Consider the following 56,504-nt stretch of genomic DNA (forward strand, 5'->3'; position numbering starts at 1 on the left):
TCGGCGCTTGTACGTGCTTTCACTCCCACCGGCCCCGGGGGGGGCGGGTTTTGTTTTGGGGGCGGCGCCCCGGGGGGGGGGGGGGGCGCCGACCATGCGGGTCGCGGGGGCACCGACCGTACGGAACGCGAGGGCTCAGAGCGCCGCGGCGAGCTCGGTGCCCTGCTTGATGGCGCGCTTGGCGTCCAGTTCGGCGGCCACGTCGGCGCCGCCGATCAGGTGCACCGGCAGGCCGCGCTCGCGCAGCGCCTCGTACAGGTCGCGGCGCGGCTCCTGGCCGGTGCAGAGCACGACGGTGTCCACGAGCAGCAGTTGGCGCTCGCCGTCCACCGTGATGTGCAGACCGGCGTCGTCGATCAGGTCGTAGGTGACGCCGGGGACCATCACCACGCCGCGGTGCTTGAGCTCGGTGCGGTGGATCCAGCCGGTGGTCTTGCCGAGGCCGGCGCCGACCTTGCTGGTCCTGCGCTGGAGCAGGTGGACGCTGCGCGGGGGCTTCGGCCGCTCCGGGGCGCGCAGGCCGCCGCGCTCGCGGTACTCCGGGTCGATGCCCCACTTCGCCTGGAACACCGGCGGGTTGAGGCTCGCCGCGTCGCCCGGGTCGGTGAGGAACTCGGCCACGTCGAAGCCGATGCCGCCGGCGCCGAGGATGGCGACCCGCTCGCCGACCGGCGCGCCGTCGCGCAGCACGTCGAGGTAGCCGAGCACGCTGGGGTGGTCGATTCCCGGGATGTCGGGGGGAGTTCGCGGGGTGACGCCGGTGGCGAGGACGAGCTCGTCGTGGCCCTGCCCGGCCAGCTGCTCGGCGGTGACGGTCGCGCCGAGCCGCAGCGTGACGCCCAACTCGGCCAGCCGGGTGCGGAAGTAGCGCAGCGTCTCGTCGAACTCCTCCTTGCCGGGGATCCGCCGGGCGATGTTCAGCTGCCCGCCGATCGCCTCGGCGGCGTCGTACAGGGTGACGTCGTGGCCGCGCTCGGCGGCGGAGACGGCGAAGGCGAGGCCGGCCGGGCCTGCCCCGACGACGCCGATCCGCTTGCGCAACTGGGTGGGCCCGAGGACGAGTTCGGTCTCGTGGCAGGCGCGCGGGTTGACCAGGCAGGAGGTGATCTGGAGGTTGAAGGTGTGGTCGAGGCAGGCCTGGTTGCAGCCGATGCAGGTGTTGATGGCCTCGGCGCGGTCGTCCCGGGCCTTGGCGACGAAGTCGGCATCGGCGAGCAGCGGGCGGGCCATCGAGACCAGGTCCGCGCTGCCCTCGGCGAGCAACTGCTCGGCGATCTCGGGGGTGTTGATGCGGTTGGTGGTGACCAGCGGGATGCCGACCTTGCCCATCACCTTCTTCGTCACCCAGCCGAAGGCGCCGCGCGGCACGGAGGTGGCGATGGTGGGGATGCGGGCCTCGTGCCAGCCGATGCCGGTGTTGATGATGGTCGCCCCGGCGGCCTCGACGGCCTGGGCGAGCCGCACGACCTCGTCGAGGGTGGAGCCGCCGGGCACCAGGTCGAGCATGGAGAGGCGGTAGACGATGATGAAGTCCTCGCCGACCCGCTCGCGGACCCGGCGGACGATCTCCACCGGGAAGCGCATCCGCCGCTCGTACGTGCCGCCCCACTCGTCCTCGCGGTGATTGGTCGCGGCGACGATGAACTCGTTGACCAGGTAGCCCTCGGAGCCCATGATCTCGACGCCGTCGTACCCGGCGCGACGGGCGAGTTCGGCGCAGCGGGCGAAGTCCTCGATGGTCTGCTCGACCTGCTCGGCGGTGAGCGCGTTGGGCGTGAAGGGGCTGATCGGGGCCTGGATCGCGCTGGGGGCGACCAGGTCGCGGTGGTAGGCGTAGCGGCCGAAGTGCAGGATCTGGAGGGCGATCCTGCCGCCGGCGGCGTGCACCGCGTCGGTGACCACGCGGTGCTTGTCGGCCTCTTCCTCGGTGGTCAGCATCGCGCCGCCCTCCCAGGGGCGCCCGGCCTCGTTGGGGGCGATGCCGCCGGTGACGATCAGGCCGACGCCGCCGCGGGCCCGCTCGGCGTAGAAGGCGGCCATCCGCTCGTAGCCGCCGGGGGCCTCCTCCAGGCCGACGTGCATCGAGCCCATGATCACGCGGTTGGGCAGGGTGGTGAAGCCGAGGTCGAGCGGGCTGAGCAGGTGCGGGTAGCGGTTGCTGCCGGGGTGGGCGCTCATCGACGTCTCCTGGGGCGCGGGCGGGGAGTGGACCGAGAAGTGGACCGGGGCGTTGTGGACCGGGGGCGTTGTTACCGCAGGGTAGGGGACGGGCGGCGGGGTATGCAACTAGTTGCATAAGGCTCTCCCGGGTCGCCGGGAGGGCCCTCCGGATGGCTCGAACACGGCGCCGGGGACCGACCGGACGCGTATCGTCGTGTCCCGGACATCGCGGGGGCGTCGCGGGGGGACATCGCAGCGCGGGGACGCCGCGGACTCGAAGCTCGGGACTCAGGAGAGGAGCGACCGTGCGCGGTGGCTCGGTGGCCGTGGTCGGGGGCAGCATCGCCGGGAGCGCCTTCGCCGGCGCGGCCGCCCGGCTCGGCGCGGAACGGGTGGTGGTGCTGGAACGCAGCCCCGGGCACCTGGAGGACCGCGGCGTGGGCCTGTGCACCCACAACGACCGCTTCGACGAACTGGTCCGGGCCGGACACCTCGACGCGGACACCCGCCGCCACCGCCTCACCGTCCGCCGCTGGGTCGCCCGGGGCGCGGCCGGCGAGGGCGACGGGCCGGACGGCTGCGGGCGACTGCTCTGGGCCCAGCCCTTCCCGTTCCACTCGCACCACTGGGGCGTGCTCTGGCAGGCCCTGCGTGAACGGATGCCCGAGCAGGTCGAGTTCCGGCTGGGTGCCACCGTGACGGCCGTCGGCAACGAGCCGGGCGGGGACGAACCGGACGGCGGCGGGTCGGAGGGCCCCCAGGCTGAGCCGGACGGCGCCCGGGCCGAGGCCGACGGCGCCTGGGTCGAGACGGACGGCGGCCGCGAGACGTACGACCTGGTGATCGGCGCCGACGGCTACCGCTCGGTGGTCCGCGAGGCCGTCTGCCCGCAGGCCGAGCCCGAGTACGCCGGGTACGTGTGCTGGCGCGGCAGCTACGACGCCGCCCTGCTGGCCGAGCTGCCCGGCGGCGCGGCGCCGTGGCCGGAGGAGCAGTGCATCACCGCCTGCTACCCCGGCGGCCAGGTGGTGATCTACCGCATCCCCGGGGTCGCGCCCGGCCGCACCCAGGTGAACTGGGTCTTCTACGCCCCCACCCCCGCCTGGCTGCGCCTGGACGGCCCGACCAGCATCCCGGCGGGCAGCCTCACCGACCCGCAGGTGGACGAGCTGCGCCGGCTCGCCGAGCGGCACCTGCCGCCGTACTGGGCCGGCCTGGTCACCCTGACTCCGCGCGAACGGACCTTCCTCCAGCCGGTCTACGACCTGGCGGCCCCGGCCCGGACGGCCGGACGGCTGCTGATCGGCGGGGACGCGGCCACCGTGGTGCGCCCGCACAACACCAGCGGCGCGGTGAAGGCGATCCAGGACGCCCACGCCTTCGAGCTCGCGGGACGGGAGGCCGGCTCCTGGGCAGCTCTGCTGGCCGCTTACGACCGCGAACGGACGGCGGCCGGGCGCGAGTTGGTGGAACTGGGCCGCACCCTGGGCCGGGCCCAGGTCACCGCGGCGCCGGACTGGTCGGGGATGGACGAACCGGCCATGACCGCCTGGTGGCACCACCAGTTCACCGGCGGCGGGGGTTTCGGCGGCCACGCGCTCGGCCGTACCGACTGAGCGCGTGGCCGTGACTGCCGAACCCCGGTCGACCCGCTTCGGGCGAACGGGCGTCGACCGCTACCGACTGGCGACGGTCAGACGTTGACGCCGTAGTCGGTCGCGATGCCGCGCAGGCCGGAGGCGTAGCCCTGGCCGATGGCGCGGAACTTCCACTCGTTGCCGTTGCGGTACAGCTCGCCGAAGACCATCGCGGTCTCGGTCGAGGCGTCCTCGGTCAGGTCGTAGCGCGCGATCTCCAGGCCGTTGGCCTGGTTGACGATCCGGATGAACGCGTTGCGCACCTGGCCGAAGTTCTGCAGCCGGGCGTCGGCGTCGTAGATCGACACCGGGAAGACCACCTTGGCCACGTCGGCCGGGACGCGGTCCAGGTCGACCTTGATCTGCTCGTCGTCCCCGTCTCCGCCGCCGGTCAGGTTGTCGCCGCTGTGCTCGACCGAACCCTCGGGGCTGCGGAGGTTGTTGAAGAAGACGAAGTGCTGGTCCGAGACCACCTTGCCCAGCGCGTTGCACAGCAGCGCACTGGCGTCCAGGTCGTAGTCGGCCCCGGTGGTGGTGCGCACGTCCCAGCCGAGACCGACGATCACGGCGCTCAGACCGGGCGCCTCCTTGCTCAGCGAGACGTTGCCGCCCTTGGCCAGCGAAACTCCCACAATGCCCTCCTCTGATCTCTCCCTGTGGACGAATCTACAACACTGTAGAGATCACGAGAATCCGTCTGCAGGCGGGCCCACCCCGGGAATTTCTCCGGGTCGCACACGGGAACCCTGCGGGGGAACAGCCGCCGGCCCGGCCAGGACGTCACCGCACGGCGTCGATCTCGATCCGCAGCGCACCGTTCTCGGCCGTCGCCCTGCGGCCCCAGCCCAGCAGCAGGCCGAGCACCTCGCGCTCGGCGGCCGGGAGCCGGGCCAGGTCCACCTGCTCGATCTCCCGGACCAGCGCGGCCATCGACGGCTGCCGGATCCGGCTGCTGAAGTCGAGGTCCGGCTCGTGGCGGGCGAGGGTGGGCAGGGTCCGCGCACCCAGACGGCGCAGGACGGCCCGCAGGGCGCCGCCGTCGACCCAGGCCTCCAGCAGCCCGGGCTGCGGCGCCGGGCCGGCCCCGCGCCCCGTCCTCGCCTTGACCGGCACCCGGTACAGGCCGAGGACGTACTCGTCCTCGGCCACCTCCTCGTCCGGCCCGTACGGCCGCAGGCCGCCCGCTGTGCTCCGCATGCCGAGCACCCTAGCGACCTCCCGCCCTAGACTGGCAGTGGATTTCCCCTCGTCCGCTCTTCCCCCGTTCCCCCTCGTCGGCTCGCCGCCGTCTCCCCTCGTCGCAGGCCCGGTCGCCGGAGGTCCCGATGCGCCAGCGGTACAGCTTCCACCTCGACCAGGGCGGGCACTCGGTGACCGTCAACGTCCGGTCCGGCTGGATCACCGAGACCGAGCTGCTGGTCGACGGCAAGGAGTGCGACTTCCACCGCGTCCACGGGCACGGCGACTATCCGCTGACCCTCACCGCCCAGGTCGCCGAGGAGCCGCCGACGCCGCCGAAGCCGCTCGCGGTGCGGCTGGACCGCACCGGCCGGGCCGAGCACCCGCTCTCCTGCGTCCTGGAGCTGTCCGGCGCCCAGCACCCGATGCCCGAGCGCACGGCGCGCTGATTCCGCTTCCTCCCCCTCCGCGAATTCCGCCTCCTCCGCACGCCCGCGCTCGCCCGCGGCTACCTTGCTAGCAAGCTATGGTGCTAGCATCGTGGATGTGGGAGACGAGGATGTGAAGCAGTTCAACGTGTACCTGCCGATCGGGCTGATCAAGCAGGTCAAGTTCCGCGCCGTCGAGCAGGAGCTGTCGCTGTCGGCACTGGTCGCCGAGGCGCTGCGCGCCTACCTCGACGACGCCCCCGCCGCCCAGCACGAGCACCCGTCCGAGAAATCCGTCAAGGAGGACTGAGATGACCACCGAGGGCATCGAAGCCGTGTTCATGGAGACCCACAACTGGGGCAAGGCCGCGAAGTTCTTCCAGGGCCTCGGCTACGAGCTAGAGTTCGCCACCGACCACAACTCCGGTCAGCTGCGCAACGGCGACAGCCCCACCCTGTTCATCGCCGAGATCCCGGCGCACCGGCAGCCGCAGGTGCGGCTGGTGCTGAAGGTGGCGGACGCCGACGCCTTCCGGGCCGACGAGGGCGTAGCACTGGAGACCCCGTTCGAGGACACCCACTTCGGCACCCGGATGGCGACCGTCCGCGACCCCGACGGGCGGCTCTGGAGCCTCCAGGGACCGGCCAAGTCCGAGTCGTAGCAACAGTTGTAGAAACGAGCGCAGACGGGCCGGTACGGCGATCAGCCGTACCGGCCCCACGCGCTCACCGCGCTACGCCTCCTCGACGATCTCCTCGACCGCCTTCCTTGCGCGCTCGGCGTCCTCCGTGACCAGCCCGATCCTGGTGCGGCGGTCGAGTACGTCGGCCGCGTCCAGCGCGCCCTCGTGGCTGACGGCGTAGGCGATCTCGGCGCGGGTCACGTCCAGGCCCTCGGCGATCGACGTCAACTCTCCGGCCGCCAGCACCTCGTGGGCCGCGCCGCCGTGGCGGGCGAGCAGTGAGGCGGGCAGCCGCCCGGCGGTTCCGCCCTCCGGGACCCCGGCGGGCAGCGGGCGGCTGTCCCCGTGGCCGGGGGCGCCGACCAGCGGCAGCCGGGCCGTCCAGCAGGCGCGGGCGGGCAGGCCGCGCAGCCGGACGGCGGTGTCCACCGCGTCCTCGGCCATCCGGCGGTAGGTGGTGAGCTTGCCGCCGACCACGGTGATCACCCCGGACGGGCTCTCCAGCACCGCGTGCTCGCGGGAGATGTCGGCGGTGCTGCCGTCCCCGGTGTCGATCAGCGGGCGCAGCCCGGCGTAGGCGCCGATCACGTCCGCCCCGGTCAGGGCGGTGGCGAGGGCGGCGTTGACGGTGTCGAGGAGGAAGGAGCGCTCGGCCTCGGTGGGCTGCGGCTCGTCCGGGATCGGGCCCGGGGCGTCCTCGTCGGTCAGGCCGATCGCGACCCGGCCGAGCTGCTGCGGGAGGGCGAAGACGAAGCGGCTGGTGGAGCCGGGCACCGGCACGGTGAGGGCGGCGGCCGGGTTGCCGAGGGCCTTCGCGTCCACCAGCAGGTGGGTGCCCCGGCTGGGCCGGAGCCGGATCGAGGTGTCCAACTCGCCCGCCCAGACGCCGGTGGCGTTGACCACCGCGCCGGCCCGGACGGTGAGTTCCCGCCCGGTCAGGGTGTCGACCAGCCGGGCCGAGGTGCCGGTGACCTGCTCGGCGCGCACCCTGGTCAGCACGCTGGCACCGTACTGCGCGGCGGTCCGGGCCAGCGCGACCACCAGCCGGGCGTCGTCCACGAGTTGGCCGTCGTGGGCGACCAGCGCGCCGCGCAGCCCGTCCGTCCGCACGCCCGGCACCAGCCGGCGGGTCCGGTCGGCGTCGATCCGGCGCACCCGGGGCAGCAGCGCGCCCGGGGTGCCGGCCGTCAGGCGCAGCGCGTCCCCGGCGTGGAAGCCGGTACGGATCAGCGCGGCCTGGCCGGGGCGCAGCAGGTCCGGGAGCAGCGGCACCAGTTGGGGCAGTGCGCGGATCAGGTGCGGGGCGGTGCGGGTCATCAGCACGCCGCGCTCCACCGCGCTCTCCCGGGCCACCTTGATCCGCCCGGAGGCGAGGTAGCGCAGGCCGCCGTGCACCAGCTTGGAACTCCAGCGGCTCGTCCCGAAGGCGAGGTCCCGGGCCTCGACCAGCACCGTGCGCAGGCCGCGCGAGGCCGCGTCCAGGGCCACTCCGGCGCCGGTGACGCCGCCGCCGATGACCAGGAGGTCGATCCGGGCGTCGTCGCCGAGCACCTCCAGCTCCGCCGCCCTTCGGACGGCGTTGAGCCGGGAGGTCCCGGCGTACGGACCGGTGTACGGGCCCGCGTGCGAACCGGAGGACGGACCGGCGTGCGCGCTGGAGTGCGGACCGGTGTGCGGGCCTGCGGTGGGGGTCATGGCGCGAGGTATCCGTTCAGTGCTCTGGCCAGTTCGCGCCGCCAGGCCGCCTCGGGCAGCAGGGAGGCGACCATGCGGTGCGACTGGACGGTGGACTGGGCTGTCAGCAGGACCATGGCGGCCAGTTCGAGCGGCTCGCCCTCCCGGATCGAGCCGTGCGCCTGGCCCTGCTCGATGCCGGTGCGCAGTGCCTCCAGCAGGCCGCGCTGGCTGGCGCCGAGCCGCTCGACGACGTACTCGAGCAGCAGGTCGGAGTCGTCGGAGCGCAGCAGCGCGCCGATCACCGGGTGGTCGCGCAGCCGGACGGCGATCTCCACGGTCCGTTCGACGAAGGCCTCCCGGTCCCGGCCGGTCGGCACGGCGGCCTCCAGGGTGGCCAGGATCTCCCGGGTGAGCAGCGCGCCGATCACCGCCCGGACGTCCGGCCAGCGGCGGTAGACGGTAGGCCGGCTGACCCCGGCACGGCGGGCGATCTCGGCGAGCTGGGTGCGGCGCACGCCGAGATGGACCATCAGGTCGGCGGCGGCGTCCAGGATCGCGTCGTCGGTGCTGCGGGCCCCCGGGACCTGGCCGGTGCCCCCGTGGGTCTGGCCCGGCGTCTCGGGCTCGTCGTTACTACTTGACATGATGTGTGAAACTGTAACGCATGGCACCTGAGACGCAAGCGGGACCGGCCGGCGCCGCACTTCCGCTCCCCCCGATGAAGTGGGACGCCTGGGGCGACCCGGCCCTGGCCAAGGAGCTGTCCGCCGACATCAAGGGACTGCTCGCCGCCGCCCTCGGCGTCACCGGCGACGCCGCCCCCGGGCCGAGCGCCGACGAGGTCGTCCTGCACCCGTCCCGGCTCTCCGCCGAGGACCTCGACGCGCTGGCCGGCGCGGTCGGCAAGGAGCACGTCAGCGCCGCCGACGCCGACCGGCTGCCGCGCGCCGGCGGCAAGTCCACCCCGGACCTGCTGCGCCGCCGCAGCCGCGAGGCCCAGGACGCCCCCGACGCCGTCGTGCTGCCCGGCAGCGAGCAGGAGGTCGCCGCCGTCCTCGCGGTGTGCGCCGAACGCCGCATCGCCGTCGTCCCGTTCGGCGGCGGCACCAGCGTGGTCGGCGGCCTCGACCCCGAGCGCGGCGGCCTCGCCGCCGTCGTCTCCCTCGACCTGCGCCGCTTCGACCGGCTGCTCGACCTGGACGAGACCTCCGGCGAGGCCGTCCTCGGCGCCGGCCTCACCGGCCCGGCCGCGGAGGAGCTGCTCGCCGAGCGCGGCTGGGAGCTCGGCCACTACCCGCAGAGCTTCCGCTACGCCACCATCGGCGGCTTCGCGGCCACCCGCTCCTCCGGCCAGGACTCCGCCGGGTACGGGCGCTTCGACGAGATGGTGCGCGGGCTGCGCGTCGTCACCCCGGCCGGGGTGCTCGACCTCGGCCGCGCCCCCGCCTCCGCCGCCGGCCCCGACCTGCGCCAGCTCTTCCTCGGCTCCGAGGGCACCCTCGGCGTGATCACCGCCGTCCGGCTGCGCGTCCACCCGCTGCCCGCCGTCAAGGCGTACGAGGCGTGGAGCTTCCCCGATTTCGCCACCGGCACGGCCGCGCTGCGCGCCGTCGAGCAGCAGGGCACCGGCCCGACCGTGATCCGGCTCTCCGACGAGGCCGAGACCATGATCAACCTGGCCATGACCGAGCAGATCGGCGGCGCCCCGGCGGTCAGCGGCTGCCTGGCCGTCACCGTCTTCGAGGGCGGCGCCGCCCAGGTCGCCGCCCGGCAGCAGCTCACCCGCGACGCCCTGCTCGCCGCCGGCGGCACCTCGCTCGGCGAGGGCCCCGCCCGGGCCTGGGAGCACGGCCGGTTCAGCGCCCCCTACCTGCGCGACTCGCTGCTCGCCGCGGGCGCGCTGTGCGAGACCCTGGAGACCGCGGCCTCCTGGAGCCGGCTGCCGGCCCTGCGGGCCGCCGTCACCGAGGCGCTCACCGGCGCCCTGCCCGGCTCCCTGGTGCTCTGCCACGTCTCGCACGTCTACCCGACCGGCGCCTCGCTCTACTTCACCGTCGTCGCCGCCCTCGGCGAGGACCCGCTCACCCGCTGGGGCGCCGCCAAGCGCGCCGCCGGGGACGCCATCCTCCGCGCCGGCGGCACCATCAGCCACCACCACGCCGTCGGCGCCGACCACCGGCCCTGGATGACCGAGGAGATCGGCGACCTCGGCGTGCGCATCCTGCGCGCCGTCAAGGCCGAACTCGACCCGGCGGGCATCCTCAACCCGGGCAAGCTGATCCCGTGAACGACGTGAGAACCGTCCGCAGGGTCGCCGTTCTCACCAACCCGGCGGCGGGCATCGGCCACGCCGAGCCCGCCGCCCACCGGGCCACCGCCCGGCTGCGGGCCCTCGGCGTCGACGTCGAACCGCGGGCCGGGCGCTCCCCCGAGGACGCCGTCCGGCTCGCCCGCGAGGCGGCGGCCGACGGCGTGGACGCGGTGGCCGTGGTCGGCGGCGACGGCATGATCAACCTCGCCCTCCAGGCCCTGGCCGGCACGCCCGTCCCGCTCGGCGTGATACCGGCCGGCACCGGCAACGACCACGCCCGCGAGTACGGCCTGCCGCTCGGCGCCCCCGAGGCCGCCGCCGACGTCATCGCCGCCGGGCGCACCCGCGGCGTCGACCTCGGCCGGATCACCGGCCCGGACGGGGCGGTGCGCTGGTACGGCTCCGTCCTCGCCACCGGCTTCGACTCCCTGGTCAGCGACCGCGCCAACCGGCTGCGCTGGCCGCGCGGCCGGATGCGCTACAACCTCGCCATCGCCGCCGAGTTCGCCAACCTCCGCCCGCTGCCGTTCCACATCACCCTCGCCGACGGCACCGTCATCGAACGCGACCTCACCCTGGCCGCCGTCGGCAACACCCGCAGCTACGGCGGCGGCATGCTGATGTGCCCCGCCGCCCTGCCCGACGACGGACTGCTCGACCTCACCCTCGTCGACGCCATGCCCCGGCTGCGCATCGCCCGCTTCTTCCCCACGATCTTCAAGGGCACCCACATCACCTACCCGGAGGTCACCACGCTGCGCACCGAAGCCCTGCGGATCGAGTCCCCCGGCATCACCGCCTACGCCGACGGCGAGTTCATCGCCGCGCTCCCGGTGGACGTCGCGGTGGTACCGGACGCCCTACGGGTGCTGGTGCCGTGAGGGGCTGACGCCGCCGTCCGGCCGTCGGGGTGCCGCCGGACCGCGGTGCCGGTCTCACCCCGCCAGGCGGCGGCGCCACAGCAGCGGGCGTATCTCGACGGCCTGGGACGGGTCGCCGTTCCAGACCGTCGGCAGACCGGCCTCCGCCAGGGCGGCGACCACCTCCTTCCCGACCGCGGCGGTGGCCGCCGGGGAGCCGTCGAAGCCGCCGTACAGCAGGGACAGTCCGTGGCCGAGGGCGGCGGATTCGGTGCCCTGGGCGTGGAAGTAGACGAAGCCGCGGGCGTCGGCCTCGCCGGCCTCGGCGATCTCGGCGTCGCCGCAGGAGCGGCAGCAGCCGAAGTCCTCCCGGGCCGTGATGCCGCCCGCCTCCAGGGCGGCGAAGGCCCGGGCCAGGCGCTCCGGATCCGTCTCGCCGATCCAGCCGGTCTGCTCGCCGACCCGCTCCAGCCAGAGCCGGTCGGCGAGTTGCTCGGCCTGGGGGCGCGAGAGCGGGCGGCGGTCGCCCGCGACCAGGTGTTCCTCGGCCTGCTCGGCGAGCCGGGCGCGGTCGGTGTAGCCGCAGGCCAGCGTCAGCCGCAGCCGGTCCTCCAACTCCCGCCGCTCGCCCGCCTCCAGGTCGATCGGCGGCACCGGCGCCGGCGCCGGGCCCAGGTCGAGCGGCTGCCAGTCCAGGCCCTCGTCCCAGCCCGCCGCGCCGCGCGCCCAGCCCGTCATCGCCGCGACCACCGGCTCGGGCCCGGCCAGCCGCACCTCGAAGTGCCGCTCGGCGGAGCCGTCCCGGTGCTCCAGCGTGTACTCCTCGCCGTCGGCGTGCCACACCTGCACGTACACGTCCGGCAGGTCCGGTATCCGCTCCACGACGAGGAAGCGGTCGTCCGGCGCGCCGATGCGCCGGACCATCCCCGCGAGGTCGTCCGCGGACACCCTCAGGTGCCGCGTCTCGTTCGTCTGCACCGTGATCGCCAGCATGACGTCACCGTTGCACACGGCACTGACAATCCCCGTGGCCGATCCCCGGCGGCCGATCCCCGCAACAGATCCGGCGGTTCAGGCCCGCCACGCCCGTACCCGGCCGGCCGGCAGCGCCACGGCCGCCGGCGAACGTCCCGTCAGGCCCCCTGGACGAGGGACTTCAGCTCGCCGACGCTCTCGGTGAGGGTCGGTTCGCCGGAGCCCGGGTCGACGGTGAAGACGCGGTAGCCGGCGTCGGTGGTGACCCTGACCTGGCCGGACCCGGCCCACTCCGCCGCGACGAACTCCCCCTGGCCCCGGAAGCCGCCCGTATGGAGGGCGAGGACGTCCCAGCGGCGGGTCGCCAGGCCGGTGCCGGTCTCCAGCCGGACGAAGTAGCGCCCGTTGTAGCCCTCCGGATCGTCGTGGTGGGCCACCGTCAGGACGTGGTCCGCCCGCTCCGGGGAGGCGGTGCGGCTCACCCCCTGGACCTTCGGGCCGAACATCTGCAGGACGTGGCCGCCACCCGACAGCAGCAGCCCGAACACCGCGAACGCCGACGCCAGCCCGCCGACGACGTCCCACCGGCCGCGGACCACGACCGCGGCCAGCAGCAGGACGGCGGCCAGGCCGAGCATCGCCCACGGCCGGTTCAGGACGTCGGCCGCCACCGCCCGCCCGCCGTTGCCGGACTCCATCCGCCCCACCGCCCACAGCGCCGGCGGCAGCAGCAGCGCGGTGACGGCCACGATGCCGCCGGCTCTCCCACGGTTCGCCATCGAACCCCCTCCTCGGTTTCCGGGCATCCTAGGGCGCTGCCCGCCCCCGGCCCGACCGAGAGGTTCTCCGGTGCCCCGGTACCGCCGGTCTGCTAGCCTCCTGGAGGCCGTGCGAGAGAACGAGGAGGTGGTACCCGTGAACGTTTCGACATGGGTGCTCTCCTCCGGGGTCACGGTCGGGCGATAGGTCGTCGTCCGGGAGCGCCGTTCCAGTGCACTCCCGAAAGGCACGACCATGCGTTTCACTTCCGAACAGCACCTCGACGGCGGCGTCCTCGAGCGTGGGTTCACCCTCGGCGAGATCCCCGGCATCCTGTGGACGCCCGCATCCGCCTCCCCGTCCGAGCCGGTCCCGCTGGTCCTGCTCGGCCACCCCCCGCTCGGACTGCGCAGGATGCACCCCCGGCTGGTCGCCCGGGCCCGACGCTGCGCGGCGGACGGCTTCGCCGCGGCCACCATCGAGCTCCCCGGCAGCGGGGACCGGCCCCGCTGGGCCGCCCTCGAGCAGGCGCGCGCCGACCTGCGCCGGGCCATGGAGGCCGGCGAGCCGGTCGGCGAGGAGATCGTCGACGCCCTCGTCCTCCCGCTCGTCGACAAGTCCGTCCCGGAATGGCAGGCCGCCCTGGACGCCCTCCTCGCACTGCCCGGGATCGGCGGCCCGGTCGGGTACTCGGGGGGAGTCATCTCCATCGGCGTCCGGCTGGCGGTGGTCGAGCCGCGCATCGTGGCCGCCGGCCTCTTCGCCGGGAGCCTCGTTCCCCGCGCCGTGTTCGAGGAGGCCCGCCGGGTCACCATTCCGCTGCACGTCCTGCTGCAGTGGGACGACGAGGGCAACGACCGGCAGGCGTCCCTGGACCTGTTCGACGCCTTCGGCTCCCGGGAGAAGACGCTGCACGCCAACATGGGCGGGCACACGGGCGTCCCGCGGTTCGCGGGCGAGGACGCGGCCGGGTTCTTCGCCCGGCACCTGCGCCAGCCGCAGGCCGGTCCCGGTAGGCAGTAGGCCGGTGCCGGCCGGCCGTCGCGATCGAGGAGGGCGCGGGCCCTCCTCGATTCGCGGCGCGCCGGCCGGTGGCTCCCGGCCCGGCCGCCGGGAAAACCGGGTGACCCGGCGGCAGGGGGTCGGGTAGCGTGCCGGGCATGTCGAGCCCTGAGGCATCCAGGGTGGGGGCTTTCGGTCACGCCGCCGTCAGCCCCCTGAAACCCCGGAGATCCTGAACCACCGAGGTCCGAGCGAGCGCCACGCCTGCGCCGCCCGGGGGTTGAGCGTGCGGTGACGAGACGTCCGTCCTCCTCGTTCCCACCGCCCCGCTTCGGAGCCTCTCGATGCCCCTTCCGCTCTATCTGCTCGCCCTGGCCGTGTTCGCCATGGGCACCTCGGAGTTCATGCTCGCCGGGCTGCTGCCCGGACTCGCCGCCGATCTCGGCGTCACCGTCGGTACGGCCGGCGGGCTGACCTCGGCCTTCGCGGTCGGGATGGCGGTCGGCGCGCCGCTGATGGCCGGGCTCGCCCGCGGCCGGTCGGGGCGCGGCAGCCTGCTCGGGTTCGTCCTGGTGTTCGCGGCGGCGCACGCCGTCGGGGCGGTGACGACGAGCTTCCCGCTACTGGTGGCCACCCGGGTGGTCGCCGCGCTCGCCAACGCCGGGTTCCTGGCGGTGGCGCTGACCACCGCCGCCGCGCTCGTCCCGGCGGACCGCAAGGGGCGGGCGCTCGCCGTGCTGCTGTCGGGGACGACGGTGGCGACGGTCGCCGGCGTCCCGGGCGGGGCGGTGCTGGGCGCGCTGTTCGGGTGGCGCGCCGCGTTCTGGGCCGTCGCGCTGCTCTGCCTGCCGGCCGCCCTCGGCATCGCCAAGGGCCTTCCGCCCGTTGCCCCGTCGACCGACCGGGCCGCGGCCACGGCCCCGGCCCTGCGCGCGGAGCTCGGCGAGCTGCGCCGCCCCCCGCTGCTCCGCGCGATGCTGCTCGCCGCACTGGTGAACGCGGCGACCTTCGGCGGCTTCACCTTCCTCTCCCCCGTGGTGACCGGCCCGGCCGGGCTGGGCGACCTGTGGGTGCCGGTCGCGCTGGTGCTGTTCGGGGCCGGGTCGTTCGCCGGGGTCACCGTCGCCGGGCGGCTCGCGGACCGGCGCCCCGGCCTGGTCCTCGCCGTCGGCGGCCCGCTGCTGCTGGCGGGCTGGCCCGCCCTGGCCGTCCTGGCGGACGCGCCGGGCGCGCTGCTGCCGCTGGTGTTCCTGCTGGGCGGGCTGTCCTTCGCGGTCGGCGGCACGCTGATCACCCGGGTGCTGTACGAGGCGGCCGGCGCCCCCGCGCTGGCCGGCGCCTACGCGACCGCCGCCCTCAACCTCGGCGCCACGGCCGGCCCGCTGCTGGCCGCCGCCTCCCTCGGCACGGCGGCCGGTGACCTCGGCCCGTTCTACGCGGGCGGCCTGCTGGTCGCCGCCGCACTGCTGGTCGCGGCGGTGCGGCCGCGGCTCGGCTGAGCCCTGCCGGAGCCGGCTGCGGGCGGCGGCGGAAGCCGGCCGCCGCCCGCGGCGCGGTGGGCCGCTCCTGGTCCGGCGTGTCGACCGGCACCCGGGCGTGCACGCCGGCCGGCACCTGTCGATCACCCGGGCGGCGGGGCCGGGCCCGGCACCCAGGAGACCGGCGCCGACGGTGCAACTCCGCTGCCCACGGCGGCCGGTGGCCCGGTGACGCCGCGCCGGGGACCGGCCCTGACATCGGACTCCCCCACCCGCGACGACCCGCGCCGAACGTGACTGCCTGCCGGGACCGACCCCCGTACGGCCCCGGCACGCCCCCTCCCCCGCTACCCGACCACCCGCAGCACGATCTTGCCCTGGATGTGCCCCCGCTCCGCCCGGCGGTGGGCGGCGACGGCCTCCCGCAACGGGTAGACGCCGTCCACGGCCACCCGGACCCGGCCGTCCGCCAGCAGCAGGGCGAGTTCGGCGAGGTCGCCGCCGCTGGAACGGACCTGCCACAGGCCCTCGTTCAGGGCCACCCCGAGTTCCGCGGCCCGCTCGGGCCGGTAGTCGCCGAGGAAGCAGGACACCAGTCGGCCCCCGCGCCGCAGGGCGCCCAGCAGGCGGTGGGCCTCGGGGCCGCCGACGGTGTCGACCAGCAGGTCGGCGCCCTGGACGGCCTCGGCGGCCGGGGTGCGGATGTAGTCCACGAAGCGGTCGGCGCCGAGGCCGTGCAGGAACTCCTCGTGCCGCCCGGAGGCGACCGCGACGACCTCCTCCGCCCCGGCCAGGCGCAGGAGTTGGACCGCGAGGTGTCCGATCCCGCCGGCCGCGCCGACCACCACGGCCGATCCGCCCCCGGCGTAGCCGAGGCGCTTGTACAGGAACTGGAAGGCGGTCAGCCCGGCCATCGGGACGGCGGCGGCCTCGACGTGCCCGAGGGCGGCCGGTTTGCGCGCCAGGTCGGCGGCCGACGCGACGACGTACTCGGCGTAGCCGGACGGGCGGCCGGGGAAGCCGAGGAGTCCGAAGACCTCGTCGCCGACGTTCCAGCCGGTGTCGGGGCCGCCGAGTTCCGCGACCACGCCGGAGACGTCGGTGCCGAGGGTCAGCGGCAGCGGCCAGTCGGGCCGCCGTTCGGCCGGGATGGTGGTGAAGCCGCTCCGGACGTACCAGTCGGGCGGGTTGACGCCCACCGCGTGGACGCGGACCAGCACTTCTCCGGGCCCCGGGACGGGCCTCGGCACCTCCTCGTAACGCAGCACCTCGGGCCCGCCGTAGGCGTGCAGCCGGACGGCTTTCATCGTGTTCTCCGTGGCCATGTGTTCTCCCCCGACGCAGGACGGACGGGCTCCGACTAGAATCCGGAGCGCCGCTCCGGAAAGCTAACCGGAGCAGTGCTCCAGTTGTCAACGGCGAGGAATCCCATGCCCCTTGAACCTCAGACGGCGCCCCGCGCCGACGCCCAGCGCAACCGCGACCGAATCCTGGCCGAAGCGGCCGCCCTGATGGCCGACGAGGGCACCCAGGCCTCCCTGCGGGACGTCGCCCGCCGCGCCGGGGTCGGCCTCGGCACGCTCTACCGGCACTTCCCCACCCGCGAGGACCTGCTGGCGGCCCTGCTCGGCCGCCGCTTCGAACTCCTCACCGCCCGCGCCGACACCCTCGCCGCCGCCGAACCGGCCGGCCCTGCCCTGACCACCTGGCTCCACGAGTTCCTCGACGCCGCCGCCTACCGGGGCCTGCCCGCCACCCTGATGGCCACCCTGCAGGACCCGGAGTCCGCCCTGCACGCGAGCTGCCTGCGGATGCGCCAGGCGGGCGGGCGGCTGCTCGCCGCCGCCCAGCAGGAGGGACTGATCCGCCCGGACGTCACGGCGCTCGACGTCTTCGTCCTCGTCAACGCCCTGAGCTGGACCGCCGACCAGGGGCCTACCCTCGCCGAGCGCCGCGACCACCTCTTCGGGCTGGTCATGGACGGCCTGCGGCCCCGCTGACCCCACCGGCGCCGAAGGCCGCGCCGAACTCGCCCTCCCCCGGCCACGGTTCACACCCCCGGGGTCGCCGCCACCCGCCCGTCGGCGATCGCCGCGACCAGCTCGCCGTGGTCGGCCGCCGTCCGGTCGGCGTAGCGCAGCGCGAAGTCGGCGACCGCCTCGGCGAAGGTGTCGGCGCTGCCGAGGTAGCCGGCGATGGCGAGGCGGTCGCCGGTGCGGGCGTGGGCGCGGGCGAGGGTGCGGCCGCAGAGGTCGGCGTAGGCGCGCAGGCCGGAGGGCCGGAAGTCGGCGATGTCCGCCGAGCCCTTCATGTCGCGCAGTTGGCGGCCGTAGAAGTGGCGCCCGGCGGGGCCGGTGGTCCAGCCGAGGAAGATGTCGCTGGCGGCCTGCATCAGGTGCTGGCCGGTGACGACCCGGCGGCCGCCGTGGTGGGCGAGCACCTCGGCGTCCGCCCGCAGCGGCGGCAGGTGGTCCTCCAGCACCGACCGGCCGGCCTCCTTGAGCTGGAGGAACAGCGGGTCGTGCCCGTTCCCGCCCTCCAGCAGCACGATGTAGCAGCGGGTGCCGACGCTGCCCACCCCGACCACCTTGGTGGCCGCCTCGACGAACCGGTAGCGGTCCAGCAGCACCCGGCGGTCCTCCGCGAGGGTGGCCCGGTAGTCGCTGAACACCTTGCCGACGCCGCGCAGTTCGGTCTTCCTCAGCGGTTCGATCAGCGGCGGAGCGCTGATGATCCGGCGCCGCCCGTCGCGTTCCTCGGTGAGCTTGCCGAAGGCCTGGAGGCTGGTGCGGCGCCGGGCGCGCGCGAACTCGGCCTCGGCCCGCCTGCGCTGCCGGGGCTTGGCGAGCAGCGGCAGCAGCTGCGCGGTGTCCACCCGGGCGTACCAGACGTCGAGTTCGCCCCGGCCCGCCAGCCGCCGCATCGCGGTCGCGTACCCCTGGACGGCGGCGAGCGCGGCCCGGCGCGCCCGCCGGTCGTCCTGGCCGTTGTCGCGGGCGGCGACGGCGACGCTGGCGGCGAGCCGTTTGACGTCCCACTCGAAGGGGCCGGGGAAGGTCTCGTCGAAGTCGTTGACGTCGAAGAGCAGCGCGCGCTCCGGCGAGGCGTACAGGCCGAAGTTCAACAGGTGGGCGTCGCCGCAGAGTTGGACGGTGAGTCCGGTGTCGGGGAGGGCGCCGAGGTCGGCGGCCAGGACGGCGGCGGCGCCGCGCAGGTAGGCGAACGGGCTCTCCGCCATCCGCCCGTGGCGGATCGGCAGCAGCCGGGCGACCCGGTCCGCGCCCTGCCGTTCCAGCACGCCGAGCGGGTCGGGCCGGTCGGCGGCGGGGATCCACCGGCCGTGGGCGGAGCGGGAGACCCGCTCCCGGGCGGCCCGGCCGTGCCGGCGGCGTTCGGCGGGGGTGGTCATGGCGCGGCTCCGGGCGTCGGCGGGTCCCCTCCTCCCCGCGAGGCTAGGACACGGGTGCCGGAGGGCGCAGCGCGCGCCCTCCGGCGGTCGGCCGTCCGGGTGAACCCCGGCGGCTCAGCGCACCGTGAAGTCCGCCATCATCGCCATGTCCTCGTGCTCCAGGTTGTGGCAGTGCAGCATGTACGCCCCCGCGTAGTCGGTGAAGCGCACCAGCACCTCCACCGCCTCGGCCGGGCGCAGGTCCACGGTGTCCTTCCACCCCGCGTCGTACGGGCCCGGGTCGGCGCCGTTGCGGCCGATCACCTGGAAGTGGTCGAGGTGGACGTGCACCGGGTGGTGCAGGTCGGTGGAGAAGCGCCAGAGCTCGACCGTGCCGAGGGCGGGCGTGGCGATGGACTCCCCCGGCGTGTACGGGCGGCCGTTGATGGTCCAGCCGTCGCCGCGGCTGCGCCGGAAGGTGAAGTCGCGGGTGGCGACGGCGGCGGAGGCGTCCAGGGCCTCGACGGCGGCGAGCCGGTCGGGCACCGTCGCGTCGTCGGTCGGCTGCTTCGCGGTGACGTCGAAGCGCATCACCTCGGCCGTCCGGCCGCTGCCGAAGCGGTTGACCAGCCGGACCTGGGTGCCGGGCTGGTAGCGGGAGAAGTCGACCACGACGTCGAACCGTTCGGCGGGCGCGATCTCGATGCCGTCGTGCCGGACCGGGGCGGCGAGCAGGCCGCCGTCGGAGCCGATCTGGACCAGGGCGTCGCCGCCGGGCGGCTGCGGGTCGAGTTCGAGCCGGTAGAGCCGGGCGTTGGAGGCGTTGAGCAGCCGCAGCCGGTAGCGGACCCGGTCGACGTCCAGCCGGGGCCAGGGCGCGCCGTTGACCAGGATGACGTCGCCGAGCACGCCGTTGGCGTAGGCGTCGGTGACGCCCGGCTCGGCGAGCTGCGGGTCGACGGCGGGGTAGCGGAAGGAGCCGTCGGCGGCGAAGGAGCGGTCGGTGATCATCAGCGGCAGGTCCCGCTCGCCACGCGGCAGCGGCAGCGCGTCCTCCTCGTCGTCGTGCACGAGGTGGAAGCCGGCCAGTCCGCGCCAGACGCCGGGGCCGGTGAAGCCCATCCGGTGGTCGTGGTACCAGAGGGTGGCGGCGCGCTGCTTGCCCGGATAGGTGTAGCTGCGCTCGCCGACGGCGGTGCGGGCGGCGGCATGGTCCGTCCCTGACATCCCGGCCATCCCCGCCATCCCGGCCATGCCGCCCGCCTGCTGGGCGGCGTCCGGCGAGGACCCCACCGGCAGCAGCAGGTCCACCGGGTAGCCGTCGCTGTCCGCCGGGGTGTGCCCGCCGTGCAGGTGGGTCACCGAGGGCACCGGCAGCTCGTTGCGGTGCTTGACCACCGCCGTCCGCCCGGAGCGGGTGACCACGGTCGGCCCGGGGAAGCCGCCGCCGTACGTCCAGGCCTCGGTCCGCACCCCGGGCAGGATCTCCAGCCGGGCGACCTGCTGGGTGATCTCGTAGTGGTCGGCGGTCGCGTCGGTGCGCACCGGTTGCAGCACGGTCGGCACCGGCAGCGCGGCCCGGAAGGCCTCCGGCAGGTCGAGTTCGCTGCTCAGCAGCTGCCCGGGGCGGCCCTCGGCGAGCAGCCGGGCGACGGAGGGGCCGGCCACGGAGACCAGGGCGCCCGCGCCGAGCACGGAGGCGCCGACGCGCAGGAACCGGCGCCGGTTCACTTGACCACCTCGACCGGTCCGCCGGGGCGCGGCAGCCGCCCGGTGCCGTCCGGACCGCCGACGACCCGAGCCTCCCGGGCCGGCAGCGGCAGCCGCCAGGCGCCGACCAGGCCGAACAGCACGCCGCTGACCAGCAGCACGCCGAGCGTGACGTGCACGCCGAGCGCCCGGGCGTAGCCGGCGGTGATCTGGCCGATGACGGCGACGGTGAGCAGGGCGGTGGTCCACAGCGGCCAGAGCGGGCCCCGGCCGGGCCACCGGACGGCGACGGCCACCGCGAGCTGGAGCACCACCACGGTGGCCAGCATCATCGCGTTGCCCTCGTGGTCCTTCAGGGAGTCGTAGGTGCCGTTCAGGAAGCTGCCGGCCAGCATGACCTGGAGCAGTGCCAGCAGGGCGAGCAGGGTGGTGGAGGTACGCAGCAGGATCAGCGGCCAGCGGGGCGCGGGGGCGGCAGGAGGACTGCTCATGGTCGGGCTACTCTCTGCGTCGACGGTCTGGCGGGGCGGGCGCGAGCGTAACTGATGCGACGTCACGATCAGCTCTTGAAAAGGTCATCGGACCGTCATGTGGTCCCCATGACCGCCCGCTCGGGGCCGTCGTTCTCACCCGAAGGAAGGGGGTGCCCTTGAGTCGTCCTCAAGAGCACCCCCTTCCTCGCCTCCCGCGGGCCCGCTACTGGCGCGCCGCGCCCAGCCCCGCCGGCCGGGTCCGCAGCAGCGCCCGGACCGGCACCCCGGTCGCCGCGAGGCAGAGCAGCACGGCTCCGGCGGCCAGCGGCAGGGCCAGCATCGGCGGGACGTACGGGGCGGAGTTGGCCACGCCCCGGGCGACCGGCACCAGGGTGACCGCGGCGATCACCGCGCCGACCGCCAGCCCGGTCGAGGCCACCAGCAGCGCCTCCCAGCGCATCATGCCGCGCACCTGGCGCCGGGTGGTGCCGGCCAGCCGCAGCAGCGCGACCTCGCGGCGCCGGTCCAGCACCGTCATCACCAGGGTGTTGGCGGCGCTGACGGCGGCGAACCCGCCGAGCACGGCGGCCATCACGGTGTTGGCCCAGCCGTTGACCTCCATCGCCTTGTCGGACTGGGCGACGAACCCGGCCCGGTCGGTCACCGCGGCCCCGGCCAGCCCGCCCAGCCCGGCGGCCACCGCCGCCCGGTCGGCGCCCGGCGCGTCGGCGACCAGCACCTGGCTGTCGTACCCGGCGGTGACGTGCGCGGCCACCGCGGCCCGGGGCAGCAGCGCCTGGCCGACGCCGAGCCCGCGGTCGTACACCGCGACCACGGCGGGCCGGACGGCGGTGCCGTCGCCGAGCCAGAGCGGGACCCGGTCACCGACCTTGGCGCCGAACGCCTCGGCCAGGGTGGAGCTCAGCGCCACGGTGTCGGGGGCGCGGCCGAGGTCGGCGAGCGCACCGCTGCGCACGCCCAGGTCGAGCACCTTCGGCAGCCGGGCCGGGTCGCCGTCGACGCCGAGCACGGGGGCGGAGCTCAGCTGGTCGCCGTTGCGGTAGACGACGCCGGTGCGCAGCACGCCGACGGCGGTGTCCACGCCCGGCACCCGGCCCGCCCGCTCGGCCGTCCCGGCGGGCAGGCCGGGGCCGGTGGCGCCGACCACGTGGTCGGCGGTGACGCCGGCCCGGACGTTCTCGCCGCTGGTGTGGCGCACGGTGCTCTGGATGATCAGCAGGGTGCCGCAGAAGGCGGTGACCAGGACGATCGGGGTGATCGCGGAGGCCAGGCGGCGGGCGTTGGCGCGGGTGTTGTCGGCGGCCAGCGAGCCGGGCGCGCCGCCGGCCCGCAGCGGAGCGCCGAGCACCGCGGCGGCGACCCGGGCCAGCCAGGGGCCGAGCAGGGCGACGGCCATCATGAAGCACATCACCACGCCGAGCGCGGTCTGGGCGGCCTTGGCGCCGTCCAGGGAGGTGGCGATGGCCGCGGCCGCGATGCCGCCGGCGGCGAAGACCAGTCCGAGGACGGTGCGCACCGCGCCCGGGCGGGGCGCTTCGACGGCGGCCTCGCCGAGCGCCTGGGCGGCCCGCATCCGGGACGGCCGGCGGGCGGCCAGGAACCCGGCGGTCAGCGCGGCGAGGGTGCAGGCGAGGACGGCGGCGAGCATCGGCAGCGGGCCGACGTCCAGGCGGACGTCCGCGGGGACGGCGCCGCGCTCGACCAGCTGGTCGAACCACCAGCGGGCGAGGGCGATTCCGGGCAGGATGCCGAGCGCCGCGGCGAGCGGCGCGACCAGCATCGCCTCGGCGGCGATGGTGCGGCGGATCTGGCGCGGGGTGGCGCCGATGGCGCGCAGCAGGGCGAACTCGCGGGCGCGCTGGCCGGTGGCGAGGGCGACGGTGCTCATCACCACGAAGACCGCGGTCATGGTGGCGTAGCCGCCGAAGCTGCCGCCGAGCGCCATCAGCAGGGTGCGGGCTCCGCCGAGGTCGGGGTGCTCGACGGCGCCCCGGTCGTCCCCGGTGAGGACCTTGACGGCACCGGCTCCGGCACCGGCACCGGCTCCGGCACCGGCGTCGCCGCCGACGGCCTGGCGGACCTGGGCGGCGAGCGCGGCGGTGGTCACGCCCGCGCGGGGCTGGACGGCGATGGCGTCGATCCGGCCGGGGTGGCCGGAGAGGCGGTCGGCGGTGGCGTCGGCGAACCAGGCGGTGGGGCCGGCCTGCTGGGCGGCGGCCAGGCCGGAGACCCGGTAGTCCGCGGTGCCGCCCGGCGCGGTGAGCGTGAGGTTCGCGCCGGGCGCGATGTGGGCGGCGTGCGCCGTGTCGGCGTCCAGCACCACCTCGTTCGCGCCGGGCGCGCGGCCCTCGACCAGGGTGTCGCCCGGCCCGGCGATACCGAGCGCGGCGAAGCCCCGGCCGGTCAGGGCCGGCGCCCGGCCGGAGGCGGGCAGCGGGAAAGCGGTGTCCGGGCGGGCCGCCGCGACCCCGGGCAGCGCGGCCAGCCGGCCGGCCAGCGCGGCGTCCGTCCGGGCCCGCTCCGGGGTGGCCTCCTCCGTCGTCTCGGTGTCCGTGCCGACCTTCCGCTGGATCTTCACCGCCTGGTCGGCCACGACCACCACCGGGGTGTCCGCGTACCGGGCCGGCTTGAGGCTCGCGGTCAGACCGGTCTGCAGCAGCACGCCGCAGGCCACCACCACGGCGGCGCCCAGCAGCAGGGCGACCAGGGTGCCCGCGAAGGACGCGGGCCGGAAGCGCACCGAGGAGCGCGCGAGTCCGTTCGTCATGCCGCGGCTCCCACCGGGCGGGCGGTCAGCGCGACCATCCGGTCCGCGACGGTCTGCGGGCTCGGGTGCGGCAGGTCGTCGACGATCGCGCCGCCGGCCAGGAACAGCACCCGGTCGGCGAAGGAGGCCGCCACCGGGTCGTGGGTCACCATCACCACCGTCGCGCCGAGCGAGTCCACGGCCTGCCGCAGCAGGGCCAGCACCTCGTGCGCGGTGCGGGTGTCCAGCGCGCCGGTCGGCTCGTCGGCGAAGACCACGTCCGGGCGGGTGATCAGCGCGCGGGCGATCGCCACCCGCTGCTGCTGGCCGCCGGAGAGCTGGCCGGGCCGCCGCTTGGCGTGCTCGCCCAGGCCCACCCGGGCCAGCAGCTCCCGTGCCCGGGCCCGGTCCTGGCGCTCCCCGGCGAGGCGCTGCGGGAGCAGCACGTTCTGCTCGACGGTCAGCGAGGGCAGCAGGTTGAAGGCCTGGAAGACGAAGCCGATCCGGCTGCGGCGCAGCTTGGTCAGCCGGTTCTCGCTCAGCGCGGTGATGTCCTCGCCGCCGAGCCGGACCTGCCCGGAGTCCGGGCGGTCCAGGCCCGCCGCGCACTGGAGGAAGGTGGACTTGCCGGAGCCGGACGGGCCCATCACCGCGGTGAAGCTGCCGTGGGCGAGCGCCAGGTCGACCCCGCGCAGCGCGTGCACCGTCGCCTCGCCGCGGCCGTAGGTGCGGCGCACCCCGCGCAGCTCGATCGCGGGGGCCGCCTGCGGGGCCGGGGCGTACCCGCCGTGACCGTCGGCGCCGTAGCCCTCGCGGCCGTATCCGTCGGGGCCGTACCCCTCGGCAGCGTGGCCGCCGGGGCCGTACTGATCCGTCCCGAACTCGTCGGTCCTGCGGCGGTCTTGGCGGCGTGCCATGGGTGGGCCTTCCTTCGGTTCTGCGTCGCTCGTCGTCAACGTGCTCCAACCTAGGGACGACGGGCTCCGCGAACCATGCAGGCCACCGGCGGAACGGCGGTGGGGTTATCCCCCCACCGCTTCGGCGGGAATCCCCAGGTAAGCGGCGCGCAGGACGGCGAGCGCCGGGTGCGCGGGGTCGAAGGCGGTGCCGTCCACGGCCGCCAGCGGGCGCACCCCGACCCCCGCGTTCACCGCGAAGGCGGCGGTGAAGCGGTCCAGCCCGTCGGCGGGCAGCGGCTCGCGGGACTGCGGGCCCCGGTACGCGCCGGACAGCAGCGCCTCCGTCACCCCGGGCAGGCTCGGGCCCTGCGGCCAGACCAGCCGCTCCCCGGCCAGGAAGCCGACGTTCCAGGTCGCGCCCTCGACCACCAGGCCGTCCTCGCCGACCAGCAGCACGTCGTCGTAGCCCGCCAGTTGGGCCTGCCGACGGTGGTGCACCAGGCCGAACAGGCCGACGTGCTTCACCTCCGGCAGCTCCCGCCGGTACGCCGCGGTGCGGACCCGCAGCGGGGCGGGCTCGGCCGCCGCGGCCGGGCGGGTGGTCACCAGCAGGGCGGGCGCGGCCGGGGCGGCGGGGCGCTCCAGGCCGAGCGCCGGGTCGTACACGGTGACCCGGACGATCACCGGCGCGCCGTCGGCGGGCAGCACCGCGCCGATCCGCTCCCGCACCGCCGCCCGGTCCAGCTCGGCGCCGAACAGCACCCGGCAGTCCCGGACCAGCCGGTCCAGGTGCAGGGCCAGACCGCGCACCCGGCCCGCCTCGGCGCGCAGGGTGGTGAAGTGCCCGTAGTTGAGCAGCCCCAGCGCGGCCAGCCGCGCCGGGTCGGCGGGGGCGCCGTCGATCTCGATCTCAGCCATCCCCCGAGTCTGCCAGCTGCGGGGACCCGGGCCGCGGCGCGGAGCCCGGCAGCGCGGACCGCGGGGACACTGACTGCGGCGGGACGGACTCCGGCAACGCGCCCTCCGGCAACGCGCTCTCCGGCAGCGGCACCGGGCGGTACGGGCTCACCACCCGCCGGCCCGCCGCCCGGGCCACCCGCTCGAACTCCTCTATCCGGTACGCCAGGCCCTCCGGCTCCCCGGCGTCCGACCAGCGCCACGCCTCCGCCCACCACTGCGGGCCGCGCACCAGCGGCCGGCCGGCCAGCGCCAGGTACAGGGCCAGCGTGGAACGGGCGTACTCGTGCACCCAGCCGTCGCAGCCCCGGTAGTCCGCCGTCTCGTCCAGCCGCAGCCAGCGGCCCTCCTGCCCGGCGGCCAGTATCGGCACCCAGCCCCGCAGCCGGTCGGCGACCAGCAGGAGCAGCCGGCCGTCCTCCTCCCGCACCCGGTGCAGGGGGAGTTGGGGCATCCGGGCGAAGGACAGCGAGTGCTTCCAGCCCACCACCCACAGGCCCCGGCGCAGGTAGTAGCGGACCGCCGGCTGCCAGGTCCAGTGCGCCTCCAGCCGGAACCCCGGCAGGCCCTCGGCGGTGGCCGCCGCGTACACCTCGTCCAGCGCGGCGGCGGCCAGGCCCCGCCCGCGCGCGGCCGGGGTCACGTAGAGGGAGGAGACGGCGAGCTGGCTCGGGCCCTTGGTCCAGTTGTCCACGGCGACGGTGCCCACCACGGCGCCGTCGTCGTCCTGGATCCAGTAGCGCCGCCGGTACAGCTCACCGCCCGGCCACTCCCGCCCGCTCTCCCCCAGCCGCTCCCGCCAGGCGCGCTCCGCCGGCGGCGCCAGCCCGTCCGGGTCCACCAGCTCGCCCAGCCCGCCCTCCACCAGGGACGCCAAGTCCCAGAGCGCGAACCGCCGTTCGTCCCCCGGCCCGGCCGCCCGAAGCCGCGGCCCCGCCGCCAGCCGGTCCTGCGCCCGCTCCACCGCCGCATCCCACGACCTCACCACAGGGCGAGGATAGCGGCGCGGCGGGGACGATCAGTAATCCGGCCGCCACCGAATGTCAGTGCGGGGAGCGGGAGGTGGCGCCGACCCCGCCCCGCCGCCGGGCCGGCCCCGAGGACGGCGCCCGCCGCCGGCGGCCGTCGGGGCGGGGTAGGGAAAACCCGACCACGAGACTCGACCTGGCCGTGATGACCCCGCCGAGCTGCGGCGATGCAATGAAGCGGTGACGAAACGGGCGTGGTGGTGGTGCGGCGGGTGGCTGGTCGCGGCGGGGTGGGCGGGGGCGTTCCCGGTGGTGTCCGGGCTCGGTCCGCACCGGAGTTGGGGCGCCTGGGCGGCCTGCGGGTACCTGCTGGCGGCGCTCGCCGTGGTGCTGGTGCGGCGGCGCGGACGTGAGGTCTCGGTGGCGGTCGCGGCCCTCGGGGCGGTGCTGGTGCCGCTGCTCCTGCTGGTCCTGGACGGGCGGGGGCAGAGCGAGGTCGGGGTGATCGAGCGCTCCGGGTCGCTGCTGCTGCACACCGGCACGCCGTACCTGACCGAGCCGCGGACCGTCGAGGAGTACACCCCGTACCTCCCCGGGATGGCCCTGCTGGGTCTGCCCCGGGCGCTGCTGGGCGGCTCGCCGCTGGGCGACGCCCGGCTGTGGTGCGCGGCGGTGTTCCTGGTCTGCGTGCTGCGGACGGTGCCCGCCGGGCGCCGGCTCGGCGCCGCCGCGCTCACCGCCTCGCCGGTGGTCGCGCTGCCGCTCTGCGTCAGCGGGGTGGACCTGCCGCTCACCGGCCTCTGCTGGCTCGCCCTGGTCCGCGCCGCCGAACGGCGGCCGGTGGCGGCCGGGTTGGCGCTGGCCGCCGCCTGCGCGCTGAAGTGGACGGCCTGGCCGGCGCTGGCGGTGGTGGCGGCCCTGCTGGCGGCCACCGCCGGACGGCGCGCGGCGCTGCGCGGAACGGCGGTCGCGGTGGGGGCGGCGGCACTGGCGGTGCTACCGGTGGCGCTGCGCGCGCCGGGGCCGCTGGTGGAGCAGGTGTTCGCCTTCCCCACCGGGCGCGGCGGCCTGCCGACACCGGCCGCGAGCCCGCTGCCCGGGCGGCTGCTGGCCGACCTCGGCCCGGCCGGCTGGTGCGCCGCCGTCGGACTGCTGCTGCTCGCCGGGCTCGCCGTCGGGGCGTCCCTGGCCGTCCGGCCGCCCCGCACCGCGCCCGCCGCGGTGCACCGGCTGGCCCTCGGACTGACCGCGGCCTTCCTGCTGGCGCCCGCCGGACGGTTCGGCTACCTCGCGCTGCCGCTCGTCCTGGTCCTGCTCTCCCTCTCGTCCTCCGTCTCGCCCTCCCTCCCGTCCTCCGTCTCGCCCTCCCTCCCGTCCTCCGTTCCGCTCTCCCTCCCGTCCTCCGTTCCGAAAGGCCTGCCATGGGCACCACCCTCGTCGTCACCAACGACTTCCCGCCGCGCCAGGGCGGCATCGAAACCTTCGTCAAGGCCATGGCCGACCGCGTCCCCGGTCACGACGTCGTGGTCTACACCTCGGCCGAACCGGGTGCGGAGCACCACGACGCCGCTCTCCCCTACCCGGTGATCCGCGACCGCGCCCGCACCCTGCTGCCGACCCCGCGGGCCACCCGCCGGGCCGCCGAGATAGCCCGGGCGCACGGCTGCGACCGGGTCTGGTTCGGCGCCGCGGCCCCGCTCGCCGCGATGACGCCCGGCCTGCGGCGGCTGGCGCCCGGCATCCGCCGCACCGTCGCCACCACCCACGGCCACGAGATCTGGTGGGCCCGCACCCCGGGCGCCCGCGGCCTGCTGCGCCGGATCGGCCGCGGCACGGACGTGGTCACCTACCTCGGCGCCTACACCCGCGCCCGGATCGCGCCCGCGCTCGGACCGGACGCCCGGCTGGCGCGCCTGGTGCCGGGGGTCGACCCGGCGGTCTTCCGGCCGGCCGCCGAGGACTCCGTCGGGGAGGCGTCCGCCGCCCCGGTGGTCCTCTGCGTGGCGCGGCTGGTCCCGCGCAAGGGCCAGGACGTGCTGATCCGCGCGCTGCCCGCGATCCGCCGGGCCGTGCCCGGGACGACCCTGGTGCTGGTCGGCCGGGGCCCGGACGAGGACCGGCTGCGGGGCCTCGCCCTCCGCCTCACCGAGCCGGGCAGCGTGGTGTTCACCGGCGGCCTCGACCACGCCGCGACGGCCGTCCACTACGCGGGGGCGGACGTCTTCGCGATGCCGTGCCGCACCCGCCGGCTGGGCCTGGAGGCCGAGGGCCTCGGCATCGTCTTCCTGGAGGCGGCCGCGGCCGGCCTCCCGGTGGTGGTCGGCCGCTCCGGCGGCGCCCCGGACACCGTCCTGGACGGCGTCACCGGCGCGGTCGTCGACGGCCGCGCGCCCGCCGAAGTGGCCGCCGCCCTGACCCGGATCCTGCTCGCCCCGCCCGCCGAGCGCGCCCGGATGGGGGCGGCGGGACGGCGCTGGGCGGAGGAGCACTGGACCTGGGAGGCCTCGGCGCGGCGGCTCACCGAGCTGCTCGACCCCGCCGTGCCCCTGCCGGACCCGGCCGACCCGGCCACCGCGGTCGATCCGGCCGCCGCGGTCGATCCGGCCGCCGCGGTCACTCCGGCTGCCCCCGCAGGTGCCTGACCAGCCGGGCGATCGCGGGCGCCCCGCCGTTGGCGCCGACCGCCGTCACCCAGTTCCGCGCCTGGCCCGGCAGGTCCTCCCGGCTCGGGCAGGAGAAGCTGAACAGCCAGACGTGGGCGGACAGATCGCGCTCCGGAAGTGCTCGCCACTCCTCGCCCCCGGCGGCCGTCAGCACGTCCTGGCAGGCCGCCAGCGCCTGGTCCCCGTCCCCGGCCCACTCCTGCCGCAGCCACAGCAGGAAGTTGGTCTGGGCCGTCGTGGTGTCGTCCCTGGTCGCCTCGCCCTTGAGCATCCGGTTGACGATCGCGCTCTGCGGTTCCCGTGTCCTCGCCATGCCGCCATCGTTCCGGCACCGCGGCCGCCCTGACAAGGGCGTCACTCAAAAGCCGTACGGAGCCCGCCCGTTCACTCACCGCGCAGGTGGGCCAGCACCGCGAGGACCCGCCGGTTGCCCTCCGTCGGGTCCAGGTCCAGCTTCATGAAGATGTTCCCGCAGTGCTTCACCACCGAGGCCTCGGTGATGCTCAACCGGCCTGCCACGGCCTGGTTGTTGAGGCCCTCGGCCATCAGCGCGAGCACCTCGCGCTCGCGCGGGGTGAGCCGGGCCAGCGGGCGGTCGGCGGACCGGCCGCGCAGCAGCACCCGAACCACCTCGGGGTCGATCAGCGTCTCCCCGTCGGCGACCCGCCGCAGCGCGTCCAGGAAGTCCGCGACGTCGCCGACCCGGTCCTTCAACAGGTAGCCCAGACCGGCCGGTTGGGCGCCGGCGGCGGCGAGCAGCCGGGTCGCGTACGGGGTGGCCACGTACTGGGAGAGGACCAGGACGGGCAGGCCCGGGTGGCGCTCGCGCAGGGCGAGGGCGGCGCGCAGGCCCTCGTCGGTGTGGTCGGGGGGCATCCGGACGTCGGTGACCACGATGTCCGGCCGCTCGGCGTCGACGGCCGCGGCCAGCGCCTCCGCGTCGCCGACGGCGGCGGTCACCCGGTGGCCGCCGAGGGTGAGGAGTTCGACCAGTCCGGCGCGCAGCAGCACCGCGTCCTCGGCGATCACGACCCGGAGCACGGGACCTCCAGCCGCAGCGTCGTCGGGCCGCCCGTCGGGCTCGTCACCATCAACCGTCCTCTCAGCAGTGCCACCCGGTCGGCGAGTCCCGCCAGTCCGGCCCCGGCGGCCGGGTCCGCCCCGCCCCGGCCGTCGTCGGTCACCTGGACGACCAGCCGGCCGCCCGCGAGCCGCCCGTGGACGGTGATCGCGGTGGCGCCGCTGTGCTTGGCGGCGTTGGTGAGCGCCTCGGTGACGGTGAAGTAGGCGGTGGTCTCCACCGGGGCGGGCAGCCGCTCCGGGAGCTCGATGTCGGTGGCCACCGGGATCGGGTGGCGCTGCGCGACCTCGTCGACGGCGGCGGCGAGCCCGTGGTCGGTGAGCACCTGCGGGTGGATGCCGCGCACCAGCCCGCGCAGCTGCTCCAGCGCCTGCCGGGCCTCGCCGCGCGCCCGGGTGACGAGCTCCGCCGCCCGGCCGTCCCGGTCGCGCAGCTCGTACTCGGCGAGCCCGAGGGTCATGCTGAGCGCGACCAGCTGCTGCTGCGCGCCGTCGTGCAGGTCGCGCTCGATCCGGCGCCGCTCGGCCTCGAAGGCGTCGGCCAACCGGGCCCGGGAGCGGGTGAGTTCGAGCACCTGGTGGCCGAGGTCGTCCTCCCGGGGTCCGAGCAGGAAGCGGGCCAGCGCGACCTCGGCCCGGACCAGCAGCGCTCCGGCGTACGCGCAGAGCAGCAGACCGGCCAGTCCGGCGGCGGTGAACGGCAGGGCGGCGAACGGCCCGGCGACGGCGCGCCCGGGGACGAGCATCACGGTCTCCGGGGCGAGCGCCCAGACCACCAGCGGGGAGACCGTGAACGCGCCGGAGAGCACCAGCAGCGCGGTGAAGCCCAGTGAGGCGGCGGCCAGCACGGTCGAGGTGAGCCCGGCGTGGGCGAGTTCGCGCCAGGTGGCCCGCTCGCGCAGCCGGGTGCGGACGCGGGCGCGGCGGCCCGCCCCGGGCAGGCTGCGGTGCGGGTCGGGCGGCGGGACCGGCTCGACCAGCCGCAGCCGCCACCGGGCCACACCGGCGGCGGGGATGCCCGCGAGCGCCAGGGCGAGCAGCACCGGCAGTCCGAGGCCGACCACCGACAGGCCCGCGCCGACCACCAGCAGCACCGCGAGGACCACCAGCAGCACCGGCCCGAACAGCGCCCCGCCGAGCAGGTACGCCCAGCAGCGCGGCACCCAGCGGGTGAACGGGAACCGCAGCGGGTGCGCCCGCAGCGCCTCGCGGACGGACGTCGGCCGCCGCTCCCCGTCCGTCACCGACCCCTCGTTCACCCGGTCCACCCTAACCGACCGGCTGACGGTCCTTCGGGGCCCGGGCGCGGGCCGCGCGCGGCCTGGTCAGCGCGACGGCGGCGACCACCAGCGCGCCGCCGGCCAGGGCGTTCCAGCCGACCGGCTCGGCGAGGAAGGCCGCGCCGAGCGCGGTGGACCACAGCGGCGTCACGTACGTCACGGCCGAGGCCACCGTCGCCCCGGCGCCGCGGACCAGCGCCAGGTTGAGCAGGTAGGCCACGCCCGTACCGAGCGCGCCGAGCACCAGCAGCGCGCCGGCCGCGGCGGCGCCCGGCCAGCGCGGGAGGCCCGCGGCGAACGGCGCCACCAGGGCCAACTCGAGGGTGGCGCAGGTGATCTGGAGCGTGGAGAGGGTGGTCACCGACTCCGGGCGGCCGGACAGGAAGCGGCGCAGGTAGGCGAAGCCCGCGCCGTAGCAGCAGGCGGCGGCCAGGCAGGCCAGCGCCCCGGCGGTCGCACCGGCGCCCAGGCCGTGCCAGACCCCGAGCACGGTGAGCACGCCGACGAAGCCGAGCCCGAGACCGGCCAGCCGGCGGGCGCCCGGGCGGCGCTCCTCGGGGACGGTCAGCACCGCGAACAGCAGGGTGAACAGCGGGGTGGTCGCGTTCATCACCCCGGCGAGCACCGAGCTGACCCTGGTCTCCCCGAAGGAGAAGAGGGTGAACGGCACGCTGTTGAGCAGCACCGCGACCACCGCCGAGTGCCCCCACAGCGCCCGGTCGCGCGGGGCCCGCTCGCCGCGCAGCAGCAGCACCGCCCACAGCGTGGTGGCGCCGAGCAGGCAGCGCCACAGCGCCACCCACAGCGGCGGCACGCCCGCCTCGACCGCCACCTTGATCAGGGCGAAGCTCGCGCCCCAGATCGCCGACAGTGCCACGAAGCCCGGCAACCAGCGCCTCACCCCGACCACCTCCGTCCTCCCGTCGCGTCTTCTGGACAGAGCGTGGCCCGGCGGCGCAGCATGAGTCCAACAAGTGGCAGTGCACTCGTGATGAGGAAGTCTCATGACCCCGGACGTCAACCTGGCCCAGCTCAGGGCACTGGTCGCGGTCGCCGACACCGGCGGCTTCAGCGCGGCCGCCGACGAGCTCGGCATCAGCCAGTCCGCGGTCTCGCACGCCGTCGCCGCGCTGGAGCGCAGCCTCGGCGCGCCCGTGCTGTGGCGCGGCAGCCCGTGCCGGCCCACCCCGCTGGGCGAGCAGGTCCTGCCGCACGCCCGGACCGCCGTCGCCTCGGCCGCCGCCGTCCGCGCGATCGCCACCCGGCACTCCGGCGGCCCGACCGGCACCGTACGGCTGGCGGCGCCGACCACCGTCTGCCAGGCGCTGCTGCCCGGGCTGCTCAAGGACTGGCGGGCGGCCTACCCGCAGGTGACCGTCCGGGTCTTCGAGGGCGAGGACGACGAGCTGGCGGCCTGGCTGGAGGCGGGCACGGTGGACGCCGCCGTCCTGGTGGACGCCGGGCCGCTGCCGCCCGGGGCGGTCTCGCTCGGCGCCGACTCGATGCACGCGCTGCTCCGCCGCGACCACCCGCTCGCCGGTCAACCGACCGTCCATGTGGCCGAGTTGGAGGACGACGACTTCCTGCTCTCGGAGGGCGGCTGCGAGCGCCACATCCGCGAGGCCTACCGGCGGGCCGGCACCCGCTTCACGCCCCGGCACCGGATCCGCGACCTGAACAGCCTGATCGGCATGGTGCACGCGGGCGTCGGGGTCTCGGTGATGCCCGCGCTGGCGCTGACCATGCTCCCGGCCGACTGCGTGCTGGTCCCGATCCGGCCCGCCGTCCACCGGACGCTGTCGCTGACCGGGCCGACCGGCCGCCCGTGGTCCCTGGCGGTCGGCTCGCTGCTGGCGGGGATGGCGCCGGGAGTGGTGGCCGGGGCGGCGGCGGGAGTTCCGTCCCGGTGAGCCGACTCCAGGGCCCGTCGGCCGACCGGTGCGCCTTGACCTCTTTGGGGTTGACCGCCCTTCCCTGACAGGTCTATACCAGTGAGGACCTTCGGCAACCACCCGCCGCCGCAGGCCCGTTCGGCCGCCACGCCACCCCCACACCCGGCGTGAGCAGGCCCGCCTCCCCCACTGCCGTGTCCTGGAAAGGCTTCCGATGGAGCGCGCTCTTCCCCCACAGCACACCGCACGTCCCCCCTTCAGGCGCCGCGCCGTACTCGCCGTGGCCGCCGCGCTCGGCCTGGTCGCCGGCGGCGTCGCCGCCCTGGCCGGCACCGGCTCCGCCGCCGCGGACACCACCGGCACCGGGGCCGCCGGGGCCGCCGGAGGGCTCGGCAGCAACTGGTACGCCTCGGCGCCGTACCTGATGCCCGAGGACAACAGCCCGCCGGACGCCGCCGCCGTCATGGACGCCACCGGCCAGAAGGCCTTCCAGCTGGCGTTCATCCTGGCCCAGGGCACCAGCTGTTCGCCCGCCTGGGGCGGCACCTCCCCGATCGACACCGACACCACCATGCCGAGCGTCATCCAGACCGTCCGCGGCAAGGGCGGGGACGTCTCGGTGTCGGTCGGCGGGTACGGCGGCACCAAGCTGGGCCAGGTCTGCGGCACCCCCGAGGCGACCGCCGCCGGGTACCAGAAGGTGATCACCAAGTACGGCCTCAAGGCGATCGACTTCGACCTGGAGGAGCCGGAGTACGAGAACACCGCGGCCATCCACAACGAGATCGGCGCGGCGCGGATCCTCCAGCAGAACAACCCCGGCCTGTACGTCTCGATCACCACCGCCGGCACCAACGCGGGCACCGGCTGGTTCGGCACCCAGATGCTCAACGAGGCCAAGTCGCAGGGCTTCACGCCCGACAACTACTCGATCATGCCGTTCGACGGCGGCTTCAGCGGCGCCGCGGCGCAGACCGACGCGCTGGTGAAGTTCAACCAGATCCTGCAGACCACCTTCGGCTGGAACGAGGCCACCGCCTACGCCCACGAGGGCGTGTCGATGATGAACGGCCGCACCGACGCCGCCGAGTACTTCCACCAGTCCGACTTCCAGACCGTGCTGGACTTCGCCACCGCGCACGGCCTGGCCCGGTACACCTACTGGTCGGTCAACCGGGACCGCCAGTGCGCGGGCAACGTCGACCCGGGGCTGTCCGGCTCCTGCTCCAGCGTGGTGCAGAACGACTGGGACTTCACCAGGTTCACGGTGAAGTTCGCCGGGGCGACCCCGCCCACCACGCCGCCCACCACCCCGCCGACGACTCCCCCGACCACGCCGCCGACCACCCCGGGCAGCTGCGCCGCCCCGGCGTGGAGCGCGAGCACCACGTACAACGGCGGCGCCAAGGTCTCGTACAACGGGCACGCCTACCACGCCAAGTGGTGGACGCTGAACGAGGTGCCGAGCGCCAGTGGCCAGTGGGGCGCCTGGGCCGACGACGGGCCCTGCTGACGGCCGTACCGGCGACCACCGGTGGGGGGCGGGCGCCATGAACGCCCGCCCCCCGCCGGTCAGTTCGCGAACCGCTCCCGCAGCTCCGCCAGCACCTCCGCCGCCTCCGGCAGCCCGGCCGCCTCGCAGCGCGCGATGCCGGCGGCCAGCCGGGCCACCGCCGCGTCGGTGCGCCCCAGGTCGCTGCCCTCGATCAGCGCGGCCAGCCGGACGGCCTCCGCCCGCGGGGACTCGGCCCGCACCCCGCCCGCCTCGTACTCCGCGATGGCCCGTTCGACCTCGGCCAGCGCCTCCTCGTGCCGCCCGGCGACGGCCAGCGAACGCGCCCGCTCGTAGTGCGAACCGCCGCGCAGGTACCAGGAGTTGTACTCCTCGCCGGACCGCTCGGCCGCCTCGCCGACCGCGTCCGCCTCGGCCAGCAGGGCGAGCGCCGCCGCCAGCCCCTCCTCGCCCTTCTCCCGCGTCGTCAGCCGGGCCAGCTCCCGCAGGGTGGCGGCCAGCTGGTCCACCTGCGGGGCCTTCCCGTGCGCCTCCCGGGCGCGGGCCAGCGCCGCCTCGGCGGCGTCCCAGCGCTCGGCCCGGGCGAGCGCCAGGGTGGCCTCGCAGGCGACCATGGTGTGGGTCTCCTGGTCCTCCCACCCGGCCACCAGGTCGGCCAGCCGCAGGTACTCCTCGGCGGCGTCCCGGTGCTCCTCCAGGTCGGACAGGCCCCGGGCGAGGTCCAGCCGGCCCTGGGCGAGCATCCGGACGTCCAGCCGCGCCGCCGACGCGTCCAGCAGCACCGACTCCAGGACGGCCACCGCGTCCGCCGCCCGGCCGGTGTCACGCAGCACGTCGGCCAGTTGCAGGCGCACCCGGGCGGCCTCCTCGACCGCCTCGGCGCCCTTGCGGTCGTAGCGCGCGGCCGCCTCCGACAGCGCGCGGACCGCGCCGCCGAGGTCGCCCACCTGGAGGCAGGAGTGGCCGAGCATCATGTACGTCGGCGCGTACGGGTAGGAGTCGTCGCCCCAGCGCACGGCCTCGGCCAGCGCCCGGTGGAAGACCTCGACCGCCTGGCCCGGCTCGTGGCCCTGCAGCAGCACCTGGCCCAGCAGGCCGAGCACCCGCGGGGTGTGCCAGGGCAGCTCGGCCGCGTCCAACTGGGCCAGCACCTCGCGCAGTTCGGCCTCCGCCTCGGCCAGCCGGCCCTGCCGGGCGGCGATGTCGGCGGTGTACTGCCGGGAGGTGGCGGCCCGCCGCTCGGAGCCCAGCTCCACGGCGGCCCGCCGGTAGCCGCCGACCGCCGCCTCGAAGCGCCCGGTCACCTCGGCGGCGGGCTCGGGCAGCGCCTCGGAGAGGTCGTGGTGGGCGGCGTAGGCGCGGGTCTGCAGCACGATCAGGTAGTCGTCGTCGATCAGTTCGCCGCCGGCGCGCAGCTCCTCGGCCCGGGCCAGCGCCGCGTCGAGCGCCGCCCAGTCGGCCCGCCGGCCGCCGCGCCCGGCGCCCTCGCCGTCCACAGCGCCCTCGGCCTCGGCGCCCTCGTCGCTCTCGTCGCCCTCGTCGAGGTCCGCGATCAGCGTCCGGGCCCGGCACATCAGCGCCGACCCGGCCAGCCCCGCCTGCTCGAACAGCTCGGCGGCGGCCAGCAGCCCGGCCTTGCCCTCCTCGCACGCGTCCCGCTGGAGCGCCTCGTGGGCCCGCTGCTCGGCGAGTTCGGCGCGCAGCCGCTCGGGGCCGCCCAGCTCGGCGCTCTCCGGGTGGACGAAGTCCGCGGCCTCCGCGCGCTCGGCGACCCGCTTCCACAGCCGGTCGGCATCCGGGTGGCCGAGCACCTCCAGCTCGCGGGCCCGCAGCACCAGGGCGGTGAAGTCCTCCGGCTCCGCCTCGACCGTCCGGCGCGGCGCGGGCGCGGCCGCCGGGGCGGCCGACAGCCCGGAAGCGGCGGCGGCCCGCACGCCCAGTGCCAGCGGTTCGGCGAGCAGCGGCTCCACGGCCAGCCGGGCGCGCCGCCCGGCGCCGACCGCGTCGGTGCCGTTGCGGGCGTCGAAGCGGCCGGCCAGCGCGTCGCCCTCGGCGCGCAGGTGGGCGAGCAGGGAGTCCACCGTCCAGGCGGTGCCGGCCGGGCCGCTGACCGCCAGCTCGCCGTGGCCGGCCCGGGCGAGCTGGGCGACCAGCACCTCGGCTCCGGTCAGGAAGTCCAGCCGGGCGGCCGGGTCGCCGGTGACCGCGAACAGGGCGCGGTTCTCGGCGAGCAGCTCCAGGCCGCGCGGCTCGTTGCCGGACAGCGCGCAGAACTCGATGTGCAGGCCGACGGCGCTCAGCATCGAGGCCTTGCCGCGGGCGTGGCGGTAGCCGGCGAGGTGGCCCGAGCGGGCCTCGTCCGACCGGCCCTGGCGCAGCTGCGCGAGCAGCGCCGTGGCCTGGCTGAGGTGGGGCTCCTGCTCGCAGCCGCTCCGGCCGTCCAGCACCGGGGCGAGCGCCTCCAGGGCCCGGGCGTCGTCCCCGGCGGCGAGGTGGTGCCGGGCGCGGGCGCGGGTCTCGCAGGCGTGGCAGTCGCTCAGCTCGGCGCGCGGGCGGGCCGCCCACAGCTCGTAGGCGTCCTGCACGTCGATGCCGGTGTGCGCGGCCAGGTGGTAGCGCTGGGCGTAGTACGGCTGGAGGTCCTGGCCGGCCGCGCGGTAGCGGTCGCGCAGCTCGGTGTGCCAGCGCCGCACCGCCGCGAGCGGGACGTCCGGGTTGTCCTTGAGCGTGTCGGCGACCCACTTGAAGCGCCAGAGCACCTGCTGCCGGGCCCACTCGCCGAAGCCGTCCGGGTCGGTGTCCCAGAGCCTGAGGACGCGGGCGAAGACGACCGGGCCCTTGCCGCGCTCGCCGTCGTACTCGTAGGCCTCCATCAGTTCCAGCAGGGCCATCGAGAGGACGCCGGTGTCGTCGAACTGCTCGGCGGCGTCGACGAGTTCCTCGGCGGTGACGGTCCTGGTCCGGCCGTACGGGCGGGCGTCGTTCTCGCGCAGCGCGGCCATCACCGCGTCGGGGGTGTCCAGCATCACGCCGCCCCGCCCGCCTCGTTCGACCCGCCCGCCCCGCCGGCCTCGTGGCCGAGCATGGCGTGGTCGAGCAGGCTGATGAACGAGCGGTTGAGCAGCGCGGACTCGCTGGCCTTGAGCGGGCGGCGGGTCATCAGCACGGCCTGCCCGTACAGCGCCTCGACGGCGGTGACGGCCAGCTCGCGGCTGGTGACGGTGGCGGCGCGGCGCACCAGCGGGTTGAGGTGGTTGAGCACCAGCTGGGCGCGGGGCGCCTCGGCGCGCAGCGAGCCGAGGATGTCCGCCCACAACCCGTCGGCCTCGTCGGCGAGTTGGGCCCGGGTGCGCTCGTGCCGGGCCTCCCGGTTGTCGAGCAGCAGGGCGGGCGCGTTGGTGGGGTGGAAGCTGCGCAGCGCGACGTCGCAGTCGAACCGGCCGACCACCTCGCGGGCGATCGCCAGGAACGCGTTGGCGGCCAGCTCGGCGGCCGGGTCGACGGTGTCCAGGTGCGCGGTGACGGTGCCCGGGTCGAGGTCGGAGACGGAGACGCCGGGGCGGATCTCGGGCAGCCGGTGCACCAGGTCGTGGTCGTAGGTGTAGCCGCCGTTGACCACGCCGAGCCCGGCCGCGCCGGCGATCGGGGCGACCTGGCGGAACTCCTCGACCGTCCTGGTCACCAGCACCGCCGGGTGGCTGCGGGCGAACTCGTCCAGGGTGACGTTGCCGTCGGTGGTCTCGAACGGCAGCCACGGCAGCATCATCCGCAGCAACTCGTCGTCGTAGCGGGCGAGTTCCTTGACGGCCAGGTGGTGGACGGACAGGAAGCGGTGCAGCAGCGCCGGGTCGCTCGCGGACAGGCCGGTCAGCCAGTCGCGGATCCGGGCGCCGAGCGCGTCCCGCACGGCGGCCAGCGTCTCGTCGGCGTACAGGCCCTCGCGGGAGGCGGTGGGGCGCAGCCCGTCGGTGTCGACCACGCAGCGGACGAAGAACGCCCAGTCCGGCAGCAGTTCGTCGGCCTGGTCGGAGAGCAGCATGCCCTTGAGGTGCACCCGGTGGCCGTTGCGGCGCGAGGGCGGGGCGGCGTCCGGCAGGACGTACGCGACGCCGCGCAGGCCGACCAGCGGCAGGTCCAGCTCGATGGTGTCGAGCGGGGTGAAGTCGAAGGCGGCGCGGCAGTACTCGGCGAGCGCGTCGCGCCTGGCCAACGGGGAGGCGTGGCGCTCGGCCCACGGCGGGGTGCGGTTGACCCGGTGCTCGGTTCCGTTGCCGTCGACCACGGTGACGTCGTGGCGCAGCAGGCTGCCGAAGTCCCGGGCGAGGGCGAGGACCCGGCCGGCGCGGGTCCACTCGGCGGCGTCGGCGCGCGGGACCAGCGTGACGGTGGTGCCCGGCTCGGGCTTGGCCGAGGCGGGCAGGGTGCGGATGGTGTAGCTGCCGTCGGAGCTGCCGCGCCACTCGATCGCCGGGGCGTCCGGGGTGGCGGCGGAGCGGGTGACCACGGTGATCTCGTCGGCGACCACGAAGCAGGCGAGCAGGCCGATGCCGAACTGGCCGATGAAGTCGCCGCGGGCCCGGGCCAGCCCGGCGCCGTCGAGCCGGCCGTCGGCGTCGCGCTTGGAGCTGCGGCCGATGGTGGCGAGGAAGGTGTGGACGTCCTGCTCGGTCAGGCCGATGCCGGTGTCGGTGACGGACAGCTCGTCGTCGGCCCGGACGGTGATCCTGGCCGGCGCCCCGGGGTCGAGGGCGCGGCGGGCGGAGATCGCGTCCACGGCGTTCTGCAGCAGCTCGCGCAGGTAGACCCGCGGGCTGGAGTAGAGGTGGTGGGAGAGCAGGTCCACCAGGCCGCGCAGGTCCACCTGGAAGGTGTGCGCACTCGTCGGGTTGTCGGTAGGGGACACCGGAGGCTCTTTCGATCGCGGGGTGGATGACGGTGGTGGGATGCGGGTCGGCGGCGGCGCCGGTACGGCCCGGCGCCGGGTGCGTGTCAGCGCCAGTACGAGGTGCAGCGGTCGCGGTGGGCGCGGAAGGCCTTGACCGGATCGCCCGACAGGTAGTGCCAGGGCGCCTTGGTCACGAGGCCGTCCAGCGCCTCGAACAGCAGGCGCGCGGTCTTGGGCTGGTCGGCGAGGGAGAAGGCCATCGCGAAGGTGTTGAAGGAGCCCTGCCAGCCGCGCGCCGGCTCGAAGGCCGGGTGCAGGACGGACCGGAAGGCCGCCTCCTGCAGCCCGGCCACCACGGCCGGACTGGTCAGGTAGGCGCGGTCCTCGCCGTCCGGGAGGGCCAGCCAGTGCTCCAGGTGCGCGACCGCGACCAGCTCGCCGAGGTGGCTGCCCTCCGGGGCGGCGAGCATCGTCGAGCGGGCGAACGCGTGCATCTCCTCGTGCGAACCGCCCCACTTGGCGCTCAGCTGCTGAAGCCTGACCCAGTGCGAGGCGGAGCTCCCCGGCGCCCGGCGCACCGCGGCCTCGAAGCGGCAGGTGGCGACCTCCGGGCCGAGCGAGGCCCCGAGGGCGCTGGTCTGCAGGAACCGCCAGGGGGCGTGCCAGGACGGCTCGCGCTCGGCGACCTCCAGCAGCTGCTCCTCGGCGGTGTCCAGCCGCTCGTGGAACGCCTTCCAGCGCTCCTCGGTGACGTCCTTGGCCCGGGCGCCCGTCCGGGCCTCCCAGCCCCAGGCGATCTGCCGGGCGCCGGACAGCAACAGCAGCAGCGTGTCGTCCGGGGCGTCGGCCAGCGCGCGGGACGTCCACTGCTCGACCCGGGGCACGTCGGATATCGCCCCGACGAGGAAGGTCAGCTCCTCGCCCTCGACGGCGGCCAGCGCGGGGCGCAGCGCGGCCCAGTCCCCGGCGGAGGCCTGCCGGAGCATCAGGCGCAGCGACTCGTCCCCGTACGCCGGGTCGAGCCGCGGCTCACCGCCACCGGCCGGCGCGGGCGCTCCGGCTCCCCGACGGCCGAAGCCGAACCCGAACCCGCGCCGCTCGGCCCGGTCCTCCGCGCCCTCCCCGCCGGAGCGGCGTCGGAACAGCGGCATGTCTGGCCCCCTCGAACGTCATCGGTATCTTTCGCACGACCGCACAGCGGCCACGGGAAAAGTACATATCACGGTCGACTGACATCCGTTTGCCCAGCCCAGCGCCCTGCCCGCCCGGCGAGGGGGTTCCGTCAGGCCGCGCCGAGCCCGGCGTCCGGCGTCTTCCCGGCCTGCGCCTGCTCGATCCGGTTCACCAGCATCACCGCGAACCTCCGCGTCGCGGGCACGTCCACCGGACCGCCCTCGCTGGTGACGCTCGCCACCACGGTGCCCGAGCGCACCACGATGCCGACGCCCTCGCCCTCGGCCAGCGGCCCCTGGAAGGCCTGGCTCTCGCTGCCCAGCGCCGGGGTGTCGACCTTCTTGAACGGCCCGGCGGAGTACGAGGCGTAGTTCTCCTTCAGCCGCTGCGCCGCCGCGTCCCGGCTGGGCAGGGTGTCCACCAGGAAGCGGACGACCACGTCGCCCGAGGAGAACCGGACCGACCCGCTCAGCGGCTTGCCCGCGCAGGAGGCCGCGGCGGCACCGGCACAGGTGACCTGGTGGTCGGCGGTGTCGACCTTCCGCTTCTCCTCCTCCCACCCGGTCATCGCCTTGGCGTCCGGCAGCACCTGGCCGACCACCTTGTCGTCCAGCAGCGCCGCCTCCAGGTCCGCGTGCGGGGCCTCGGCAGCGGCCGGGGCCGGTGCGGAGGCCGGCGCCGAAGCCGCCCCGGGGGTGTCGGCGGCCGCCGGCGCGGACGCGGACGCCCCCGCCGTACCCGTCGCCGCTCCCGACGCGGCCGGACTCGACGCGGACGGAGCCGCGGTCGAACCCGCGGCCGCCCCGCCCGCGCCCTTCGAAGACCCCCCGGAGGAGCACCCCGTCAGCACGCCCGTCAGCACCCCGGCCGCCGCCACCGCGGCGAGCACCCGCCGACCACCCATCCCGATCACCCTCCCCAGTCCTGTCAGTGATCCCTCAAGATAGCGACCGCCCCGCCCGCGAACGCCGACGGGGCGGCGACCTGTCGGTCACCACCCCGCCGTACTGCTCCGTCGTCCTGCCCTACCGGTGGATCAGACCGCCGGAACCGGGTAGGTCGGGTACTCGACGCCCGAGATGTACTGGACGACCCGGATCACCTGGCACGAGTAGCCGAACTCGTTGTCGTACCACAGGTAGAGGATCGCGTTGTCGCCCTCGACCTTGGTCGCGCCGGCGTCCACGATCGAGGCGTGGCGCGAGCCGATGAAGTCGCTGGAGACGGCGTCGGGCGAGTCGGTGAAGTCGATCTGGCGCTTCAGCGGCGAGGTCAGCGAGACGTTCCGCAGGTACTCCAGGACGTCCTCGCGGTTGGTCTCCCGCTTCAGCTGGAGGTTGAGGATCGCGATGGAGACGTCCGGCACCGGGACGCGGATCGAGCTGCCGGTGATCTTCGCCTGGAGGTCCGGCAGGGCCTTGGCGACGGCCGAGGCGGCACCGGTCTCGGTGATCACCATGTTCAGCGGCGCCGAGCGGCCGCGGCGGTCGGCCTTGTGGTAGTTGTCCAGCAGGTTCTGGTCGTTGGTGAACGAGTGGACGGTCTCCACGTGGCCGCGGACCACGCCGTACTCGTCCTCCATCGCCTTCAGCGGCGGGACGATGGCGTTGGTGGTGCAGGAGGCGCAGGACAGGATCTGCTCGTCCGGCTTGATCGTGTCGTGGTTCACGCCGTGCACGATGTTCGGGACGTCGCCCTTGCCCGGCGCGGTCAGCACGACCTTGGCGATACCGGGGCGCAGGTGCTTCGACAGGCCCTCGCGGTCGCGCCAGCGGCCGGTGTTGTCGATCAGGATCGCGTCCTTGATCCCGTACTCCGTGTAGTCGACCGTGGTCGGGTCGTCGGAGTAGATCACCGTGATCTCGTTGCCGTTGGCGATGATCTTGTTGTTCGCCTCGTCGACGGTGATCGTGCCCTGGAACTGGCCGTGGATGGAGTCACGGCGCAGCAGCGAGGCGCGCTTGACCAGGTCGTCGCCGCCGCTGTTGCGCACGACGATCGCCTTCAGCCGCAGGCCGTTGCCCGAGGCCTTCTCGACCAGCAGCCGGGCGACCAGCCGGCCGATGCGGCCGAACCCGTACAGCACGACGTCCTGCCCGGACCGGCGCTCCAGCTTGTTCTCACCGGTGGCGCCGACGACGGCCTGGGCGGTGAACTCCGCCACCGACAGGCCGCGGTCGTCCGCCTTGTACGTCGCGGCGAGCATGCCGAGGTCGATCTGCGAGGGGCCGAGGTCCAGGGCGGTCAGGGCCTCAAGGAACGGCATCGTCTCGGTGACCGAGAGCTCCTCGCCGGCTATCTGCCGGGCGAAGCGGTGCGTCTTGAGGATGCTGACCACCGACTTGTTCACCAGGGACCGGCTGTGGAGCAGAACGGTGACGTCCCGCTCCCGGTGCAGCCGCCCGATGATCGGGATCATCGACTCCGCGATCTCCTCGCGGTTCTTCCAGTCCGTGAACACGTCGTCGTTGACAGTCACAAGTCCATCTTTCGAGCTGAGGGTGTTGCCCACATGGTAGCTTCGCCCGCCCGCGCCCCGACCGCCGGTCCCTCCCCCACCCTCCCCACCCGAGCCCCCGACCTGCGCTTTCCCCCCACCCCCACCCCCGAAGGTGATCACCGCCACCCCCGATCCGACCACCCGTCGGGCGGCCCGGCGTGAGTGATCATCCGGGCCAGTACAGTGAAACGCACGGCCCGGGCGGACGGGCACGGGCACGAGGGGGCCGGGGTGGCGACGCTGGGCATGCACCGGGACTTCCTGATGGAGTTCGCGGCGCTGGAGAAGCCGGTGCAGCGGCGGGTCTTCGAGACCTTCGAGAAGTTCACCGAGGCCACCCACACCGGCGTGCACCTGGAGAAGCTCACCAACCAGCGGGACCCCCGGATCCGGACCATCAGGATCACCGACTTCTGGCGCGGGGTCGTCCTCAAGGCCGACCGGGGCGACGGCTACCTCCTGCTGAAGGTCCTTCCGCACGACAAGGCCAACGACTGGGCGGTCAAGCACCGGGCCTCCGTCAACGCCGCCACCCAGGGCGTCGAGATCCGCAACGACGTCGCGCTGGAACGGGCCTCCCGGTCGCTGAAGGCGCTGGCCGCCGACGAACCCCGCAGGCTCTTCGCCGACCGCTCCGACAAGGTCCTGCGCAGCCTGGGCGTCGACGAGGAGATCCTGCCGATCATCCGGCTGCTCCCCGACGAGGCCCATCTGGAGGCGCTCCACCGCGTGCTGCCGGAGCAGCAGTTCGACGTCCTGGTCGGCCTCGCGAGCGGGATGGAGCCGGCCGAGATCGATCGTGAGATCGTCCGGGCGTACGCCCGGGCGGCCGCGCCCACGAGCGTCGACCAGCCCGCCGACGGGCTGGTCTCGGCGATGGCCCGGGCGCGCGGCCGGGTCGCCCTGGTGTCCGGGCCCGACGAACTGCTGGAGATCCTGGAACGCCCCTTCGACGCCTGGCGGATCTTCCTGCACCCGGCCCAGTACCGGGTCGCCTACCGGGAGTCGTACAGCGGGCCGGCCCGGGTGACCGGCGGCCCCGGCACCGGGAAGACGGTGGTGGCCCTGCACCGGGCCTACCACCTGGCCCGCCGGTTGCCGGCGGACGCGCCTGACGGATCGATTCTGCTGACCACCTCCTCCGAGGACCTCGCCGCGGAGCTGGAGCGCTGCCTCGCCCTGCTCGTGACGGACGGACGGATCCGGGCGAAGGTCCGGGTGGTCACCGTCGACGCGCTGGCCGCCGAGGTCCTGCGGCGCTCCCCCGGCGGCGCCCCGTCGAAGGTCCTCTTCCAACAGCACCCGATCCTGGCCCGCTGGGGACGGGTCGCCCGCCGGCTCGGCGTCGGGTTCACCGACCTGTTCCTCGACCAGGAGTGGCGGCAGGTCGTACTGGCCCAGTCGATCGGGAGCCGGGAGCAGTACCTGAAGGCCCCGCGGACCGGACGGGGCAAGGCCCTCGGAACGCCGGAGCGGACCGAACTGTGGCACGCGGTGGCCGCGTTCGAGGAGGAGCTGCGCAAGGCCGGGGAGTTGACGTACCTCCAGGTCTGCGCGCGGGCCGCGCGGATGCTCGACGAACAGGGCGACCGCCCGTTCCGGCACGTGGTGATCGACGAGGCGCAGGACCTGCACCCCGTCCAATGGCGGTTCCTGCGCGCGCTCGTGGCCACCGGCCCGGACGACCTGTTCCTCTCCGGCGATCCGCACCAGCGGATCTACGGGAACAAGGTCTCGCTGCGCTCGCTCGGCATCCAGGTGGTCGGCCGCTCCTTCCGGCTCCGGATCAACTACCGGACGACACAGGAGATCCTCACCTGGTCCGCGTCCCTGCTCACCGGCGAACGCCCGGACGACATGGACGGCGGGGAGGACTCGCTGGCCGGCTACCACTCGACCCTGCACGGCGCCCACCCCGACGTGTCCGGCCACCCCGACCGGGCCGAGGAGTTCCTGGCCCTCGTCGCCCGCGTCGAGGAGTGGACCGCCTCGGGCGTGAGCCCGGAGGACATCGGCGTCGCCGTACGGACCGGACGGCTCGGCCGCGAGGCCGCCCACGCCCTGGGGCAGGCCGGGATCCCGACCCACGTGCTCGGCGACGCGCCGTCCCCCGGCATACGGGTCGGCACCATGCACCGGATGAAGGGCCTGGAGTACCGCTGCGTCGCCGTGGTCGGCGTCAGCGACGGCACGGTCCCGCTGCGCAGCGCGATCACCCCGGCGGACACCGACCCGCTGCAGCACCAGGAGGACCTCACCGGCGAGCTGAGCCTGCTCTTCGTGGCGTGCACCCGCGCCCGCGAGGCCCTCAGCGTGTCCTGGCACGGCACACCCAGCGTCTTCCTCGAACCGATCGCCCCGGCCCGGCTGCTCACCCGCTGACCCACGGCCCCGCGGGGCCCGCTCCGGGTGGTCGACCGGCCCGGGAGTTGCCCGGGGGTGCGGGTGGTGGGGTAATGGGAAACGGCCGGTGTTCGAGTGTGTGACGAGCAGCCCCGGGAGCTTGGGATGAGCGGTGGGCCGGAACCGATCAGTGCCGAGGGTCTGCGTGCGGTGCGGGAGGAATTGGCGCAGCTGCGGGTGGAGCGGGGGGAGGTGGCCGCGACGCTGCGCGGGGTGGAGCCGGTGGGGGACCGGGCGGACGCGGCGGACGAGTTGCAGCGGGCGTCGGAGGTGGCGCGGCTGGACCGGCGGATCGTCGAGCTGGAGGCGCGGCTGCGGGAGGCCGAGGTCGCCGGGGAGCCGTCCGCACGGGTGGTCGGGGTGGGGTCGACGGTGAACGTGCGGTTCGACGACGGCACGGAGGAGACCGTCGAGATCTCGGAGATCGCGGAGGAGCGGGACCTCACCCTGGTGACCTTCGACAGCCCGCTCGGGAAGGCGCTGCTCGGGCGGCACGCCGGGGAGACGGTGAACTACGACACCCCGGCCGGCGCGGCCAGCGCGGTGGTGTTGTCGGTGGGCGCCGACGCGGGCCCACAGTCGGGCTGAGGCGGCGCGAAGCGGCACGGCGCGGCACGGTCGAATTCCGGTCGGAATTCCGGGGGAAACGGGCCGGGATATCGGCGGGATATCGGCGGGGCTGTTGATAGGCGGGGCTTATCGGTTCAGTCGTGTCGCCTCTTTGACGTGCCGCGATGGCCTGCCGGACACTGGACGGGAATCGGGGAACCGCGAATTCCCAGCGAATTCCCGCCCCCGGAAAGCACCCGAGAGAAACCGAGCAGAGCGCGCGCATGCCCCCGTCCCGCACCGCCCGCTGGCTCCCGGCGGCCGCCGCCGTCGCCGTCGCCGCCTGGGGCGCCAACCAGTTCACCGCGCTGGCCACCGTGTACCGGGCGCGCACCGACTGGTCGGCGCTCTCGCTGGCCGCGATGTTCTCGGTCTACCTGGTCGGCCTGGTGCCCGGGCTGCTGCTGGGCGGGTCCGCCGCCGACCGGTACGGCCGGCGGCGGACGGTGCGCGGCGCGCTGGGACTGTCCGCCGCCGCCAGTGTCGTGCTGGCGCTGCCGGACGAGCCGTCCGTGTACGCCGCCCGGCTGGCCACCGGCTTCGCGGCCGGGCTGGTCTTCCTGGCCGGGACGGCCTGGCTGCGCGAGCTCTCCGGGCCCGCCGTCCCGCCCGAGCGGGCGGCCCGCCGGGCGATGTACGCCACCGGTACGGGCTTCGCGGCGGGCGCGCTGGCCTCCGGGGTGCTCGCCGAGTGGCTGCCCGGCCCGACGGTGCTGCCCGCCCTCGCCCACGCGCTGGGCTGCCTGCTGGTGCTGCGGGCCACCCGCGGGCTCCCGGAGACGAAGCCGGAGGCCAGGGCAGGGGCCAGGGCGGCGGGCGGGCCGGAGAGCGCCCCTGGCCGCGGCACGCCCCCGCACCGCACGGCGGCCGTCCGCCACCCCCGGTTCCGCTACGTCGTGCTGCCCGCCAGCCCGGCTGTGCTCGGCGCCGCCACCGTGGCGTACGTGGTGCTGCCGCCGCTGGTCGCCGACCGGGTGCCCGGCTACGCGCCGCTGTTCAGCGGCCTGGTCGCGGCGCTGACCCTGGCCACCGGCGTGGTCGCCCAGCCCTTCGCCGCCCGGCTGGACGACGCGGACAGCGCCCGGGCCACCCTCACCGCGATGGCCACCGTGATCGCCGGGCTGCTGCTCGGCGCCGTCGCCGCCGCCCGCGACTCGGTGGGCCTGGTGGTGGCCGCCGCCGTGGTCCTCGGCACCGGGTACGGGCTGACGCTCGGCGCGGGGCTGCACGAGGTGGAGCGGCTCACCCGGCACGCCCCCGACCCGCACGCCTCCGGCCCGACCTCCGCCTCGCTCTACCAGAGCACCACCTCCAGCGGCTTCCTCACCCCGCTGCTGCTCGCCGGCACCGCCGGCCACGCCTCCTACCCGGCGCTGCTGGCGGGCATGGCGGCCGTCGGCCTGCTCTGCCTGGCGGTCACCGCCGCCCACAGCCGCCGCCACCTGCCGGCCGGGGAGCACCCTGAGCCGCCGACGCGCGAGGATGCATCCGTACAGTCCGTCGCCAGCACACCACCGAGGAGCCGACCGCCATGGGCCGAGTGACCGTACCCCGTAGAGTGCTGCGCCTGCGCCAGGGCGCGCCCTCGTACCGTCCCGACACCCTGGCCGCCGAGGAGCCGATGGAGATCCGGGTCGGCGGGCGCCCGCTGACGGTGACCATGCGCACCCCGGGCAGCGACTTCGACCTGGCGGCCGGCTTCCTGGTCAGCGAGGGCGTGGTGCACGCCGCCGGGCAGGTGGCCGGCATCCGCTACTGCGCCGGCGCGACCGCCGACGGCGGCAACACCTACAACGTGGTGGACGTCCAGCTGGCCCCCGGTGTGCCCGCCCCCGACGCCTCGCTGGAGCGCAACTTCTACACCACCTCCTCCTGCGGCCTGTGCGGCAAGGCCAGCCTGGACGCGGTGCGCACCACCGCGCCGTGGAGCGTCGCCGAGGACGGGCTGCGCGTCACCCCCGCGCTGCTCTCCGCGCTGCCGGACCGGCTGCGCGCCGCCCAGAAGGTCTTCGACAGCACCGGCGGCCTGCACGCGGCCGGGCTGTTCGACGCCGACGGGCGGCTGCTCTGCCTGCGCGAGGACGTGGGCCGGCACAACGCCGTGGACAAGGTGGTCGGCCACGCCCTGCGCGAGGGGCTGCTGCCGGCCCGCGGCACGGTGCTGATGGTCAGCGGCCGGGCCTCCTTCGAGCTGGTGCAGAAGGCCGTGATGGCGGGTGTCCCGCTGCTCGCGGCGGTCTCCGCGCCGTCCTCGCTGGCCGTGGACCTCGCGGAGGAGACCGGGCTGACCCTGGTCGGCTTCCTGCGCGGCGAGTCGATGAACGTCTACACCCGCGCGGACCGGATCGACGTCGGCCCGGACGTCCGAACCGACGCCGAGGCCGCCGTCCGGGAGGAAGGCCGGTAGATGCTATTCCGCCAGCTGGAGTACCTCGTCGCGCTCGCCCGCGAGCGCCACTTCGCCCGCGCCGCCCAGGCCTGCCACGTCTCCCAGCCCGCGCTCTCCGAGGCCCTGCGCAAGCTGGAGGACGAGCTGAAGGTGCTGCTGGTGCGGCGCGGGCGCAGCTACGAGGGGCTGACGCCCGAGGGCGAGCGGATCGTGCTGTGGGCGCAGCGCATCCTGGCCGACCGGGACGCCCTGCGGGACGAGGTGGACGCGCTGCGCACCGGCCTGGCCGGACGGCTGCGGATCGGCTCGGTGCCGACCGCCTCGGGCGCCGTCCCGCTGCTCACCGGACCGTTCTGCGCCGCCCACCCGCTGGCCGCCGTGGAGCTGTCCACCGACCTGCGATCCGACGAACTCCTGCGCCAGGTGCGGAACTTCGAGATCGACGCGGGCATCACCTACCTGCCCGGAGCGGGCGCCGACGACCTGCGCGCGCTCCCGCTCTACGAGGAGCGGTACGTCCTGCTGACCGGTCCGGCCGACGAGCTGGCCCGGCACCCCCGGGCGACCTGGGAGGAGGCCGCCCGGCTGCCGCTGTGCCTGCTGCACCCGGGCATGCAGGGCCGCCGGGTGCTGGACGAGGTGTTCGCGGGCCTCGGCCTCGAGGCCGCGCCCCGGGTCGAGACCGACTCGGTGGCCTCGCTCTTCGCCCACGTCCGCACCGGCCACTGGGCGAGCATCGTGCCGTACGCCTGGCTGCACGTGTTCGGCGTACCGCACGGGATGCGGGCCGTCCCGCTGGCGGAGCCGGTGCACAGCGCGCCGATCGGGCTGGTGACCGCCGCCCGGGAGCCCGGCTCGGTGATGGCCCGCGCGCTGCTGGAGGTCGCCCGGCGCACCGAGGTGGCCGCCGTCCTCGGCAGCCTGCCGGGCGGCGCCTGACCACCGGGCGCCCACACCGGGCGCACGGACCCTGGGCACGGAGGCCCGGCACCCGCGGCCGCTCGACGCGCGCGCCCCGACCGCCCGGCATAGCCTCGACCCAGCCCCGGTTGTCCGACCCGTGCGACGGAAGGCGAGTACCGTGACCACCTCCGACGACGCCGCCACCACTCCCCCGCGGAAGCAGCCGCAGGAGCCCCCGCGGGAGCCGCGGGAGGACGTCGGCCCCTCCCCCGCCGGGCCGCCCCACGTCGCGCCGTACCACCACCCGGCCGCCGGCTGGGGCGCCGCCAAGAGCGTCACCCGCTTCCTGGCCCGCGAGGGCGCGTACCTGGACGGGCCGCGGGCGGTGATGCGGATGAACCACGAGAACGGCGGCTTCGACTGCCCCGGCTGCGCCTGGCCCGACGACACCAAGGGCCTGCACCTGGACATCTGCGAGAACGGCATCAAGCACGTCACCTGGGAGATGACCCGCAAGCGGGTCGGCCGGGAGTTCTTCGCCGCCCACTCGGTGACCGAGCTGTCCGGGTGGAGCGACTTCGCGCTGGAGGACCAGGGCCGGCTCACCGAGCCGATGGTCTACGACCCGGACACCGACCACTACGTCCCGATCGGCTGGAAGGACGCGTTCGCCCTGGTCGGCCGCACCCTGCGCGGGCTGGACGACCCGAACCGGGCGGCGTTCTACACCTCCGGCCGGCTCGGCAACGAGGCGACCTTCCTCTACCAGCTGCTGGCCCGCGAGCTGGGCACCAACAACCTGCCCGACTGCTCCAACATGTGCCACGAGGCCAGCGGCCGGGCGCTGCAGGCCTCGCTCGGCACCGGGAAGGGGACGGTCGACCTCAAGGACTGGGAGGTCACCGACGCGCTGTTCATCCTGGGCGTCAACGCGGCCTCCAACGCGCCCCGGATGCTCACCTCGCTCGCCGAGGCGTACAAGCGCGGCGCGCAGGTCGTCCACATCAACCCGCTGGTCGAGGCGGCGGCGACCCGGACGATCATCCCGCACGACTTCACCGACATGGCGCTGAACCGGGCCACCCGCACCAGCACCCTCAACCTCCAGCCGCGGATCGGCGGCGACATGGCGCTGCTGCGCGGCATGGCGAAGGCGATCCTGGAGCAGTCCGCGGCCGACGACCGGGCGCTGGACCGGCTGTTCATCGACCGCCACACCACCGGCTTCGAGGCCTACCGCGACATCTGCCTGGCCACGCCCTGGGAGGAGATCGAGCGCCAGAGCGGGCTGGAGCGGGCCGACATCCTCAGGGCGGCCCGGGTCTACCGGGAGGCCGACCGCTCGATCTTCAGCTGGTGCCTGGGCGTGACCCAGCACGAGCACGGCGTGGACACCGTCCGGGAGATCGTCAACCTCCTGCTGCTGCGCGGCAACCTGGGCCGCGAGGGGGCGGGCCCCTCCCCCGTGCGCGGGCACAGCAACGTCCAGGGCAACCGCACCTGCGGCATCGACCACCGGCCCGCCGCCGGGTTCCTGGACCGGCTCGCCGAGGTGTGCGGGATCGAGCCGCCGCGCGAGCACGGGCTGGACACCGTCGGCACGATCGAGGCGATGCGGCGCGGCGACGTCACGGTGTTCGTCGGTATGGGCGGCAACTTCGCGCTCGCCGCGCCGGACACCCCGTACACCCGGCAGGCCCTGGAGACCTGCGAGCTGACCGTCCAGGTGAGCACCAAGCTGAACCGCAGCCACCTGGTGCACGGGCGGGCCGCGCTGATCCTGCCCTGCCTGGGCCGGACCGAGAAGGACCACCAGCGCGCCGGGGTGCAGTCCACCTCGGTCGAGGACTCGATGAGCATGGTGCACCTGTCGGTCGGCATGAAGCGCCCGGCCTCGCCGCACCTGCTCTCCGAGCCCGCGATCGTCGCCGGGATGGCCCGCGCGGCGCTGCCGGACAGCGCCACCCCGTGGGAGTGGTACATCGAGGACTACGACCGCATCCGCGACACCATGGCCCGGGTCCTGGACGGCTTCGAGGACTTCAACCGCCGGGTGCGGCTGCCGCTGGGCTTCCGGATCAAGCAGCCGGCCCGCGAGCTGGTCTTCGACACCCCCTCCGGCAGGGCCGAGTTCTCCGCCGCCCCGCTGCCCGACGTCGTCCCCGGGGCGGGCACCCTGGCGCTGGGCACGATGCGCTCGCACGACCAGTGGAACACCACCATCTACTCGGACGACGACCGCTACCGGGGCGTGAAGAACCTGCGCACCCTGGTGTTCATGAACCGGGACGACATGCGCGAGCGCGGGCTGGCCGAGTTCGACCGGGTGGACGTCACCAGCACCGCCCGGGACGGCAGCACCCGCTCGGTGCACGGCTACCTGGCCGTCCCGTACGACATCCCGCGCGGCTGCGCGGCCGGGTACATGCCGGAGCTGAACGTGCTGTGCGCGATCGGCGACTACAGCACCCAGAGCGACCAGCCGATCATGAAGCACCTGAAGGTGACGATCGAGAAGTCCTGAAGCGGAGGACCGGGACGAGCGCCGCGGAGCGCCCGGAGCACCCGCCAAAGGTAAAGGTTTAACCAAGTGCGCAAGTATCACCTCCGGACGGGACTAAGCTCTGACGAGTTGGGGTGAACCGGCGGTCGCGTTGCGCGGGCCGGTGAACTCCTTGCCGCGTCGATGACACGCACCACGGGGTGCGCCGGCCGGGAGGAGGCGAGAGACATGGATTGCAGTAGTCCGGGCCACAGTTGCCCCTACCCCCGCTTGCCCTCGTACACCTCCGGCATGCGGTAACAACCTTCCCTGCACAACGTCCTGACGATCCGTCAGCCACGACGTCCACGCCACGTCCGCACGCGGCTCCGCCGTGCCCGAACACCTCCGTACGGGCCGCGCAGCCGCGCGCCGATGCGCCGTGTCCGCTTGCAGGGAGCGCTGCCGCCTGCCTCCGAACCGCCCCGCCTGTCCGGGGCCCAGGGAGGAAACCACCATGACCACCCACGCCACTCTCAACTCGACGGTCCCCGAGCCGCGTTCGGCCGTCCTGGACGACGCGCACCTCGGCGACATCAAGGGTGCGCTCGGCACCATCCGGCTCGACGACACCACGCCCCGCCACGGCCTGTCGGCGCGGCTGAAGACCCTGCTCGCGATCATCGGGCCCGGCCTGATCGTGATGGTCGGCGACAACGACGCCGGCGCCTTCTCCACCTACGGGCAGGCCGGGCAGAACTACGGCACCCAGCTGCTGTGGACGCTGCTGATGCTGGTCCCGGTGCTCTACGTCAACCAGGAGATGGTGCTGCGGCTCGGCGCCGTCACCGGGGTCGGGCACGCCCGCCTGATCCTGGAGCGCTTCGGCAAGTTCTGGGGCGCGTTCAGCGTGATCGACCTCTTCCTGCTGAACGCGCTGACCCTGGTCACCGAGTTCATCGGGGTCACGCTCGCCGCCGGGTACCTCGGCCTGCCGAAGGCCGCCTCGGTGGTGCTGGCGGCCGGGATCATCATCGCCTCGGCCTTCACCGGCTCGTTCCGGCGCTTCGAGCGGGTCGCCGTGGCGCTCTGCCTGGGCTCGCTGCTGCTGGTGCCGATCTACTTCATGGTCCACCCGAAGACCTCGCAGATGGCGCACGACTTCGTCGTCCCGAGCATGCCGGGCGGGTCCGGTCAGCTCGCGGCCGTGATGCTGGTGATCGTCTCCATCGTCGGCACCACCGTGGCGCCCTGGCAGCTGTTCTTCCAGCAGTCGTACGTCATCGACAAGCGGATCACCCCGCGCTTCATGAAGTACGAGAAGGCCGACCTCTGGATCGGCATCGTGATCGTCATCGTCGGCGCCGCCGCCATGATGGGCCTCACCGCCGCCGCCTTCGCGGGCACCGACGGCTTCGGCCAGTTCTCCGACGCGGCCGCCGTCGCCCGGGGCATCGAGGACAAGGCCGGGCACCTGGCCGGCGTGCTGTTCGCGATAGCCCTGCTGGACGCCTCGATCATCGGCGCCTTCGCGGTGTCGCTGTCCACCGCGTACGCGATCGGCGACGTCTTCGGCATCAAGCACTCGCTGCACCGCGGGGTGAAGGGCGCCAAGGGCTTCTACGGGATCTACGCGGGCCTGGTGGTCGCGGCCGCGGCGATCACGCTGCTCTCCACCGACTACACCCAGGGCCTGATGACCCAGTTCGTCCAGGTGCTGGCCGGGGTGCTGCTGCCCTCCGCGACCGTCTTCCTGCTGCTGCTCTGCAACGACCGCGCCGTACTGGGGCCCTGGACGAACGGGCCGAGGACCAACGCCTTCACCTCGGCGGTGGTCGGCGTCCTGGTGATGCTCTCGCTGATCCTCACCGCCGCCGTGGTCTGGCCGGACATCAGCTCCGACGCGATCCTGTGGATCATGGCCGGCTGCGGCGTCGCCGGCGTGCTCGTCGCCGGGTACTTCTTCACCTTCGGGCGCCGCGGCACCAAGGAGGACCCGGTCGACCGCACCGGCCGGGAGAACTGGCGGATGCCCCCGCTGGAGACCCTCGACAAGCCGGTGCTGTCCACCGCCCGCAAGGTCGGCATGGGCGCCCTGCGCGCCTACCTGCTGATCGCGATGGCGATGGTCGTCGTCAAGATCGTCCAGACCGCGCTGAACCACTGAGCCGACCGGCTCCGCGCACGCCCTGCCCGTTGTCCCGTCACGGAGGTGACCTGCCATGACCATCGTCGCCGTCTTCCGGCCCACCCGTCCGTCCACCGACCGGGGCCGACTGCGCTCCACCCTCGCCGCCGTCGGCCGACGCCTGGCGGCGAGCCCCCTCGACAACAGCGTCCTCCGGGCCGCCACGGCTCCGCACGCCGGCCCGGCGGGCGGGTGCGGCGGCCCGGCGGCCGCGGGCACCGGCGGGCTGCGGGCCCGCTGGCGGGCCGTCCCGGCGCCGGACGGGACGGCCCGGCTGGAGGCCACCTGGCACCCCGGCCGCTGAGCGGGCGGAGCAGCGCTCCCGCTCCGCCCGCACCCCCGCCCCGTCCGCGCCGCCCGCCCCGTCCACCCCGGTCGCCCCGGCCGCCCAGACCCCGAAGGAGCCCCTCCGCCATGGCCCTGCGCTACCCCAGGCTCGACGCCCTCTTCTCGGACCACCCCGCGCCCGCCCGGCGCCCGGCCCCGCGGCCGGCTCCCGCGCCCGGCCTGGTGGTGGACACCGAGCAGCGCACCGTCACCGTCGAGGGCCGCCCCGTCACCATGCCGTACCTGGAGTTCGAGCTGCTCGCCCACCTGGTCGGCAACCCGCTGCGGGTGCACTCCCGGCGCCAGCTGATGGAGAACGTCTGGGGGCGCCCGGACAGCGGCGACTCCCGCACCGTCGCCACCCACATCGCCCGGATCCGGCGCAAGCTCGGCCCCGGGCACCGGGAGGCGATCGCCACCGTCCGGCAGATCGGCTACAAGTACGACCCCCGGCTGGCCCGGACCGCCTGACGCCGCCGGCCGGACCCGACCTGCCCTGACCTGACCTGACCTGACCTGACCTGACCTGACCGCCCGACCCCACCACCGAAGGACCCGACGACCGTCCGAAGGAGGACCCCGCGATGACCCGAACCGCCCTGTTCCCCAGGACCGGCAGAGGGACCGCGCTGTGCGGCGTCCTACTGCTGATCACCGCCGAGGGCCTCGCCGTCGCCCTCGCGCCCCACCCCCTGCGGCTCTTCCTGTCCGGCACGTTCATCGGCGCCTCGACCGCCGGGCTGCTGCTCGCCCTGCTGCTGGCCACCAGCCGGCGGCGGGCGGGCGCGGCCGCGGCGGCGGGGGCCCGGCCGTTCCGCGACGACGCCCAGTGGTTCAGCGCCCGCTCGCTGGACGGCTTCCCGATGGAGCAGGTCCGCCCGCTGCTGCTCGCCCCCGGCGCGCCCGGCCTGAGCCGGCTCTACACCGCCTGGGTGTTCGCCACCCACGGGCACGACCCGCAGTGGATCGCCCGGCACCTGGACCTGCCCGTCCGCACCGCCCGGCTGCTGGTCACCGCGGCCCGGCGGCACACCGGGGCCGCTCCCACCCGGTAGCGACCGGCGGGGCCCGGGCAGCGGTCCTCGAAACGCGGGACGGGTTTGCGTACGGACGTACCGAGGGAGCAGACTGCCCGGGTTTGCGCCGGAGGTACCGCCATGACCCTGCCGAAGTCCGTCCCGGCCCTGTCCCGGGGCTCGCTGCCCGCCCGGACGGCGAGCCGCCTCGGCGGTCGGGTGTGGGTGGACCTGGTCGTCGCGGCCGCCGTGCTGGTGCTGCTCTACCTGGGGCTGCGCCTCGGCCAGGGCGGCACCCTCCGGTTCTCCACCGCCCGGGACGCGGCCGTCGACACCGATCCGGCCCGGCTGCCGTACGACGCGCTGCGCTCGCTGCTGCGGATGTTCACCGCGCTCGCCGTCTCGGTCGTCTTCACCTTCGGCTACGCCTACGCCGCCGCCCGCAGCCGCCGGCTGGAGCGGGTGCTGATCCCGGCACTGGACATCCTCCAGTCGGTGCCGGTGCTCGCCTTCCTGAGCGTCGCCGTCTCCGGCTTCCTCGCGCTCTTCCCCGGCTCGATGCTCGGCCTGGAATGCGCCGCCGTGTTCGCCATCTTCACCTCCCAGGCCTGGAACATGACCTTCGCCTTCTACCAGGCGCTGGTCTCGCTGCCGCCCGAACTCGACGAGCTGTCCCGCTCGTTCGGGTTCAGCCGGTGGACGCGGTTCTGGAAGGTCGAACTGCCCTCGGGCATGATCGGCCTGGTCTGGAACGGCATGCTCGGCTTCGGCGGCGGCTGGTTCTTCCTGGTCGCCTCCGAGGCGATCACCGTGGACGGCCAGCGGTACGCGCTGCCCGGGGTCGGCTCGTACGCGGGCGCGGCCATCGCCGCCGGGGACCTCGGCCGGGT

48 protein-coding genes (1 of these 48 running past the window's edge) are annotated in these 56,504 nt (G+C 75.2%); 24 read left to right on the forward strand and 24 right to left on the reverse strand.

Annotation, left to right across the window (positions count from 1 at the left end; translation table 11 throughout):
• Positions 1-135: 135 nt before the first annotated feature.
• A complete protein-coding gene (locus ACWDCZ_RS01330; protein WP_449814912.1) occupies positions 136-2,178 on the reverse strand; it encodes an oxidoreductase in 2,043 nt (680 codons plus the stop codon).
• Positions 2,179-2,465: 287 nt separating this feature from the next.
• Here ACWDCZ_RS01330 and ACWDCZ_RS01335 point away from each other — a divergent pair, with 287 nt between their 5' ends.
• A complete protein-coding gene (locus ACWDCZ_RS01335) occupies positions 2,466-3,776 on the forward strand; it encodes an FAD-dependent monooxygenase (RefSeq protein ID WP_449814914.1) in 1,311 nt (436 codons plus the stop codon).
• A gap of 77 nt (positions 3,777-3,853) precedes the next feature.
• On the opposite strand, the gene ACWDCZ_RS01340 is transcribed toward ACWDCZ_RS01335, so the two are convergent.
• Together ACWDCZ_RS01340 and ACWDCZ_RS01345 are read right to left on the reverse strand one after the other, a co-directional pair.
• Complete coding sequence (locus ACWDCZ_RS01340) at positions 3,854-4,429, reverse strand: TerD family protein (protein WP_049650185.1); 576 nt, start codon at positions 4,427-4,429, stop codon at positions 3,854-3,856.
• Between the two features lie 148 nt (positions 4,430-4,577).
• The gene (locus ACWDCZ_RS01345; RefSeq protein WP_449814915.1) at positions 4,578-4,994 is read right to left on the reverse strand and encodes a hypothetical protein; all 417 of its coding nucleotides are present in this window, start codon (positions 4,992-4,994) and stop codon (positions 4,578-4,580) included.
• A 128-nt stretch (positions 4,995-5,122) separates the two neighbouring features.
• On the opposite strand from ACWDCZ_RS01345, the gene ACWDCZ_RS01350 reads away from it, so the two are divergent.
• From ACWDCZ_RS01350 to ACWDCZ_RS01360, 3 genes are all read left to right on the forward strand, one after another.
• Positions 5,123-5,425: a hypothetical protein gene (locus ACWDCZ_RS01350; protein WP_449814916.1), complete on the forward strand. Its 303-nt coding sequence runs from the start codon at positions 5,123-5,125 to the stop codon at positions 5,423-5,425.
• Between the two features lie 97 nt (positions 5,426-5,522).
• Positions 5,523-5,714, forward strand: a complete 192-nt coding sequence (locus ACWDCZ_RS01355) for a CopG family transcriptional regulator (RefSeq protein ID WP_449814917.1) — start codon at positions 5,523-5,525, stop codon at positions 5,712-5,714.
• 1 nt (position 5,715) lies between these two features.
• Positions 5,716-6,066, forward strand: coding sequence for a VOC family protein (locus ACWDCZ_RS01360; RefSeq protein WP_449814918.1), 351 nt, complete (start codon positions 5,716-5,718; stop codon positions 6,064-6,066).
• A gap of 72 nt (positions 6,067-6,138) precedes the next feature.
• Here ACWDCZ_RS01360 and ACWDCZ_RS01365 read toward each other — a convergent pair whose 3' ends face one another.
• Positions 6,139-7,782: a glycerol-3-phosphate dehydrogenase/oxidase gene (locus ACWDCZ_RS01365; RefSeq protein WP_449814919.1), complete on the reverse strand. Its 1,644-nt coding sequence runs from the start codon at positions 7,780-7,782 to the stop codon at positions 6,139-6,141.
• Complete coding sequence (locus ACWDCZ_RS01370) at positions 7,779-8,408, reverse strand: TetR/AcrR family transcriptional regulator (RefSeq protein ID WP_079272406.1); 630 nt, start codon at positions 8,406-8,408, stop codon at positions 7,779-7,781. The genes ACWDCZ_RS01365 and ACWDCZ_RS01370 overlap by 4 nt, the downstream gene beginning before the upstream one ends.
• A gap of 74 nt (positions 8,409-8,482) precedes the next feature.
• Between ACWDCZ_RS01370 and ACWDCZ_RS01375 the strand changes: the two genes are divergently transcribed.
• A complete protein-coding gene (locus ACWDCZ_RS01375) occupies positions 8,483-10,051 on the forward strand; it encodes an FAD-binding oxidoreductase (protein WP_388044767.1) in 1,569 nt (522 codons plus the stop codon).
• On the forward strand, positions 10,048-10,956 hold the full coding sequence (locus tag ACWDCZ_RS01380) for a diacylglycerol kinase (RefSeq protein WP_449814920.1): 909 nt from the start codon (positions 10,048-10,050) through the stop codon (positions 10,954-10,956). The genes ACWDCZ_RS01375 and ACWDCZ_RS01380 overlap by 4 nt, the downstream gene beginning before the upstream one ends.
• A 54-nt stretch (positions 10,957-11,010) precedes the next feature.
• Here ACWDCZ_RS01380 and ACWDCZ_RS01385 read toward each other — a convergent pair whose 3' ends face one another.
• Both ACWDCZ_RS01385 and ACWDCZ_RS01390 read right to left on the reverse strand, forming a co-directional pair.
• On the reverse strand, positions 11,011-11,928 hold the full coding sequence (locus tag ACWDCZ_RS01385; protein WP_049658625.1) for a DUF6891 domain-containing protein: 918 nt from the start codon (positions 11,926-11,928) through the stop codon (positions 11,011-11,013).
• A 140-nt stretch (positions 11,929-12,068) separates the two neighbouring features.
• A complete protein-coding gene (locus ACWDCZ_RS01390; protein ID WP_449814921.1) occupies positions 12,069-12,689 on the reverse strand; it encodes a hypothetical protein in 621 nt (206 codons plus the stop codon).
• A gap of 235 nt (positions 12,690-12,924) precedes the next feature.
• Here ACWDCZ_RS01390 and ACWDCZ_RS01395 point away from each other — a divergent pair, with 235 nt between their 5' ends.
• Together ACWDCZ_RS01395 and ACWDCZ_RS01400 are read left to right on the forward strand one after the other, a co-directional pair.
• Complete coding sequence (locus ACWDCZ_RS01395) at positions 12,925-13,692, forward strand: alpha/beta hydrolase (RefSeq protein WP_449814922.1); 768 nt, start codon at positions 12,925-12,927, stop codon at positions 13,690-13,692.
• Between the two features lie 323 nt (positions 13,693-14,015).
• A complete protein-coding gene (locus ACWDCZ_RS01400; protein ID WP_449814923.1) occupies positions 14,016-15,170 on the forward strand; it encodes a Cmx/CmrA family chloramphenicol efflux MFS transporter in 1,155 nt (384 codons plus the stop codon).
• A 326-nt stretch (positions 15,171-15,496) separates the two neighbouring features.
• On the opposite strand, the gene ACWDCZ_RS01405 is transcribed toward ACWDCZ_RS01400, so the two are convergent.
• Complete coding sequence (locus ACWDCZ_RS01405) at positions 15,497-16,474, reverse strand: NADP-dependent oxidoreductase (protein ID WP_449814924.1); 978 nt, start codon at positions 16,472-16,474, stop codon at positions 15,497-15,499.
• 105 nt (positions 16,475-16,579) lie between these two features.
• On the opposite strand from ACWDCZ_RS01405, the gene ACWDCZ_RS01410 reads away from it, so the two are divergent.
• The gene (locus tag ACWDCZ_RS01410; protein ID WP_375874527.1) at positions 16,580-17,149 is read left to right on the forward strand and encodes a TetR/AcrR family transcriptional regulator; all 570 of its coding nucleotides are present in this window, start codon (positions 16,580-16,582) and stop codon (positions 17,147-17,149) included.
• 50 nt (positions 17,150-17,199) lie between these two features.
• Here ACWDCZ_RS01410 and ACWDCZ_RS01415 read toward each other — a convergent pair whose 3' ends face one another.
• The 7 genes from ACWDCZ_RS01415 to ACWDCZ_RS01445 all read right to left on the reverse strand — a co-directional run bounded on the left by ACWDCZ_RS01415 (position 17,200) and on the right by ACWDCZ_RS01445 (position 26,328).
• The gene (locus ACWDCZ_RS01415; RefSeq protein ID WP_449814925.1) at positions 17,200-18,558 is read right to left on the reverse strand and encodes a DUF2252 domain-containing protein; all 1,359 of its coding nucleotides are present in this window, start codon (positions 18,556-18,558) and stop codon (positions 17,200-17,202) included.
• Between the two features lie 114 nt (positions 18,559-18,672).
• Positions 18,673-20,268 (reverse strand): multicopper oxidase family protein, encoded by a 1,596-nt coding sequence (locus ACWDCZ_RS01420; RefSeq protein WP_449814926.1) that lies wholly within the window; start codon positions 20,266-20,268, stop codon positions 18,673-18,675.
• On the reverse strand, positions 20,265-20,738 hold the full coding sequence (locus tag ACWDCZ_RS01425; RefSeq protein ID WP_049658344.1) for a hypothetical protein: 474 nt from the start codon (positions 20,736-20,738) through the stop codon (positions 20,265-20,267). Before ACWDCZ_RS01425 ends, ACWDCZ_RS01420 begins: the two co-directional genes overlap by 4 nt.
• Before the next feature lie 205 nt (positions 20,739-20,943).
• On the reverse strand, positions 20,944-23,508 hold the full coding sequence (locus tag ACWDCZ_RS01430; protein ID WP_449814927.1) for an FtsX-like permease family protein: 2,565 nt from the start codon (positions 23,506-23,508) through the stop codon (positions 20,944-20,946).
• Positions 23,505-24,404, reverse strand: a complete 900-nt coding sequence (locus ACWDCZ_RS01435; protein WP_079272403.1) for an ABC transporter ATP-binding protein — start codon at positions 24,402-24,404, stop codon at positions 23,505-23,507. The genes ACWDCZ_RS01430 and ACWDCZ_RS01435 overlap by 4 nt, the downstream gene beginning before the upstream one ends.
• 105 nt (positions 24,405-24,509) lie before the next feature.
• Positions 24,510-25,304 (reverse strand): aminotransferase class IV, encoded by a 795-nt coding sequence (locus tag ACWDCZ_RS01440; protein ID WP_074004100.1) that lies wholly within the window; start codon positions 25,302-25,304, stop codon positions 24,510-24,512.
• Positions 25,297-26,328, reverse strand: coding sequence for a GNAT family N-acetyltransferase (locus ACWDCZ_RS01445; protein ID WP_387966533.1), 1,032 nt, complete (start codon positions 26,326-26,328; stop codon positions 25,297-25,299). Before ACWDCZ_RS01445 ends, ACWDCZ_RS01440 begins: the two co-directional genes overlap by 8 nt.
• A gap of 223 nt (positions 26,329-26,551) precedes the next feature.
• Here ACWDCZ_RS01445 and ACWDCZ_RS01450 point away from each other — a divergent pair, with 223 nt between their 5' ends.
• Together ACWDCZ_RS01450 and ACWDCZ_RS01455 are read left to right on the forward strand one after the other, a co-directional pair.
• Positions 26,552-27,898 carry a glycosyltransferase 87 family protein gene (locus ACWDCZ_RS01450; RefSeq protein ID WP_449814928.1) on the forward strand — a complete coding sequence of 449 codons (1,347 nt, stop codon included), beginning with the start codon at positions 26,552-26,554 and terminating at the stop codon, positions 27,896-27,898.
• The gene (locus ACWDCZ_RS01455; RefSeq protein ID WP_449814929.1) at positions 27,805-28,953 is read left to right on the forward strand and encodes a glycosyltransferase family 4 protein; all 1,149 of its coding nucleotides are present in this window, start codon (positions 27,805-27,807) and stop codon (positions 28,951-28,953) included. Before ACWDCZ_RS01450 ends, ACWDCZ_RS01455 begins: the two co-directional genes overlap by 94 nt.
• Here ACWDCZ_RS01455 and ACWDCZ_RS01460 read toward each other — a convergent pair.
• From ACWDCZ_RS01460 to ACWDCZ_RS01475, 4 genes are all read right to left on the reverse strand, one after another.
• Positions 28,925-29,287 carry a hypothetical protein gene (locus ACWDCZ_RS01460; protein WP_049660617.1) on the reverse strand — a complete coding sequence of 121 codons (363 nt, stop codon included), beginning with the start codon at positions 29,285-29,287 and terminating at the stop codon, positions 28,925-28,927. The two genes, ACWDCZ_RS01455 and ACWDCZ_RS01460, sit on opposite strands and share 29 nt — an antisense overlap.
• A gap of 71 nt (positions 29,288-29,358) precedes the next feature.
• Positions 29,359-30,015, reverse strand: coding sequence for a response regulator (locus tag ACWDCZ_RS01465; protein ID WP_049660614.1), 657 nt, complete (start codon positions 30,013-30,015; stop codon positions 29,359-29,361).
• Positions 30,000-31,313 carry a sensor domain-containing protein gene (locus ACWDCZ_RS01470; RefSeq protein WP_449814930.1) on the reverse strand — a complete coding sequence of 438 codons (1,314 nt, stop codon included), beginning with the start codon at positions 31,311-31,313 and terminating at the stop codon, positions 30,000-30,002. The genes ACWDCZ_RS01465 and ACWDCZ_RS01470 overlap by 16 nt, the downstream gene beginning before the upstream one ends.
• Positions 31,314-31,323: 10 nt before the next feature.
• Positions 31,324-32,235 carry a DMT family transporter gene (locus ACWDCZ_RS01475; RefSeq protein WP_449814931.1) on the reverse strand — a complete coding sequence of 304 codons (912 nt, stop codon included), beginning with the start codon at positions 32,233-32,235 and terminating at the stop codon, positions 31,324-31,326.
• Between the two features lie 103 nt (positions 32,236-32,338).
• On the opposite strand from ACWDCZ_RS01475, the gene ACWDCZ_RS01480 reads away from it, so the two are divergent.
• Positions 32,339-33,244: a LysR family transcriptional regulator gene (locus ACWDCZ_RS01480; RefSeq protein ID WP_449814932.1), complete on the forward strand. Its 906-nt coding sequence runs from the start codon at positions 32,339-32,341 to the stop codon at positions 33,242-33,244.
• A 196-nt stretch (positions 33,245-33,440) separates the two neighbouring features.
• Positions 33,441-34,739, forward strand: a complete 1,299-nt coding sequence (locus tag ACWDCZ_RS01485) for a chitinase (protein ID WP_449814933.1) — start codon at positions 33,441-33,443, stop codon at positions 34,737-34,739.
• A gap of 59 nt (positions 34,740-34,798) precedes the next feature.
• On the opposite strand, the gene ACWDCZ_RS01490 is transcribed toward ACWDCZ_RS01485, so the two are convergent.
• The 5 genes from ACWDCZ_RS01490 to ACWDCZ_RS01510 all read right to left on the reverse strand — a co-directional run bounded on the left by ACWDCZ_RS01490 (position 34,799) and on the right by ACWDCZ_RS01510 (position 43,276).
• Positions 34,799-37,765, reverse strand: coding sequence for a hypothetical protein (locus ACWDCZ_RS01490; protein ID WP_449814934.1), 2,967 nt, complete (start codon positions 37,763-37,765; stop codon positions 34,799-34,801).
• On the reverse strand, positions 37,765-39,642 hold the full coding sequence (locus tag ACWDCZ_RS01495) for an HSP90 family protein (protein WP_449814935.1): 1,878 nt from the start codon (positions 39,640-39,642) through the stop codon (positions 37,765-37,767). Before ACWDCZ_RS01495 ends, ACWDCZ_RS01490 begins: the two co-directional genes overlap by 1 nt.
• Before the next feature lie 86 nt (positions 39,643-39,728).
• Complete coding sequence (locus ACWDCZ_RS01500) at positions 39,729-40,775, reverse strand: hypothetical protein (RefSeq protein ID WP_449814936.1); 1,047 nt, start codon at positions 40,773-40,775, stop codon at positions 39,729-39,731.
• A gap of 131 nt (positions 40,776-40,906) precedes the next feature.
• Complete coding sequence (locus ACWDCZ_RS01505) at positions 40,907-41,701, reverse strand: hypothetical protein (protein ID WP_449814937.1); 795 nt, start codon at positions 41,699-41,701, stop codon at positions 40,907-40,909.
• Between the two features lie 132 nt (positions 41,702-41,833).
• Entirely contained in the window at positions 41,834-43,276 is a 1,443-nt protein-coding gene (locus ACWDCZ_RS01510; RefSeq protein WP_049660894.1) for a glyceraldehyde-3-phosphate dehydrogenase, read from the reverse strand.
• A gap of 252 nt (positions 43,277-43,528) precedes the next feature.
• Between ACWDCZ_RS01510 and ACWDCZ_RS01515 the strand changes: the two genes are divergently transcribed.
• From ACWDCZ_RS01515 to ACWDCZ_RS01565, 11 genes are all read left to right on the forward strand, one after another.
• The gene (locus tag ACWDCZ_RS01515) at positions 43,529-45,679 is read left to right on the forward strand and encodes a UvrD-helicase domain-containing protein (RefSeq protein WP_449814966.1); all 2,151 of its coding nucleotides are present in this window, start codon (positions 43,529-43,531) and stop codon (positions 45,677-45,679) included.
• 126 nt (positions 45,680-45,805) lie between these two features.
• Positions 45,806-46,288: a GreA/GreB family elongation factor gene (locus ACWDCZ_RS01520; protein ID WP_375874542.1), complete on the forward strand. Its 483-nt coding sequence runs from the start codon at positions 45,806-45,808 to the stop codon at positions 46,286-46,288.
• Positions 46,289-46,533: 245 nt separating this feature from the next.
• Positions 46,534-47,853, forward strand: a complete 1,320-nt coding sequence (locus ACWDCZ_RS01525; RefSeq protein WP_449814938.1) for an MFS transporter — start codon at positions 46,534-46,536, stop codon at positions 47,851-47,853.
• Complete coding sequence (fdhD, locus tag ACWDCZ_RS01530; protein ID WP_049657281.1) at positions 47,841-48,716, forward strand: formate dehydrogenase accessory sulfurtransferase FdhD; 876 nt, start codon at positions 47,841-47,843, stop codon at positions 48,714-48,716. The genes ACWDCZ_RS01525 and fdhD overlap by 13 nt, the downstream gene beginning before the upstream one ends.
• Positions 48,717-49,637 carry a LysR family transcriptional regulator gene (locus ACWDCZ_RS01535; RefSeq protein WP_449814939.1) on the forward strand — a complete coding sequence of 307 codons (921 nt, stop codon included), beginning with the start codon at positions 48,717-48,719 and terminating at the stop codon, positions 49,635-49,637.
• A 142-nt stretch (positions 49,638-49,779) separates the two neighbouring features.
• Complete coding sequence (locus ACWDCZ_RS01540; protein WP_449814940.1) at positions 49,780-52,125, forward strand: FdhF/YdeP family oxidoreductase; 2,346 nt, start codon at positions 49,780-49,782, stop codon at positions 52,123-52,125.
• Between the two features lie 475 nt (positions 52,126-52,600).
• On the forward strand, positions 52,601-54,250 hold the full coding sequence (locus ACWDCZ_RS01545) for an NRAMP family divalent metal transporter (RefSeq protein ID WP_074004085.1): 1,650 nt from the start codon (positions 52,601-52,603) through the stop codon (positions 54,248-54,250).
• A gap of 55 nt (positions 54,251-54,305) precedes the next feature.
• Complete coding sequence (locus ACWDCZ_RS01550; protein WP_449814941.1) at positions 54,306-54,575, forward strand: hypothetical protein; 270 nt, start codon at positions 54,306-54,308, stop codon at positions 54,573-54,575.
• Between the two features lie 110 nt (positions 54,576-54,685).
• Complete coding sequence (locus ACWDCZ_RS01555) at positions 54,686-55,069, forward strand: winged helix-turn-helix domain-containing protein (protein WP_049656267.1); 384 nt, start codon at positions 54,686-54,688, stop codon at positions 55,067-55,069.
• 113 nt (positions 55,070-55,182) lie between these two features.
• The gene (locus ACWDCZ_RS01560) at positions 55,183-55,653 is read left to right on the forward strand and encodes a hypothetical protein (protein ID WP_074004083.1); all 471 of its coding nucleotides are present in this window, start codon (positions 55,183-55,185) and stop codon (positions 55,651-55,653) included.
• A gap of 102 nt (positions 55,654-55,755) precedes the next feature.
• On the forward strand, positions 55,756-56,504 hold the start of the coding sequence (locus ACWDCZ_RS01565) for an ABC transporter permease (RefSeq protein ID WP_074004082.1). 1,009 nt of this gene lie beyond the right edge of the window; 749 of the gene's 1,758 nt are visible here — the first part of the coding sequence; it begins with the start codon at positions 55,756-55,758; its stop codon lies beyond the right edge, outside the window.

Source organism: Kitasatospora sp. NPDC001225, assembly GCF_053597855.1.

Excerpts from the sequence above, each read along its gene's own strand:
- ACWDCZ_RS01330 (WP_449814912.1), bottom strand. The coding sequence starts at position 2,178 with ATGAGCGCCCACCCCGGCAGCAACCGCTACCCGCACCTGCTCAGCCCG.
- ACWDCZ_RS01345 (WP_449814915.1), bottom strand. The coding sequence starts at position 4,994 with ATGCGGAGCACAGCGGGCGGCCTGCGGCCGTACGGGCCGGACGAGGAG.
- ACWDCZ_RS01350 (WP_449814916.1), top strand. The coding sequence starts at position 5,123 with ATGCGCCAGCGGTACAGCTTCCACCTCGACCAGGGCGGGCACTCGGTG.
- ACWDCZ_RS01360 (WP_449814918.1), top strand. The coding sequence starts at position 5,716 with ATGACCACCGAGGGCATCGAAGCCGTGTTCATGGAGACCCACAACTGG.
- ACWDCZ_RS01365 (WP_449814919.1), bottom strand. The coding sequence starts at position 7,782 with ATGACCCCCACCGCAGGCCCGCACACCGGTCCGCACTCCAGCGCGCAC.
- ACWDCZ_RS01370 (WP_079272406.1), bottom strand. The coding sequence starts at position 8,408 with ATGTCAAGTAGTAACGACGAGCCCGAGACGCCGGGCCAGACCCACGGG.
- ACWDCZ_RS01375 (WP_388044767.1), top strand. The coding sequence starts at position 8,483 with ATGAAGTGGGACGCCTGGGGCGACCCGGCCCTGGCCAAGGAGCTGTCC.
- ACWDCZ_RS01385 (WP_049658625.1), bottom strand. The coding sequence starts at position 11,928 with ATGCTGGCGATCACGGTGCAGACGAACGAGACGCGGCACCTGAGGGTG.
- ACWDCZ_RS01390 (WP_449814921.1), bottom strand. The coding sequence starts at position 12,689 with ATGGCGAACCGTGGGAGAGCCGGCGGCATCGTGGCCGTCACCGCGCTG.
- ACWDCZ_RS01395 (WP_449814922.1), top strand. The coding sequence starts at position 12,925 with ATGCGTTTCACTTCCGAACAGCACCTCGACGGCGGCGTCCTCGAGCGT.
- ACWDCZ_RS01400 (WP_449814923.1), top strand. The coding sequence starts at position 14,016 with ATGCCCCTTCCGCTCTATCTGCTCGCCCTGGCCGTGTTCGCCATGGGC.
- ACWDCZ_RS01405 (WP_449814924.1), bottom strand. The coding sequence starts at position 16,474 with ATGGCCACGGAGAACACGATGAAAGCCGTCCGGCTGCACGCCTACGGC.
- ACWDCZ_RS01410 (WP_375874527.1), top strand. The coding sequence starts at position 16,580 with ATGCCCCTTGAACCTCAGACGGCGCCCCGCGCCGACGCCCAGCGCAAC.
- ACWDCZ_RS01415 (WP_449814925.1), bottom strand. The coding sequence starts at position 18,558 with ATGACCACCCCCGCCGAACGCCGCCGGCACGGCCGGGCCGCCCGGGAG.
- ACWDCZ_RS01425 (WP_049658344.1), bottom strand. The coding sequence starts at position 20,738 with ATGAGCAGTCCTCCTGCCGCCCCCGCGCCCCGCTGGCCGCTGATCCTG.
- ACWDCZ_RS01430 (WP_449814927.1), bottom strand. The coding sequence starts at position 23,508 with ATGACGAACGGACTCGCGCGCTCCTCGGTGCGCTTCCGGCCCGCGTCC.
- ACWDCZ_RS01435 (WP_079272403.1), bottom strand. The coding sequence starts at position 24,404 with ATGGCACGCCGCCAAGACCGCCGCAGGACCGACGAGTTCGGGACGGAT.
- ACWDCZ_RS01440 (WP_074004100.1), bottom strand. The coding sequence starts at position 25,304 with ATGGCTGAGATCGAGATCGACGGCGCCCCCGCCGACCCGGCGCGGCTG.
- ACWDCZ_RS01455 (WP_449814929.1), top strand. The coding sequence starts at position 27,805 with ATGGCCGACCGCGTCCCCGGTCACGACGTCGTGGTCTACACCTCGGCC.
- ACWDCZ_RS01460 (WP_049660617.1), bottom strand. The coding sequence starts at position 29,287 with ATGGCGAGGACACGGGAACCGCAGAGCGCGATCGTCAACCGGATGCTC.
- ACWDCZ_RS01480 (WP_449814932.1), top strand. The coding sequence starts at position 32,339 with ATGACCCCGGACGTCAACCTGGCCCAGCTCAGGGCACTGGTCGCGGTC.
- ACWDCZ_RS01485 (WP_449814933.1), top strand. The coding sequence starts at position 33,441 with ATGGAGCGCGCTCTTCCCCCACAGCACACCGCACGTCCCCCCTTCAGG.
- ACWDCZ_RS01490 (WP_449814934.1), bottom strand. The coding sequence starts at position 37,765 with ATGCTGGACACCCCCGACGCGGTGATGGCCGCGCTGCGCGAGAACGAC.
- ACWDCZ_RS01500 (WP_449814936.1), bottom strand. The coding sequence starts at position 40,775 with ATGCCGCTGTTCCGACGCCGCTCCGGCGGGGAGGGCGCGGAGGACCGG.
- ACWDCZ_RS01505 (WP_449814937.1), bottom strand. The coding sequence starts at position 41,701 with ATGGGTGGTCGGCGGGTGCTCGCCGCGGTGGCGGCGGCCGGGGTGCTG.
- ACWDCZ_RS01520 (WP_375874542.1), top strand. The coding sequence starts at position 45,806 with ATGAGCGGTGGGCCGGAACCGATCAGTGCCGAGGGTCTGCGTGCGGTG.
- ACWDCZ_RS01525 (WP_449814938.1), top strand. The coding sequence starts at position 46,534 with ATGCCCCCGTCCCGCACCGCCCGCTGGCTCCCGGCGGCCGCCGCCGTC.
- fdhD (WP_049657281.1), top strand. The coding sequence starts at position 47,841 with ATGGGCCGAGTGACCGTACCCCGTAGAGTGCTGCGCCTGCGCCAGGGC.
- ACWDCZ_RS01535 (WP_449814939.1), top strand. The coding sequence starts at position 48,717 with ATGCTATTCCGCCAGCTGGAGTACCTCGTCGCGCTCGCCCGCGAGCGC.
- ACWDCZ_RS01545 (WP_074004085.1), top strand. The coding sequence starts at position 52,601 with ATGACCACCCACGCCACTCTCAACTCGACGGTCCCCGAGCCGCGTTCG.
- ACWDCZ_RS01550 (WP_449814941.1), top strand. The coding sequence starts at position 54,306 with ATGACCATCGTCGCCGTCTTCCGGCCCACCCGTCCGTCCACCGACCGG.
- ACWDCZ_RS01555 (WP_049656267.1), top strand. The coding sequence starts at position 54,686 with ATGGCCCTGCGCTACCCCAGGCTCGACGCCCTCTTCTCGGACCACCCC.
- ACWDCZ_RS01560 (WP_074004083.1), top strand. The coding sequence starts at position 55,183 with ATGACCCGAACCGCCCTGTTCCCCAGGACCGGCAGAGGGACCGCGCTG.